Source organism: Kitasatospora hibisci, from assembly GCF_043950205.1.
GTDB classification, from domain to species: Bacteria; Actinomycetota; Actinomycetes; order Streptomycetales; family Streptomycetaceae; genus Kitasatospora; species Kitasatospora hibisci.
Map to the genome: position 1 here is coordinate 4,987,312 of NZ_CP171642.1, position 57,148 is coordinate 5,044,459.

Consider the following 57,148-nt stretch of genomic DNA (forward strand, 5'->3'; position numbering starts at 1 on the left):
TGCTGGTTAACCGCGCCCGTGGCCCACGAGGCCCGGTGGGGTGGTGGACGACGAGGTCCAGGAGGCAGTGATGGGTGTGTCAGGCCCGATCCGTGTGGTGGTCGCCAAGCCCGGGCTCGACGGTCACGACCGCGGCGCCAAGGTGATCGCGCGTGCCCTGCGCGACGCCGGTATGGAGGTCATCTACACGGGCCTGCACCAGACGCCCGAGCAGATCGTCGACACCGCGATCCAGGAGGACGCGGACGGCATCGGCCTCTCGGTCCTCTCCGGCGCGCACATGACGCTCTGCGCGCGCGTCCTGGAGCTCCTGAAGGAGCGCGAGGCGGAGGACATCAAGGTGTTCTGCGGCGGCATCATCCCGGACGAGGACATCGTCGAGCTCAAGGCGATGGGCGTCGCGGACATCTTCACGCCCGGGACGCCGACCCGGGACGTGGTGGCGTGGGTGGAGGCGAACCTGCGCGCGGCAGGCTGAGCCGACCGTCCCGCCCTTGCCCGCCGGGCCGGTACGGGGTGTCCGCCCCGTACCGGCCCGGGCGTTCCTCGGTGGCGGCCGGACCGTCAGGAAGCGAGCTCGGCGAGCATGGCCTCGCGGAAGCGCAGGGTGCCGGCCAGCCGGGCGAAGGTCTCGGCCCAGGCCGTCGCCGGCGTGCTGTCCGCCGCCAGCTCCTCGACGGCGGCGGCCGTCTCGGGGGCGAGCGCGCGTTCGGTCATCCCCAGCACCCCGCTGTGGCTCCACGGGTAGGCGCCGGAGGCGGCCGCCCGGGCGAGGGCCGCGACCACGGCGGTGGAGAGCGGCGGTGTCCACGGTGTCGCGCAGGCGCCGAGCAGCTGGAAGGCCTCGCCGAGGCCGTGCACCCGGATGAACGCGGCCGTCCAGGAGGCCCGCTCCTCGGCGGGCAGCACCGCGAGCAGCTTGGCCGGGGCGCCGGTCGGCCGGGGCGCGCGGGCGCGCCGCTGCTCCGGGGCCGGGGCGGGCGCTGGGCCGAGCAGCGCCCGGGCCCAGTCGGCGTCCTGCTGGCGGACGGAGGCCCGCGCCCATGCCTCGCGCAGGTCGTCGGACCAGCTGCCGTCGGTCTCGTCCAGGCTGTCGCCGACCCGCAGCGCGAGCAGTTGATCGGGTGTCAGCCCGGTGGCCTCGGACCAGCCGGACAGCGGTGAGGCGGCGATCACCTCACCGAACCACCAGGCCCGTTCGCCGCGTCCGGTGGGCGACCTGGGCGCTATGCCGTCGCGCTGCATGGCCGCGTCGCACTCGGCGGGCGGGGTGACCAGCAGGTGGGTGCCGCGGTCGGAGAGGCGGACGGCGGCACGGGCCCGCTCGGCCATCCGCCGGGCGAGGGCGGAGCCGGGCAGGGTCGAGAGCAACTCGGCGGCGGTGGCGCGGACGTTCTTGCTGCGGTCGCCGAGTGCGGCCTCCAGGAACGGCTCGTCGGCGGCCGAGAGACCCTCCTGCAGGGCGTCCAGGAAGAGCAGCCGGTCCTCGGCGCGCTCGGTCGGCCAGGTGCTCTGGAGCAGGGAGAGGCCGGCGGCCGGGTCCGTACGGCGCAGCACGGTCAGGTGGGTGACCCGCTCGGCGAACAGGCCCTCGTGCCAGAGGCGGTGGTCACCGTCGGCGGTGCGGGGCGCGGGGGAGTCCGGCGAGGGGGAGCCGGACGCGCAGGCCCCGCCGGTCGTCGGGGCCTCGCCGGTGGTGCGCAGGACGAACCGCCAGTCGGGGTTCCGGGCGGCCAGCCATCGGCCCAGCGGACCGGCCAGGACGACCGCGTCGGGGCGCAGTTCGCTGCGGGCGCGGGCGGCGTCCAGCAGGCTCGGGACGAGCGCGGCGGGCGGGCGGAACCCCCGGGCACGGGCCGTGCCCAGCCACTGGGGGAGCAGTTCGGCGACGTTGGCGAGGACGGCGCCGCCGCCGGGCCTGGTGCCGAGCAGCAGCGAGAGCCGGCGTGCGGCGGGCGCCGGCAGCTCGGGCCGCCCGTCCGCCGGAGCGGGCGGGTCGATCGGCACGGTGGCGGCGCAGGGGAGGGCGCCGGCGCGGCGGCGGACGGTCTCCAGGGCGGCCAGTTCGAGCAGGGCCGTGGCGGGGTCGCTGCGGTCGACCGCCCCGGTGGCGGGGACGGCCGGGTCGGCGGCGGGGAGCGGGCGGCGGTCGGTGCCGAGCAGGGCGGTGGTGTGGAGGGACTCCCAGGGGTCGGGCATACGGGCTCCTGAGGGGTGAGGTGGGGCGGCGGGCGGCGGGCGGCTGGGGCGACCGTCGTCGGGGCGGGGCCGCGCGCCCGGAGGTCAGGGGGCGGTGAGGCCGATCGGGCACCGGTCGGGACCCCAGGCGGTGACGGGGGAGAAGCCCCGGTGGCCGTACTCGCCGAAGACGGTGAGGGGGCGCCCGGTGGAGACGGCCGCGAGGCGCCAGAGGGCGGACTCGGGGACGCCGGCGCGGTGGACCGGCAGGGTGTGGTGGCCGTCGGTGACGTGCCAGCCCTCGGGGCTGAGCACGGGGACCACGTCGGTCAGGACGGTGGGCCAGGTGTCGAGCCAGGGGTCCTCGGCGACGGCGGTGCCGTAGCCGGCGACGGCCTCGGCGACGGTGAGGCCGGGCGGCTCGACGGCGGGGCCGGGCCCGGGCGCGCCGTAGCGGGTGCCGAGCGCGGCGCGCAGCGGGCGGGCGGCGGGGTGGAAGGCCAGCTCGGCCTCCAGCAGGTGGCCGGTGGGGAGGGCGAGGTCGGGGGCCTGGCCGGGGCGGCCGAAGGCGAGCAGGAGGGCGGGCCGGCCGGTCTTGGCGCCGCGGAGCCAGACCCGGCGGGTGGTGAGCCGGTCGTCCGAGGTGTCGCGGCTGCCGAGCACGTACCAGCGGTCTCGGACGGTCGGGCCGGCCAGGAGTTCGGAGGCGTCGGTGGTGTAGCCGACCCGGGCGCGGACGGTGGCCGCGAGCGGATCGGGCAGCTCGTCGACGCGGGTGGCGGCGGTGGCGAGCAGGTGGAGCATGGCGTACTCCTCCAGGAGGCGGTGCTGGGGTGCGGTGTCGAGCTCGCGGACCCGGGTGGCCAGTCCCGGGGCCTGGGCGTCGACCATGCGGGCGGCGACCTCCTCCCACGGGCCGGCGGTGGACTGGTCGGCCAGGCCGTGGCGGACCCGGTCGGCCAGGCGCAGCCGGAGCTCGGCCGCCCCGCCGGCGACCCGGGCCGCGCGCCGCTCGGCGCGGCGGCGCGCGGCGGCCGGGTCGGCCGGGGCCTCGGCCCGGGCGGCCCGCTGCTCGGCGCGGTCGCGGCGCTGGGCGAGCCACTCGGACGCCCAGTCGGCGGGCTCGGCGGCCGGGACCGCCTCGGGGCTGCCGCTCCAGAGCAGCAGCAGCCCGAGTGCGTGCTTGCACGGGAACTTCCGGCTCGGACAGGTGCAGCTGTAGGCGGGCGTGGCGAGTTCGACGACCGTGCGGTACGGCGTCCGGCCGCTGCCCTTGCACTCCCCCCACAGGGCGTCGCCGTCGGTGCCCGCGGCCGACCAGGGCGCGGGCGAGGAGAGCTTGCCCGCGGCCTTCTGCGACGCGGCGTCGGGCGCGAGGGACAGGACGTGTTCGGTGCTCCAGCGTTCCTCCATGCCGACGACGGTAGGCGGGGGGACTGACAGTCCGGGCCGTCGAACTGAGGTCCGGTCAGGATTGTCAGTGGCCCGGTGCAGGGTGGTTCCTGCAGGCCGGGACGCCGACCTGCCTCACTCACCCGCTCCCCCGATCACCCCGCCGCCTGCCACAGGTGTGTCCGGCGGCCGACCCGAAGGAGCCCCATGACCGACGTTCTGCGGCAGCACGCCGAGGACGCCTTCGCGGCCGAACTGGCCGCGCTGGCCGCCCAGGACGACCGTCCGCGCCCCGAGCGCTGGAAGCTGTCGCCGTGGGCCGTCGCCCAGTACCTGCTGGGCGGCGAGCTGGCCGACGGCACCGTGATCACGCCCAAGTACATCGGGCCGCGGCGGGTCGTCGAGGTGGCCGTGACCACGCTGGCGACCGACCGCGCGCTGCTGCTGCTCGGCGTGCCCGGGACGGCGAAGACCTGGGTGTCGGAACACCTGTCCGCGGCGATCAGCGGCGACTCCACCCTGCTGGTGCAGGGCACCGCCGGCACTCCGGAGGAGGCCGTCCGCTACGGGTGGAACTACGCCCAGCTGCTCACCAACGGGCCCAGCCGGGACGCCCTGGTGCCGTCGCCGCTGATGCGGGCGATGGCCGACGGCAAGATCGCCCGGGTCGAGGAGCTGACCCGCATCCCCGCCGACGTGCAGGACAGCCTGATCACGATCCTGTCCGAGAAGACGCTTCCGGTACCGGAGCTGGGCTCCGAGGCCCAGGCGGTCCGGGGCTTCAACCTGATCGCCACCGCCAACGACCGCGACCGCGGGGTGAACGAGCTCTCCAGCGCGCTGCGCCGCCGCTTCAACACCGTGGTGCTGCCGCTGCCCGCCTCGCTGGAGGAGGAGGTGGACATCGTCACCCGCCGGGTCGAGCAGCTGGGCAGCTCGCTGCAACTGCCCGAACTGCCCGGCGGCGCGGAGGAGATCAGGCGCGTGGTCACCGTCTTCCGGGAGCTGCGGGCGGGGGTCACCGCGGACGGCCGGACGAAGGTGAAGACGCCGAGCGGCACGCTGTCGACGGCCGAGGCGATCTCGGTGGTGACCAACGGGCTGGCGCTGGCCGCCCACTTCGGAGACGGCGTGCTGCGGGCCGGCGACGTCGCGGCCGGCGTGATCGGCGCGGTCGTCCGGGACCCGGTCGCCGACCAGGTGGTGTGGCGCGAGTACGTCGAGGGCGTGGTGCGGGAGCGGGACGGCTGGAAGGACTTCTACCGCGCCGCCCGGGAGAACGCCCGCTGACGTGGTGACGGTCCGAGGTTCGAGTTCGTGGAGGGAGGAGGGCGAGTGAGCGCTGAGGTGACGCTGTTGGGCGTACGGCACCACGGCCCCGGTTCGGCCCGTGCGGTGGCCGCCGCACTGGAGGCGCTGCAGCCGGACACGGTGCTGATCGAGGGCCCGCCGGAGGCCGATGCGATCGTCGGACTGGCGGCCCGGAAGGACATGGTGCCGCCGGTCGCGCTGCTCGCCCACGCCGTGGACGACCCGGCCCGGGCTGCGTTCTGGCCGTACGCCGAGTTCTCCCCGGAGTGGGTGGCGATCCGGTACGGCCTGGACGCCGAGGTCCCGGTGCGCTTCATCGACCTGCCGGCGGCGTACGGACTCGCCCCCGCCCCGGTGGTGGACGCCGGTGAGGGGGACGGCGCTGCGGAGGACGCGGGCGCGGCGGACGCGACGGCGGACGGTGCCGTCGAGGACCGGCCGGGCGACCCGATCGCCCTGCTCGCCGAGGCGGCCGGCCACGACGACCCGGAGCGCTGGTGGGAGGACGTCGTCGAGCACCGCGCCCCCGGCGCCGACCCGCTCGCCCCGTTCGCCGCCGTGGCCGAGGCGATGACGGCGCTGCGCGAGGCGGGGGCGGCCGGCAGCGCGGTCCGCCGGGACGACCTGCGGGAGGCGTACATGCGCCAGCAGATCCGCGCCGCCAAGCGGGCCGGGCACCGGCGGATCGCGGTGGTCTGCGGCGCGTTCCACGTGCCCGCGCTGGCCGTACTGCCGACCGTCGCCCACGACCGGGCACTGCTGGCCGGCCTGCCGAAGAAGGTGCGGACCGACATCACCTGGGTGCCCTGGACGCACCGCCGGCTGTCCCAGCTCAGCGGCTACGGAGCCGGCATCGTCTCGCCGGGCTGGTACCACCACCTGTTCGCCGAGCCGGGGGACCCGCTGCCCAAGTGGCTGACCAGGGCCGCCGAGCTGCTCCGGGCCGCGGACCACCCGGTCTCCTCCGCCCACGTCATCGAGGCGGTCCGGCTGGCCCGGACGCTGGCGGTGATGCGCGGCCGTCCGCTGGCCGGCCTGACCGAGGCGCTCGATGCCGTCCGGTCGGTGATGTGCGACGGCTCCGACGTCGCGCTGGAACTGGTCCGCGACCGCCTGGTGATCGGCGACGCGCTCGGTGAAGTCCCGGACGGCGCACCGGCGGTGCCGCTCCAGCGTGACCTCGCCCGGCTGCAGCGCTCGCTGCGGCTGAAGCCGGAGGCCGAGCCGCGCGAACTCGACCTGGACCTGCGCAAGGAGAACGACGCGGCGCGCTCCCGGCTGCTGCACCGGCTGCGACTGCTCGGCATCGACTGGGGCGTGCCCGCGCGGTCGGCGGTGAACTCCACCGGCACCTTCCGGGAGAGCTGGCGGCTCTGCTGGCAGCCCGAGTTCGCGGTCCGGATCGTCGAGGCCGCGCAGTGGGGCACCACGGTCGAGGACGCCGCTGCCGGCAAGGCCGTCGGCACCGCGCGGGCCGCGGTGGAGCTGGCCGAGCTGACCTCGCTGGTGGAGGCCTGCCTGCTGGCGGGCCTGTCCGGCGCGCTGCCCGCGGTGATGCGGGTGCTGGCCGACTGCGCCGCGCTGGACACCGACGTCGCCCGCCTCGCGGGCGCCCTGCCCGCGCTGGTCCGGGCCCTGCGTTACGGCGACGTCCGCGGCACCGACGACGGTGCGCTGGGCGAGGTCGCGACCGGTCTCGCCGACCGGATCTGCGTCGGCCTGCCGCCGGCCTGCACCGGCCTGGACGCCGACGGCGCGGCGGCGATGCGCGGCCACCTCGACGAGGTGCACGGCGCGATCGGCCTGCTGGACGCGGACGGCGCGGACGGCCTGGCCGACCGCTGGGCCGGCACGCTGGGCTCGCTCACCCGGCGGGAGCCGACCGGCGGCCCGGCCGACGGCGTCCCCGGCCTGCTGCGCGGCCGCGCCGTCCGGCTGCTGCTGGACGACGGCCGGCTGGACTCCGCCGAGGCCGGCCGCCGGATGGGCCTGGTCCTGTCGCCCGCCAGTGCCCCGGCGGACGCGGCCGGCTGGGTGGAGGGCTTCCTCACCGGCGGCGGCGCGCTGCTGTTGCACGACCCCCGGCTGCTGGGCCTGCTGGACGCCTGGCTGACGGCCGTCCCGGCGGAGGTCTTCACCGACGTGCTGCCGCTGCTGCGCCGGACCTTCGCCGGTTTGGAGGCGGGCGTGCGGAACACGGTCGGGAGCCGGGTCGCCGCCGGCCCGCTCGACGGCGAGCCGGCCGGGGCCGTCGAGCCCGGCCCGGTGCTCGACCGGGCCCGCGCCGACGCGGCCGTGCCCGTGGTCGCGCTGCTGCTCGGCCTGCCCGCCGCTTCGGCCCACCCCGGCGGTCCGGTCCGGATCCCCCGGCAGGCCTCCGGCCGCGACACCTGACGCCGTACCCGCGGATCCGAGCGGACCGGGCGCCCCGACGACCTGACAACCCGAAGACCCGAAGACCCGAAGACCCGAAGGAGCATCCGATGGCAGTGACCACCCCGCTCGCCGCCGAGGAGCGGCTGCGCCGCTGGCGGCTGGTGCTCGGCGGAGAGGCGGACGGCACCGGCTGCACCCTGCGCGGCCGGGACGCCGCGATGGACGGTGCGCTCGCCGCCCTGTACCGGGGTGCACCGGAGGAGGGCCGGGCCGGGCGGGCCGGCAGGCGCAGCGCCGGGCTGGGCGGATCGGCGCCGCAGGTGGCGCGCTGGCTGGGGGACATCCGCGAGTACTTCCCGACCACGGTCGTCCAGCTGATGCAGCAGGACGCCATCACCCGGCTCGGGCTGGACCGCCTGCTGCTGGAGCCGGAGATGCTGGAGGCCGTCGAGCCCGACGTCCACCTGGTCGGCACCCTGCTCTCGCTCAAGCACGCGCTGCCCGAGACCACCCGGGAGACCGCCCGCGCGGTGGTCGGCAAGGTGGTCGCCGAGCTGGAACGCCGGCTCGCGGACCGGACCAGGGCCACTCTGGGCGGCGCGCTCGACCGCAGCGCCAAGGTGAACCGTCCGCGCCACCGCGACATCGACTGGGACCGCACGATCCGGGCCAATCTGAAGAACTACCTGCCCGAGCACGGCACCGTCGTGCCCGAGCGACTGGTCGGCTACGCCCGGGCGCAGCACGCGGTGAAGAAGGACGTCATCCTCTGCATCGACCAGTCCGGCTCGATGGCCCCCTCGGTGGTGCACTCGGCGGTCTTCGGCGCGGTGCTGGCCTCGATGAGGTCCCTGGACACCCGGCTGGTCGTGTTCGACACCGCGGTGGTCGACCTGACCGAGCAGCTCACCGATCCGGTGGACGTCCTGTTCGCCACCCAGCTCGGCGGCGGCACCGACATCAACCGGGCGCTCGCCTACTGTCAGTCGAAGATCACCCGCCCGTCGGAGACCGTCGTGGTGCTGATCAGCGACCTCTACGAGGGCGGCATCCGGGACGGGATGCTCAAGCGGGTGGCGGCGATGAAGGCGTCCGGCGTCCAGTTCGTCGCCCTGCTCGCGCTCTCGGACGAAGGTGCGCCCGCATACGACCACGCGCACGCCGCCGCCCTGGCCTCGCTGGGGGCTCCGGCGTTCGCCTGCACCCCCGACGCCTTCCCGGACGTCATGGCCGCGGCGATCGAGAAGCGCCCGATTCCGGTGCCCGACCGGAGCGCGTAGCCGACCGGTGTGCGGGTTCACCCGGACGGGCGAACCCGCGCCGTCCGGGCGCCCGGGCCGGCGCCTGACGGCACCCGGTGCACGTCACCCGGCCGTAGGCTGGCTGTGACGGTTCTCACCCAATACGGGCATGCCCCGGGCGAAAGAGTCCCGTCGGACGGGGATAACCTGCCAGACGGACGTGACGCGCGTGTTGATTGACGTGTGCGCCCGTGGCTGTGTGGGCCGCAAGGCCGTACCTCTGCGTACCCGCACCGCCCCGACGACCCGCAGCGAAGATCCTGCCGTGGCACGCTCGTAGAGACACAATCCGCGACCACGAACAAGGACAAACACGTGGACCTGTTCGAGTACCAGGCGAGGGACCTCTTCGCCAAGCACGGCGTGCCCGTGCTTGACGGTGATGTCATCGAGACCGCCGCAGACGCTGCCGCCATCGCGGAGCGCTTCGGCGGCCGCGCCGTCGTCAAGGCTCAGGTGAAGGTGGGTGGCCGAGGCAAGGCCGGTGGCGTGAAGCTCGCCTCCGACCCGGCGGACGCCGTCGCCAAGGCCGAGGCGATCCTCGGCATGGACATCAAGGGCCACACCGTCCACAAGGTGATGCTGGCCCAGACCGCGGACATCAAGGAGGAGTACTACGTCTCCTTCCTGCTGGACCGCACCAACCGCACCTTCCTGGCCATGGCCAGCGTCGAGGGCGGCGTGGAGATCGAGGTCGTCGCGGAGGAGAACCCCGAGGCGCTCGCCAAGATCCCGGTCGACGCCAACGAGGGCTGCACCCCGGAGAAGGCCGCCGAGATCGTCGCCGCGGCGAAGTTCCCGGCCGAGGTCGCGGACCAGGTCGCCGAGGTCCTGCAGAAGCTGTGGGCCGTCTTCATCGCCGAGGACGCCCTCCTCGTCGAGGTCAACCCGCTGATCAAGTCCGGCGAAGGCAAGATCATCGCGCTCGACGGCAAGGTCTCGCTGGACGAGAACGCCGAGTTCCGCCAGCCGGAGCACGAGGCGCTTGAGGACAAGGCCGCCGCCAACCCGCTTGAGGCGGCGGCGAAGGCCAAGGGCCTGAACTACGTCAAGCTCGACGGCCAGGTCGGCATCATCGGCAACGGCGCGGGCCTCGTCATGAGCACCCTCGACGTGGTCGCCTACGCGGGTGAGAAGCACGGCGGCGTCAAGCCGGCCAACTTCCTCGACATCGGCGGCGGCGCCTCCGCCGAGGTGATGGCGAACGGCCTGGAGATCATCCTGGGCGACGCCGACGTCAAGTCGGTCTTCGTCAACGTCTTCGGTGGCATCACCGCGTGCGACGCGGTCGCCAACGGCATCGTGCAGGCCCTCGCGCTCCTGGAGAGCAAGGGCGAGGCCGTCACCAAGCCGCTGGTCGTCCGTCTCGACGGCAACAACGCCGAGCTGGGTCGTCAGATCCTGACCGACGCCAACCACCCGCTCGTCGAGCAGGTGGACACCATGGACGGTGCGGCCGACCGCGCCGCCGAGCTGGCCAACAAGTAAGGAAGGGGACTACACAACCATGGCTATCTTCCTTACCAAGGACAGCAAGGTCATCGTCCAGGGCATGACCGGCTCCGAGGGCATGAAGCACACCCGCCGCATGCTCGCCTCGGGCACCCAGATCGTCGGTGGCGTGAACCCGCGCAAGGCCGGCACCACGGTCGACGTCGACGGCACCGAGGTGCCCGTCTTCGGCACCGTCGCCGAGGCCATGGAGAAGACCGGTGCCGACGTCACCGTCATCTTCGTGCCGCCGAAGTTCACCAAGGACGCCGTCGTCGAGGCCATCGACGCCGAGATCGGCCTGGCCGTCGTCATCACCGAGGGCGTCCCGGTGCACGACACCGCCGCCTTCTGGGCCTACGCCGGTTCGAAGGGCAACAAGACCCGGATCATCGGCCCGAACTGCCCCGGCCTGATCAGCCCCGGACAGTCGAACGCCGGCATCATCCCGGCCGACATCACCTCCTCCGGCAAGATCGGTCTGGTCTCGAAGTCCGGCACCCTGACCTACCAGCTCATGTACGAGCTGCGGGACATCGGCTTCTCCTCGGCCGTGGGCATCGGCGGTGACCCGGTCATCGGCACCACCCACATCGACGCCCTCAAGGCGTTCCAGGAGGACCCGGAGACCGAGCTGATCGTCATGATCGGCGAGATCGGCGGCGACGCCGAGGAGCGTGCCGCGGCCTACATCGCCGAGCACGTCACCAAGCCGGTCGTCGGCTACGTCGCGGGCTTCACCGCCCCCGAGGGCAAGACCATGGGCCACGCCGGCGCCATCGTCTCCGGCTCCTCGGGCACCGCGCAGGCGAAGAAGGAGGCCCTTGAGGCCGCCGGTGTCAAGGTCGGCAAGACGCCGTCCGAGACCGCCCGCCTGGCGCGCGAGCTGATCGGCTGACGCCACCCGCTCGTCGAGCGCCCCGCCCGGAAACCGGGCGGGGCGCTCGCCGTTTTCGGGGGCGCCCGCCGTCATCGCCGCTCCGCGGGTGGCGGGGCCGGGCGTCAGACGTCGTCCGTCGGGCAGGGGCGCAGCGTCCAGCCCGTACAGGCCGGCGGACCCGCCGTGACCGGGCCGGGAGGCGGCGCCTCGGCGGTGTGCCCGGCGGACGGCAGCTCCCAGAGGCGGCGGGGCGGCGGCGGATCCACCACGACCGGCTCGACCCCCGGTGTGGGGCTGCACCAGAGGCTGTGCACCCCGGTCGACGGGGCGTCCGGCAGAGCCGGGACGGCGGCGGTGGTCTCGGCCGTGGCGCAGAGCGTCGGGGCGGGCGGCTCGCCGGGCCGGAACAGCTGCCCGGGCCCGCTGCCGCTCAGCGTCGCCACCACGGCCGCACCGACGGCGGCGGTGAGCAGGGCCGCGGCGGTGGTCCGGCCGGCGTCGGCCAGTCCGTGCCTGGCGCGCAGCAGCGGCATCGGCGGCCGGTGCGGCTCCGGGCAGCCACGGACGGCCGCGCGGTGCAGCAGCCCGCTGAGCCGGTCGGCGAAGCCGTCCGCCGCCGGATCCGGGCCGACCAGCTCCGGCACCCAGTGCGCCAGCGCCGTCCGGGCCGCCCAGACCCGGCCCTCGGCGGCCGTCACGGTGGACTCCACCTCGACGGCCACGGCGTCGGCGGGCAGGCCGAGGCCGTCGTGCAGGACCAGCGCCCGGCGCTGTGGGCGGGAGAGCCGCTTGAGAGCCTTGAGCAGAGCGCGGTCGTGGCCGGTGAGCCGGTCGTGGTCCGGCAGCACCGCCTGCGCCTCGTCGGCCGGGCGGACCTTGATCCGACGGTGCGGCAGCCGCCAGACGTGTGCCCGGCGCGGGCCGCCGCGGTGCCACGGCGAGAGCGCCGCCTCGAAGGCCCGGGTCCGCAGCCACCCCTCCGGGTCGGGCTCGCCCGAGACCTCGGCCCAGCGGCGCTGTGCCTCGGCGAAGACCCGCCCGACGCAGTGCAGGGCCCGGTGCTTGCAGGCGGTCAGCAGGAACGTCTGCTGCACCAGCCGGGTGTGGACGGTCTCGTACAGCTCCTCGAAGGCGGGGGCCGGTGTGTCCGGGCGGTCCGGGCGGTCGCCTTGCCGCCGGGGGTCCTGCGGCCCGCCGTCCGGGCCGGGGTGGGGGGTACTCCGGGGCGACGCAGCTCCGGTGCGGTCGGGGGCGCCCGGCCGGCCCGGTCGCCGCCGGGAGTCCGTCCGCCCGCCCGGTCCGGCCTCGGCCCGTCCGAACTCCGGGGTGGGGCCGCCGGCGGTGGTGTCCGGCGGCTCCGGGCGGGGGGCCGCGGCGGGCTGCGCGGGAGCGGCAGCGGGCCGCTCGCCGCGCCCGTCCCGGCCGGCCGCCGGCACGGGGGCGCCGGGCTCGGCGGGGGTGCCGCCGCCCCGCCGTTCGACCGTTCGGCCGGCCTGCCGGTCCGCCGGTCGTGCCTGGCCGGCCGGGTTCCGGCGGCGGTGCCGCCCGCCGCCGGGCCCGGGGGTGTCCGGCGCCGCACCGTCCGGCGTGCCGGGGCGGGCGCCGTCGACCGGGCCCTTGCGGCGGTGCCGCCCGCCGGGCGCGGCAGGAGCTGCCGTACCCCCTGGTGCAGGACGGTCCGACGCGCTTCTGTCCGGCACGCCGCCGAGGGCGCCACGCGCTTTCTCCCCGCCCGCCCCGCTCCGGTCCGACCGCCTCCGGCCCGGCTCGGCCGGGGGCTTCGCCGCCGCTCCGCGTCCGGGTGGGGCCGGGTCGGGGCGGCCTGCGGCACCCGCCTTCTCCCCCGTCGCGGGCGAGGCCTGAGCCGGGCTCAGCAGTGCGGCGAAGACGCCGATCTCCGCGCGGGTACGGGTGCCGAGCTTGCGCATCGCCCGGTGCTGGTACGTCCGCGCGGTGGCCGGGGTGACGCCCAGTACGGCCGCCGACTCGGCGAGCGGCCGACCGGCCGCCAGGTGGGCCAGTGCCTGGGCCTCACGCGGGGTCAGTTGCCGCAGCAGCCGGGACGCCTCCGCGGGGTCGAGGGAGACCCCGCCGGCCGCCTCGCCGCGCGAGCTCCCGGCCGTCTGCCCGGCGGGGACGGCCTGGGCCTCCGGCGCACCCGGCGTGCCCGGCACCCCCTTTGCGGGCTTCGCGACGGCGCGGCCGCGGCCGGGCCGGCCCCTCCCGGGGCGGCCCTGCGGTGCCGGCTGGTGGTCGGTGGTGGCGGGTGCGCCGGTGGGGCGCTCGGCGGTTGGCGGTGTGCTCATCAGACACTCCGGGCCGGGGTGGGGGCCGCAGCTAGCGGGCCGGGTCCGAAAATGCGCATAAGCCAATAATCTGGGACACGACGGCGGTTTGCCTCTTCACGAAGCATGGCGAGTCGCCTTGGCACCATGAGGCGCATGACGCAGCTGATGGGCCGTCCGATCGTGGAAGTGCCGGTTGAACTGGGGGCCAGGCCCGTCCTGGCCGACCTGCTCACCGGGGCGCGGACGGCGCTGCTCGGGCTGGCGGCGGTCGCCGTTCCGGTGCTCGCGCTCTGGGTGGTGACCCCGTACGCGGACGACGGTGCGGCCGGTGCGCTCCGCCTCGCCGGTGCGCTCTGGCTGCTCGGACACGGTGCCCCGGTCCTGCGCGGTGCCGCGCAGGCCCCGCTGACCGTCACTCCGCTGCTGCTCGGCCTGCTCGCGGTGGCCCAGCTCCGCCGGGCCGGTGCCCGGGTGGCGGCCCGGCGCGGTCCGCGGCCGCGCTGGGGCGGGCCGTGGGCGGTGTGGTGCGGCTACTGCGCGGTGGCCGGCGTGGTGGTGGCCCAGTGCGCGGGCCCCGGCCCGTTCCGGGCCCGGGTGCTGCCGGACGTCCTGGTGGTCGTGGTGCTGGCCGCCGCGGCGACGCGCTCGGGTGCTCGGGCCGCCCGCCGGCCCGGGCCCGGCGGCGGGCTGGCCGGCCCTAGGTGGCCGGGGCACTGGCAGCAGTGGCTGGACCGGGTGCCGGAGTGGGCGCGGCCCGACGGGGGAGCGCCGGTCGTCCGGGCGGCCGCGCTGGCGGCCGGAGCGGGGCTGGTGGCGGCGGGCGCTCTGGTGGTCGCGGTGGCGGCGGTGCTGGCGGCGGTGGACGGCGGCGGTCCGGCGACCGTCGCGCTGGCCCGCGGTCCGGCCGCGGTGGCCGGGCTGCTGCTGCTGAGCCTGGCGGTGCTGCCGAACGCGGTGGTCTGGGGCGCGGCGTACGCGCTCGGTCCGGGGTTCGCGGTGGGGGAGGGGACGCTCGTGGCGCCGGCCGGGGCGGTGCTCGGGCCGGTGCCGGACTTCCCGCTGTTGGCGCTGGTGGCGGAGCCGGGGGCGGGTGGCTGGAGGCTCGCGGCCTGCACGCTGGCGGCGCTGGCCGGGGTGGTTCCGGCTCTGATGCTGGGGCGGGCGGCGGCCGGCCCGCAGTGGTCGCACGGCGGGGATCCGGACGTGCGCCGCAGGGGCGGGCGGCGCCCGGACGGCGGGGGCTTCGAGGACTACGGCCTGGACGAGCCGGACCGGGCCGAGCGGTCGCCCGCCGCCACCGGGCCGTGGCACCCGGTGGCGACCGCCGTCGCGGTCCTGGCGGTGGCGCTGCTGACCGGTGCGGCCGCCATGGTGCTCGGGTGGCTCGCCGGCGGGGCGCTGGCCGGCGGCCGGATGTCCGAGCTCGGCCCGGTGCCGTGGCGGACGGGTCTGGCGGCGGCCGGCTGGCTGACCGCGGTGGCGGTGCCGGGAGCCCTGCTCGCCCGGGCCCGCGCGCTGGCCGGGGCGGCGGCCGGGGAGAGGGCTGAGGCGGCCCGGGAGGGGGCTGAGACGGAGCCCCGGCCGGCCGGCGCCGTCGACCGGTTCGTCGTCACGTTCACCGGCCGGGTCCGCCGGAGCGGGCTCCGGGTGCGGTCCCGTGTCTACGGGCTCGTCCTGCGGCTGGGCGGCGCGTCGACGGCCCCGGACGCCGTCGACGGGCCGGACGGGCCGGCCGCACGGCCGTCGGCCCCCGCCGTCCCCGAGCAGCCCGACACGGACTGAGGGCCGACACCGACGAGGTCCGACGCCGCCTGAGGGCCGCCGCCTGAGGGCCGGGCAGGACTACTCGCTCTGCCTGGTCACGTCCACGTACCACTTCGGCGCGAGCCGCTCGCAGTTGTCCGCACCGGTCGTGGTGAGCGAGTCCCGGACGCAGGTGACGTAGTCGTTGTAGTAGAGGCTGAGCCCGATCGCCGAGGTCACGAAGACCACGGTCATCGCACCGGTCAGCACCCCGGCGAGCGCCGCCGGGGTGAGCGGGTTCGGCGCGCCGGCCGGACCCGCGGCGGCGGGTGCGCCCCCGGCGGCGCTCGCGGCCGGCTTCGGGGCGCGCATCGCGCCGATGCCCCAGACGACGGCGAGCGCGCCGACGAACAGGGCGACGTAGTGCAGCGCGGCCAGCGCGCAGATCAGCGAGGCGATGCCGGCCAGCGCGGCGTTCCTGGCCTTGCGCTGCGCCGGGTCGTTCGGGTCGAGGCGGGGCGGCTGCGGGGCCGGGGGCCGGGGGTGCCAGCCGCCGCCCCGGTAGCCGGGGCTCCACGGGTGCGGCGGCGGGACGTGCGGGCGCTCCTCCGGCCCGCCCTGGCCGTCGGACGGCTCCGACCCGCCGTCGGGCCGGGGGTTGCGCGGCCGCCACGGCTGGTCCGGGGCATCCGCCGGCGGCGGCGCGAAGGGGTTGCGCTCGCCGGTGTCGTCACCGCTGCTCATGGTTTCAGCCATTCCTTACTCGGTCGGTGGGGCGGACGCCCGCGCCACCCTATGATCCCGCAGCCGTCCCGGGGCAGCCCTGCGGCCTGCCGCCGGGCCGGGACACCCGGTCGGGCGCCCGGCGCGGACGGGCCCGGCGGGCGGGAGGAGATCCCCGTCTCAACTACGCGCGTAGCGCCCGCAGGCCGTTTCAGAGGCCGTCCGACCAGCCGTTATCGTGGTGACGGTCAGCAGCTCACAGAGGTTCCCCGGGGCCCGCGTCGTGGCGGGTTCTCCTGGTGTTCCCCCTCGCTCGACCTGCCGTTCGTAGTGGCCCCACCGCCGGTGGACGTACCAGCGGGCGGCGCCCGACCTACGGAGAATCGCGCAGTGGCCGCCGCCCCCGCTCAGCTCTTCCCGCCCCGCACGCCCGGACCGGCCCGCCTGGTGGTGCTGGTCTCCGGCTCCGGCACCAATCTGCAGGCGCTGATCGAGGCTTCCGCCGACCCGGCCTTCGGCGCGCGGATCGTCGCCGTCGGAGCGGACCGCGACGGCATCGCCGGCCTGGACCGCGCCGAGCGCGCCGGCCTCCCGGTCTTCGTGCACCGGGTGAAGGACCACGCCGACCGTGCCGACTGGGACCGCGCCCTGACCGCCTCCGTCGCCGCGTACGAGCCGGACCTGGTGGTCACCGCCGGCTTCATGAAGATCCTCGGCCCCGCGTTCGTCGCCGCCTTCGCCGGACGGATCGTCAACACCCACCCCGCACTGCTGCCCTCCTTCCCCGGTGCCCACGGCGTCACCGACGCACTCGCGCACGGGGTGAAGGTCACCGGCTGCACCGTCCACCTGGTCGACGCCGGCGTGGACACCGGGCCGATCATCGCGCAGGGCGTCGTCGAGGTCGTCGACGCCGACCACGCCGATGGCGGCGAAGCGCTGCACGAGCGCATCAAGACTGTCGAGCGCAAGCTGCTCGTCGACGTCGTGGGCCGGCTGGCCCGCGAGGGTCACCGCATCGAGGACCGAAAGGTATGGATTCCGGCACATGAGTGAGCGGATCGAACGAATCATCGAGGATGGTGCCTGGCGCGTAGCGCCCGCCGAGCGCAGCGAGGTGGGAGCATGAGTGCCAGCTCCACCACCCCCCCTGTCTCCGAGGACATCCGTCCGATCCGTCGCGCGCTGATCAGCGTGTACGACAAGACCGGTCTGGAGGAGCTGGCCCAGGGCCTGCACGCCGCCGGGGTCGCGATCGTCTCCACCGGCTCCACCGCCGGCCGGATCGCCGCCGCCGGCGTGCCGGTGACCGAGGTCTCCGAGCTGACCGGCTTCCCGGAGTGCCTGGACGGACGCGTGAAGACGCTGCACCCCCGCGTGCACGCCGGCGTGCTCGCCGACCTGCGCCTGGAGTCGCACCGCGCGCAGCTGGCCGAGCTGGGCGTCGAGCCCTTCGACCTGGTCGTGGTGAACCTCTACCCGTTCAAGGCCACCGTCGCCTCCGGCGCCACCCCGGACGAGTGTGTCGAGCAGATCGACATCGGCGGCCCGAGCATGGTCCGCGCCGCCGCCAAGAACCACCCGTCGGTCGCCGTGGTGGTCGACCCGGCCCGCTACGGCGACGTGCTGAAGGCCGCCCGGGAGGGCGGCTTCGACCTCGCCACCCGCAAGCGTCTGGCCGGTGCCGCGTTCGCCCACACCGCCGCGTACGACGTCGCGGTCGCCTCCTGGTTCGAGGCCGGCTACGCGCCGAGCGACGAGCGGTTCCCGGAGTTCCTGGGCGGCACCTACGAGCGCCAGAACGTGCTGCGCTACGGCGAGAACCCGCACCAGGGCGCCGCGCTGTACGTCGACGGCACCGGCGGCCTGGCGGGCGCCGAGCAGCTGCACGGCAAGGAGATGTCGTACAACAACTACGTCGACACCGACGCCGCCCGTCGCGCCGCGTACGACCACGCCGAGCCGGCCGTCGCGATCATCAAGCACGCCAACCCGTGCGGCATCGCGACCGGCGCCGACGCCGCCGAGGCGCACCGCAAGGCGCACGAGTGCGACCCGGTCTCCGCGTACGGCGGCGTGATCGCGGTCAACCGCCCGGTCACCGTCGAGCTGGCCGAGCAGATCGCCCCGATCTTCACCGAGGTCGTCGTGGCCCCGGGCTACGAGGACGGCGCCGTCGAGGTGCTGGCCCGGAAGAAGAACCTGCGGGTGCTGCTCGCCCCCGAGGCGCCGGCCAACCGCCAGGAGCTGCGTCCGATCTCCGGCGGCGTGCTGCTGCAGGAGACCGACCGCGTGCACGCCGAGGGCGACGACCCGGCGACCTGGACGCTGGCCACCGGTGAGGCGCTGTCCGAGGTGGAGCTGGCCGAGCTGGCCTTCGCCTGGCGGGCCTGCCGGGCCGTCAAGTCCAACGCGATCCTGCTGGCCAAGGGCGGTGCCTCGGTGGGCGTCGGCATGGGCCAGGTCAACCGGGTCGACTCGGCGAAGCTCGCGGTCGAGCGGGCCGGCGAGCGGGCCAAGGGCTCGTACGCGGCCTCCGACGCGTTCTTCCCGTTCGCGGACGGCCTGCAGATCCTCATCGACGGCGGCGTCAAGGCCGTTGTCCAGCCCGGTGGTTCGATCCGCGACGAGGAGGTCGTCGCGGCCGCCGCCGCGGCCGGCGTGACGATGTACTTCACCGGCACCCGCCACTTCTTCCACTGACGGGACGACGGAGCGGCCCGGCCCCCTCCCCGGGGACCGGGCCGCTCCGTCGTGTGCGCGGGGACCGCTACTTCTTGATCACCAGCGTGCCGGCGGCACGGTCGTGCCAGCCCTGCAGCTTGCCGGAGTTGTCGAAGAACGGCGACAGGTAGACCAGCGCGGCACCGATGTAGCAGAGGAAGGCGCCGACGATCGGGATGATGAAGCGGATGAAACCGCCGCCGAGGCCGGGGACCTGGCCGGTGCTCTCCTTGACCACGCGCAGGCCCATGGCCATCTTGCCGAGGGTGGCGCCCGCGAACGAGACCATCAGCCACTCGTAGAGCAGGTTGAACAGCGAGAGCACGCCGACCATGACCATCATGGTGACGAAGAAGCCGGCGGCGGCCTCGTTGTTGCTGTTCAGGCAGTCGTAGTAGGCGGAGTTGGAGCCACCGTACGAGTACAGGCCGCTGCAGTCCTTCTGGTCCTTGGCGATGCCGAGCGCGCTGGCCAGGCCGAGCGCCATCACCAGCGCGACGATCGCGCCGATCGCGAGACCGTCGATCAGGCGGGCCAGGAACCGCTGGCCCATGGTGGCGAGCTTCACCGGGCCCAGGTGGTGGAGGTTGATGTAGCCGTTGTTCGCCTGGAGGGTGCCCGGCATCGGCGCGTACCCGTACGCCTGCTGCTGCGGGACGCCGTAGGCCGGGGCCTGCGGCGGCTGCTGCGGGTAGCCGTAGCCGGCCGCCGGCGGGGCCTGCTGCGGGTAGCCGTAGCCCTGCGGCGGCTGCTGGCCGTACGGGTTGTTCGGGTCGGGCGGGTAACTCATCGATGCCTCCGGGCAGGATGTGGGGACTGGTGGCGGGACAGCACGGGATCCGGAGCGGACCGCCGGTCGGGCCTGCGGTCGCTCGGGAGGGCGGCGGAGCGCGGTGACGAAGGGGGCGCGCAGGAAGCGGCGCCCGCCGTCCGGCTCAGAGCCGTGGGAAGCGTGGGAACGAGGGCCGTGGCGCGAACGGGAGCAACCAGGGCTGCGGGCACGGCGGCACGCCGCCGTGGCGGTCGGGCGGCACGGTCTGGTGTGGTCGGCTCACTCTGTTCTTCCCCCGGGTACGCCCCGCCCGTGTGTCCGTCGGCCCGTCACCGGGCCGGATGCGGCAGGGAATGCCCGCTTATCGTCAACCCGACAACCCGGCGCTGTCCAGCGGCGTTCGCGCACCGGACCGGACTGTGGCGCAACCGCAACGTCGGCCGCACCGGCCGGGCCCCCGGGCGCCGCGCTCCCGGCCTTCGCGGGGGTGCTGCCGGGGCTGGCGCGGAAGGTTGCGGCGATCCGGGAGAATGGGGTCATGACTGCCCAGATTCTCGATGGCAAGGCCACCGCGGCCGCGATCAAGTCCGAACTCGCCGCCCGCGTGGCGGCCCTCAAGGCGAAGGGTGTCACGCCCGGCCTCGGCACCGTCCTGGTCGGTGACGACCCGGGCAGCCGCTGGTACGTCAACGGCAAGCACCGGGACTGCGCGGAGGTCGGTATCGCCTCGATCCAGCGCGAACTGCCCGCCACCGCCACCCAGGAGGACGTCGAGAACGTCGTCCGCGAGCTGAATGCCGACCCGGCCTGCACCGGCTACATCGTGCAGCTCCCGCTGCCCAAGGGCCTCGACCAGAACCCGGTCCTGGAGCTGATGGACCCGGACAAGGACGCCGACGGCCTGCACCCGACCTCGCTCGGCCGCCTCGCGCTCGGCATCGAGGGCCCGCTGCCCTGCACCCCGCTGGGCATCGTCGAGCTGCTGCGCCGCCACGGCGTCGAGATCAACGGCGCGGAGGTGGTCGTGATCGGCCGCGGCGTCACGGTCGGCCGTTCGATCGGCCTGCTGCTCACCCGTCGCAGTGAGAACGCCACCGTCACGCTCTGCCACACCGGCACCCGGGACCTCGGTTACCACCTGCGCAAGGCCGACATCGTCGTGGCCGCCGCGGGCGTGCCGCACCTGGTCAAGCCGGAGGACGTCAAGCCGGGCGCGGCCGTGCTGGACGTCGGCGTCAGCCGCAGCGAGGGCAAGATCGTCGGCGACGTCCACCCGGGCGTGGCCGAGGTGGCCGGCTGGATCTCCCCGAACCCCGGCGGCGTGGGCCCGATGACCCGCGCGATGCTGCTCAACAACATCGTCGAGGCGGCCGAGCGCCGCGCCGGCGTCTGACACCAGAGGGATTGGGACGTCCAGCCATGAGTGAGGCACGGTCGCGGCGCAGGCCGGTCAAGACCACCGGCACGCTGCCCCCCGAGGGCTCGGCCGCGGCGCTGGGGCGCGAGCACTCGCTCCCGGTGCGCCAGTGGCCGATAACGCTGGTCCTGCTGGTGGTCGGTGCCGGGCTCGCCGTCACCTGGTTCGCGGACTTCCAGGACGGCTTCAAGTACGGCCTGCTGATCCTCGGCGGCGGCGTGCTGCTCGGCGCGGTGCTGCGGTTGGTCCTGCCCGAGGTCGGCATGCTCGCGGTGCGCAGCCGGTTCACCGACGTGATCGTGCTGAGCGTCATGGGCGTCTCGATCGTGCTGCTGACGCTGGTGGCCCAGCCCAACCCGTGGCTGGAGATCTCGCTGCTCGACAACATCGGCCAGCTGATCGGCCGCCCGCGGCGCTGACGGGCCGGCCCCGCAGCAGTGACCGAGAGCGGCCCCCGCCCGGAATCCCGGGTGGGGGCCGCTGCTTCTGTGACGTATCAGCCACGCCCGCACACGCGGCGTAGGCTTCCCTTTGCGATAACCTGACGCCGGTCTCTCGACGTCGAGAGACCGTCCTCGGCTCCAGTGCGCCGGTGTGCCTGGGGCACCTGGCGATCTGCTGGAGAAGGTAGAAATGACCCGCACCCCCGTCAACGTCACCATCACCGGAGCGGCCGGCCAGATCGGCTACGCGCTGCTCTTCCGCATCGCCTCGGGCCACCTGCTCGGCGCCGACGTGCCGGTGAACCTGCGCCTCCTGGAGATCCCGCAGGGCCTCAAGGCCGCCGAGGGCACCGCCATGGAGCTCGTGGACTGCGCCTTCCCGCTGCTGCGCGACATCAAGATCACCGACAACGCCAACGAGGCCTTCGACGGCGCCAACGTCGCGCTGCTGGTCGGCGCCCGCCCGCGTACCGCCGGCATGGAGCGCGGCGACCTGCTGCAGGCCAACGGCGGCATCTTCGGCCCGCAGGGCAAGGCCATCAACGGCCACGCCGCGGACGACATCAAGGTCCTGGTCGTCGGCAACCCGGCCAACACCAACGCCCTGATCGCCCAGCGCAACGCCCCGGACGTCCCGGCCGAGCGCTTCACCGCGATGACCCGCCTGGACCACAACCGCGCGCTCGGCCAGCTGGCCCTGAAGACCGGTGCCACCGTCGGCGACATCAAGCGCGTCACCATCTGGGGCAACCACTCCGCCACCCAGTACCCGGACGTCTTCCAGGCCGAGATCGCCGGCAAGCCGGCCTTCGAGGCCGTCGGCGCCGACCAGGCCTGGCTGGAGGGCGACTTCATCCCGACCGTCGCCAAGCGCGGCGCGGCCATCATCGACGCCCGCGGCGCCTCCTCGGCCGCCTCGGCCGCCAACGCCGCCATCGACCACGTGTTCACCTGGGTCAACGGCACCGCCGAGGGCGACTGGACCTCCGCGGGTGTCGTCTCCGACGGCTCCTACGGCGTGCCGGAGGGCCTGATCTCCTCCTTCCCGGTCACCGCCAAGGACGGCAAGTTCGAGATCGTCCAGGGCCTGGAGATCTCCGAGTTCTCCCGCGGCCGCATCGACGCCTCGGTCAACGAGCTGGTCGAGGAGCGCGACGCGGTCCAGGCCCTCGGCCTGATCTGAGCGCAGCTCCGCTGAGCGACCCGGCCCGCCGCCTCACCACGAGGCGGCGGGCCGGCGCGCCGGGGTGGTGCCCCTACACTGCCCCCCGTGAGCGAAACCATCGAAGACGCGGCGCTCGTCCTCGTCTTCATCATGCTGGGCGGCCTGTTCAACGTCGCGGAGATCTCGCTGATCTCCCTGCGGGAGGGCCAGATCCGGTCGCTGGAGGCGCGCGGCACCCGCCGGGCGGCCCGCGCCGCACACCTGGCCGCCGACCCGAACCGCTTCCTGGCCGCCGTCCAGGTCGGCGTGACCTGCATGGGCTTCCTCTCCGCCGCCTTCGGCGCGGACACCCTGGCCGGCAAGGTGGCCCCGCTGTTCGTCGAGGCGGGGCTCAGTGAGGGCGTCGCCGACGCGGTCGCCCTGGTCGGGCTGACCCTGGTGATCAGCTACGTCTCCCTGGTGCTTGGCGAGCTCACCCCGAAGCGGATCGGCCTCCAGCGCGCCGACTCCATCGCGGTGCTCTCCGCCCCGGTGGTGGACGTGATGTCGGTGGTGCTGCGTCCGGCGATCTGGCTGCTCGGCCACTCCACCAATCTGATGGTCCGCCTGCTCGGCGGCGATCCGGCGGCCGGCCGCGGCTCGATGAGCTCCGAGGAGCTGCGCGGCCTCGTCGCCGCCAACACCGAACTCGGCAGCGACCAGCGCGCCCTGATCGCGGACGTGTTCTCGGCCGGCGAGCGCCAGCTGCGCGAGGTGATGGTGCCGCGGACCGAGGTGACCTTCCTGGACGCCGAGCAGCCGCTCGCCGAGGTCCGCGAGCAGGCCGGCTCCGCCCCGCACTCGCGCTACCCGGTGGTCGAGGGCAGCTACGACGCGGTCACCGGATTCGTGCACGTCCGCGACCTCTACGGCGCCCGCGGCGAGCAGGCGGTGAGGGTCCGTGACCTGGCCCGCCCGGTCAAGCTGCTGCCCGGGACCAAGCGGGTGCTGGAGGCGATGGGCGAGATGCGCCGTGAGGGCCACCATCTGGCGATCGTGGTCGACGAGTACGGCGGCACCGCCGGCATCGTCACCCTGGAGGACCTGGTGGAGGAGGTGGTCGGCGAGATCCGGGACGAGTACGACTCGCAGGAGCCGACCACCACCCGCCGGCTCGCCGGCGGCGGCATGGAGCTGGACGGTCTGCTGAACCTCGGCGACTTCACCGAGGAGACCGGCGTCACCCTTCCGGAGGGCCCGTACGAGACGGTGGCGGGCTGTCTGGTGGCTGCGCTGGGCCGGCTGCCGGCCGACGGTGACCAGGTCAGGATCCCGATCGGCGACGAGGAGGTCCGGCTGACGGTGGCGAAGCTGGAGGGCCGGCGGATCGCCCGGGTGAGGGTGAGTGCGGTCACACTGTCGGAACCTCCGGGGGCGGACGTTTCCTGAGCGGTCGGTGGAACTGGAACAATGGCCCCCATGGTCAACGCAGCGGTCACTGGTCCGGTCAAGGACCGTCCCCGGGTGCTCTCCGGGATCCAGCCCACCTCCGGCTCGTTCCACCTGGGCAACTACCTGGGGGCGGTGCGCCAGTGGGTCGACCTGCAGGAGGCCAACGACGCCTTCTACATGGTGGTCGACCTGCACGCGATCACCGTGCCCCAGGACCCGAAGCTGCTGCGCGAGAACACCCGGGTCTCCGCCGCCCAGCTGCTCGGCGCCGGTCTGGACCCGGAGCACTGCACCCTGTTCGTCCAGTCGCACGTCCCCGAGCACGCGCAGCTCGGCTGGGTGATGAACTGCCTCACCGGCTTCGGCGAGGCCGCCCGGATGACCCAGTTCAAGGACAAGTCCGCCAAGCAGGGTGCGGACAGCACCACCGTCGGCCTGTTCACCTACCCGATCCTCCAGATCGCCGACATCCTGCTCTACCAGGCCGACGCCGTCCCGGTCGGCGAGGACCAGCGCCAGCACGTGGAGATCACCCGCGACGTCGCGGAGCGCTTCAACACCCGCTACAGCCCGACCTTCACGGTGCCGAAGCCGTACATCCTCAAGGAGACGGCGAAGATCCAGGACCTCCAGGACCCGGCCGTCAAGATGAGCAAGTCGGCCTCCTCGCCCAAGGGCCTGGTCAGCTTGCTGGACGAGCCGAAGGTCAGCGCCAAGAAGTTCAAGAGCGCCGTCACCGACACCGGCACCGTCGTCTCCTACGACGAGGAGGAGAAGCCGGGCGTCTCCAACCTGCTGCGGATCCACTCGGCGCTCAGCGGTCAGTCGGTGGAGGAACTGGTCGCCCACTTCGAGGGCAAGATGTACGGCGCCCTGAAGACCGAGCTGGCCGAGCTGTTCACCGAGTGGGTGACGCCGTTCCAGGAGCGCACCCGCACCTTCCTCGACGACCCGGCCGAGCTGGACCGGGTGCTGGCGGTCGGTGCCGAGAAGGCCCGCGCGGTGGCGTCGCAGACCCTGGAGACGGTGTACGACCGGATCGGCTTCCTCCCGGCCGCCAAGCGGTGACCGGCAACTCGCCGTCCGCCTCCGGGCACCCCGCCTCCGGGCCCTTCGCCGCCGGACCCCTCGGCGGGGAGGTGCTCACCATCGGCGTGTCCGTGAGCGTCCCGGAGCCTTACGGCTCGGAGGTCCAGGACGCCCGGGCGGGGCACGGCGATCCGCTGGCCCGGTCGATACCCACGCACGTCACCCTGCTGCCGCCGACCGAGGTGGCGGCCGCGGACCTGCCGAAGATCGAGGAGCACCTCGCGACGGTGGCGCGCGCGCACCGGCCGTTCCGGATGCTGCTGCAGGGCAGCGGCACCTTCCGGCCGGTCTCGCCGGTGGTCTTCGTCCGGGTGGAGGAGGGCGCGCAGGAGTGCCGGCTGCTGGAGGCGGACGTCCGCTCCGGCCCGCTGGCGCGGGAGCTGGCCTTCCCGTACCACCCGCACGTCACGGTGGCGCACGGTCTGCCGGACGACGTGCTGGACCGGGCGTTCGAGCAGGCCCGCGGCTTCCGGGCGGCCTTTCCGGTGCCCGGCTTCAGCCTCTCCCGCTTCGACGAGGACGAGGTCTGGCGGCCCTGGCGGGCCTACGACTTCTCCTGAGCGCCCGGAGGCCCCGGCGGCGGTGCCGTCCCGGGCCCCCGGGCCCCGGGCGGTCAGGCCCGCCCGAGCCGGAGCATCCGGTCGACCACCCGGCGGGCGGCGCCGCCGTCGTCCAGACCGCAGTGCTCGGCCCGGAACCGGCGGTGGCGCTCCTCGTAGCCGACGGGCACCGCGGTGCCGCGGTCGGCGAGCTCGCGCAGCTCGTGCAGGAGTTCGGCCGAGGTGGGGACGAGCGGCCCCGGCGCCTGCGCCTCGAAGTCGAAGTAGAAACCGCGCAGGGTGTCGCGGTAGTGCTCCAGGTCGTAGGTGAAGAAGAGCAGCGGGCGGCCGGTGATCGCGAAGTCGAACATGATCGACGAGTAGTCGGTGACCAGCACGTCCGCGATCAGCAGCAGCTCCTGGACGTCCGGGTAGTCGCCGCAGTCCCAGAGGAAGCCGTCCCCGGCGCCGGGCAGCGGCTCGCGGACGTGCACGTGCGGGCGGATCAGCAGCACGTGGTCGTGGCCGAGGGCACGGCGGGCCTCGTCGAGGTCGATCCTCAGGTCCAGCCGGAACCCGTCGCCGTCGCCGTGCTGCTGGTCCTCGCGCCAGGTCGGCGCGTACAGCACCACCCGCTTGCCGTCCGGGATGCCGAGCCGGCGGCGGACGGCGGCGATCTGGCCGGCGTCCGGTCGGGCCAGTACGTCGCCGCGGGGGTAGCCGGACTCCAGGATCTCGCCGTCGAAGCGGAAGGCCCGGCGCAGGATCGGGGTGGCGAACGCGCTGGGGGAGAGCAGCAGGCTCCACTGCGGGGTCTCCTGGTCGAGCGCCTCCAGGTAGCCGTGGTCGGCCAGCCAGGGGTTGTCGACGTCGTGGGCGATCCGCTTGAGCAGGGAGCCGTGCCAGGTCTGGACGACCACCTGGCCGGGGCGGCGGCGCAGGAACTCCGGGAAGTGCGTGTTGCCGACCAGGTATCGGCTGGTGGCCAGCGCCCGGTACCACTCGGGGCTCCAGATCCGCACCGGGCGCACCCCGGCGGGCAGTTCGGCCTGGGCGTCGTCGACCACCCACAGGTGCTCCAGCGAGGCGCCGCGGCGGGCGAGTTCGGCGTGCACCGCGCGCGGGGAGTCGGAGTAGCCGCGGCCGCCGAAGACGTCGTACAGCACCGCGTCGCGCAGCGGTTCGCGGCGGGCGGCGGGGTAGCCGGCGGTGCGCTGGCGGGTCTGGGCCCAGGCGCTGCGCTCGGTGGGGGTGAGGACGGGCGTGGAGTCCAGCAGCAGGGTGTCGTGCCAGCGCCGCTGGAGCAGGATCCGCTTGCCGCCCGCCCGGGTCTCGGCGGGCAGTGCGGGCAGGAGGGCGGGCGCGGCGATCAGCGGGCGCCGCGGACCGGGCCGGCCGGCCGGGTGGAGGGAAGCCTCCCAGATGCCCTTGCGCAGCGGGAGGGTGGCGCCGTCGGAGCCGGTGCGGGTGGCGGGCAGGTGGATCCGGAAGCGGCCGTCGGTGCCGAGCTCGACCGGGTGGCGGACCTCGCCGGCGGTGCCGCTGTGCCGCAGGACCAGCTCGAACGGCCCGGTGCCGGGGCAGTGGCCGGTGAGGTCGAATCCGCCGGGCCCGGCCTCGGCCCGCTCGACGTAGCCGGCCGGGGGCTGGACGCAGACCTGGAGCCGGCCGTCGGACAGGTGCTTGAGGTAGAGCGCCCGGTCGGGCTCGCCGGGCAGCGGGTGCTGGCCGGCCACCGGGCCGCCGCGCTCGTCCAGGGTGAGCTGCTCCGTGGAGCCGTCCGGTCGCAGCAGCTCGGCGTCCCAGTGCTCCAGCTCGCGGGTGCCGCGGCCGTCCGCGGTGAACGGCCGGTACGGCAGGTGGACGGCGAAGCCGTTGCCGGTGCGGGCGACCGGGCGCTCGACGACGGCGTCGCTCTCGCGGTGGCGCAGCCGCAGGACGGAGCCGGCCGGGCAGTGGTCGGCAGTGCCGCGCAGGTCGAGGCCGTCCGCCTCGGGGACGGCCTGGGTGAGCCGGACGCCGGGGCGTTCCAGCAGCAGGCGGAGCCGGCCGTCCTCGAACCGGGGCTGGAGCCGGACGTCCCGGTCGACCCAGCGGGCGGGCGGGTACTCGCCGGACCCGCACCAGTGCGGGGCGAGCAGGCCGTACTGGCGGCGCAGTCGGGTGGGGCGCGGACGGGTGAAGAGGGTGGCCTCGACCTGCCACTCGCCGAGCAGCCACTGCTCGCCGCGGCGGAGCCGGCGCGGTTCGATCAGGGCGGTGAAGCCCGACCAGTCGTGGTTGTGGTCGGGCCGGGCGCTGTCGTCGGTGACCTCGGGCAGGCGGCGTGGCCTGGTGCGGAGGTGGACCGGGGGCTCGTCCCCGCCGAGGCGCAGGGTCAGCCAGGTCCAGGCGGAGCCGGGGCGGGCGCTGTCGGCGTCCTCGGGGCGGGCGAAGCCGGTCAGCTCCAGCCCGCGGGCGCTCCAGCGGGCACGCAGCAGGCCGAAGACGGCGTCTTCGTCGGCGTGCGGCACGCCGTCCGCGGACCGGGGATCGGCGTGCGGCAGTACGAGCCGGGTGAGGACAGGCATGGGAGGTCCTTCGGAACGGGATCCGGTCCCTGGCGGTGGCCCGGAGACCTGCGCACGGGGGAGGGGAAGTACGAAGGCCAATGCGCATCCCACACCGGAATGACACCCGGGGTCAACTGTACGGTCCGGCAGATTTGCTCAGGAATTCGTTTGTGAAACATGAGTTCGAGTGCAATGCGGGTGTAAAGCGCGGGCAACTCCCAGGGAACTCCCAGAAAAGCCCGGAGGCGCCCGACGCGGTTCGCGTCGGGCGCCTCCGGGGCGGGTTGCGCTACTGCTGCCGGCGGAGCATGCCGTCCACCACGCGGGCCGCGGCCTGGCCGTCGTCCAGGTCGCAGTACGCCTCGCGGAACGCCGTGTACTTCTCGGCGTGCTCGGCGGCCACCGCGTCGATCCGGCCCAGCGCCGAGACCAGCTCGGCGGAGGTGGCCAGCAGCGGGCCGGGCGCCTCCGACTCGAAGTCCAGGCTGAAGCCGCGCAGGTTGTCGCGGTAGTGCTCCAGGTCGTACGTGAAGAACAGGATCGGCCTGCCGGTCGTGGCGAAGTCGAAGACCGACGCCGAGTAGTCGGTGACCAGCACGTCGGCGATCAGCAGCAGCTCCGCCATGTCGGGGTAGCTGCCGACGTCCCACACGTAGCCGTTGCCGGCGTCGGGGACCTGGCCGCACATCACGCTGTGCCGGCGGACCAGCAGCACCTGGTCGTCGCCCAGCGCGGCCTTGGCCGCCGCCAGGTCGATCCGCAGGTCCATCTGGTAGCCGCCGTTCGGGCGGCGCCGGTCCTCGCGGAAGGTCGGTGCGTAGAGCACGACCTTCTTGCCCTCGGGCAAACCGAGCCGCTCGCGGACCTGCTCGGCCGTCTTCTCCCGGTCGGGTGCGAACAAAAGGTCGTTGCGGGGCGAACCGCTCTCCAGGATTTCGCCCTTGTAATCGAACGCGCGCCGCAGCACCGGAGCCGACCAGGTGTTACCGGCGGCCAGCAGACTCCAGTTCGGAACCTCCTTGGCCACGCCCTTCAGGTAATTGGCGTCGGTGAACCAGACCTTCTCGAAGTCGTAGCCGACCTGCTTCAGCGGGGTGCCGTGCCAGGTCTGGACGACCACCTGGCCGGGGCGGCGGACGAAGAAGTCCGGCAGGTGCGCGCTGGTGACGATGTACTTGGCGGTGGCCAGGGTCTCGAACCACTCCGGGCTCCAGAGCCGCAGCGCGCTCGCGGTCTGCGGCAGGTCGGCCTGCATGTCGTCGCTGCCCCAGAAGTGCTCCAGCGGCAGGCCGCGGCGGACCAGCTCCTCGTGGATCGCCCGCGGCGAGTCGGCGTAGAGGCCGCCGAGCGCCGCGTTGTAGAGCACGGTGTCGCGCAGCGGGAGCCGGCGCGCGGCCGGGTAGTCCACGGTGCGCAGCTGGCGCTGGCGCCAGCCGCTGCGCTCCTCGGGCAGCAGCGCGTTGTGCGACTCCAGCGAGAGGCCGTCGTAGTGGCGGCGCTCCAGCACGATCCGCTTGCCGCGCGACTCGGTCTCCAGCGGCAGCGCGCCGAAGCAGCTGGGCGCGATCAGCGCGTGCAGCGTGGCCTCGGAGTCGACCGGCGCGCCGACCGGGCGGAAGAAGACGTCCCAGGTGCCCTGGGCGAGCGGCACCCGGCCGGCGAAGGACGCGGTCGGCACCGAGGGCAGCGTGGTGCGGAAGCGCCCGTCCGCGATCTCGACCGGGTAGACGTGCTCCTCCTCGCGCCAGTTGTGGCGGACCACCAGCTCCCAGCGGTGCGCGCCGGGCAGCGGGAAGGCACCGCTGAGCAGGAAGCCGTCGGCGCCGCGGGAGACGACCTCGTCCACCACCGGCTGCAGCAGCTGGTCGGTGAGCTGCAGGTAGCCGCCGGGGGAGGGCTTGGCGTAGAGCGCGCGGCGCTGCGGGCCGGCGGCCTCCGGGTTGAGCGCGACGTGCAGCTGCTCGGGCGCGTTGCGGTCGTCCCAGGCCACCGGGACGGAGGTGCCGTCGGCGAGCAGCAGCACGGCGTCCCAGCGGTCGCGGGCGCGGGTCGGCGCGACCGGGTCGAGCTCGGCCCAGGCCGCGCGGACGGCGGTCAGCTCGGCGGTCGGGACCGAGACGTTGAACGGCCGAAGGGTGCCGACCGGGGCGGCGAGCTCCAGCGGGTACTGCACGGTGCGGTCCGACTCGACGTGGGTGAGCTTGAGCTGGGCGCCGGCCAGGCTCGCGCCGGTGCGGATCGCGCCGGAGACCTCCACCCGGCCGCCGTGCGCCGCCAGGCCGGTCACCCGGGCCTGCACGGTCTCGACGCGCAGGTAGACGCTGCCGTCGCGGACCCAGGGGACGATCCGGACGTCCGGCTCGACCCAGTGCGCCGGCATGTAGAGCGCGGTGTCGCTCCAGCCGGCCCAGATCCGGCCCTTGTAGACGCCGCCCTTGCCGCCGCCGGCCATCAGGACGCGCCAGTTGCCGTCCTTCCACTGACCGCGCTGCTTGAGCTTCTTCGGGTCGATGGAGGCGGTGAAGCCGGCCCAGTCGCAGTTGTACAGGTCGTGGTGGCAGGTGGCGGTGGCCTCGGGGCTGTACGTGGTCCTGGTCGGGACGGCGACCACGCGGCGGCCCTTGGCCTCGCGCAGGATCAGCACCCGGACCATGTCGTGCTTGTTCTCGGCGCCCAGCTGCTCCGGGTACGCGTGCCCGGTCAGCTGGAACTTGCCGCCGACCCAGGCCGTCTCGTACAGCCGGCTGCGGATCACCAGCGAGTTGTCCAGCTTGAGGACGCTGGAGGGCACGCTCTTGCGGCCGCCGCGCAGGAACGGGTAGTCGGCGTACGGGCGCAGCAGGCCGCGGGCGGTGACGCCGCCGTTGCTCTCGCCCTCGAACTTGATCTGCTCGACGAACTCGTCGATCCGGCCCTGCAGGGTCAGGTGGTACTTCAGCCGCAGCGGCGCGCGCAGCTTGCGGACCTGCTCCGGGCCGATCGCCCGGAGGAGCCGGCTGACGTTCTTGATGTAGGCGTCCCGGTACTCCTTGTCGCCGTCGACGACGGACCAGAAGAACATCGGGATCTCCTCGACGAGGGTGTTCTCGTCGTAGGTGCGCAGGTACTGCGCGAAGCGCGGCTCGGTCTGCTTCTTCAGCCAGCCGCGGACCAGCTCCACCGAGGTGACGCGGTCGATCAGGCCCTTGGGGTTGGTGCGCATCTGCGTGATCGACATCTCGCCGACCTCGCGCTCGCGCCAGTGGTAGATCGGCTCGGAGAGCACGTCCACGCTCTTGGCGAGGTAGTGGTGCGGCACGCTGACCGGGGCGTCCTCGTACAGGATGCCCTCGGGGTACAGCAGGCCGGCCGCGTCGAAGAACGAGCGGCGGTACACCTTGTTCCACGCGGTGCGGTCGGTGACCAGCGACGGGATCTCGGTGATGTGGGTCTTGAGCGCGGTCTTGGCGAACGGCCGGCTGTGGCCGCCGGACTGGTAGTAGCCGACCGCGCGGAACCGCAGCACGTTGCCGGTGGCGAAGTCCGAGCCGGTCTCGTCCAGCGTGTTGATCATGAGCTCGTACGCGCTCGGCGGCATCGAGTCGTCGCTGTCGACGAAGCAGAGGAACTCGCCGTCCGGGTCGATGTGCCGGATGCCGGTGTTGCGGGCCGCGCCGAGGCCCTTGTTCACCTGCCGGACCAGCCGGAACCGGGAGTCCTTGGCCGCGTACGCCTCGGCGAGGGCCGCGCTGCCGTCCTTCGAACCGTCGTCGACCATGACGCACTCGAAGTCTGTGAAGGTCTGGGCGGCGATCGAGTCGAGGCATTCCACGAGGTAGCGCTCGACGTTGTAGATCGGTACGACGATGGAGAGGCGGGGAGCCATCGGCTACGCAGGCCTTTCTTGGGAAGGAGCGTGGCAGCCCGGTCGGGGTCTGGCCGCACTTTTGATCGGTGCGTACGTGCCCGTCGATCCTACCGTCCGGCCTCCGACCCCCTCCTGGCCCGCCCGGCGCCCGCAGCCGGGGCCCGCGGAGGACGCCCCGGGACGCGGTGGACCGGCCGGTCGGAGCGGCCACTACCCTGTGGCCCATGCCCCGCTTCAGCGTGATCGTCCCGGTCTACCGGGTTCAGGAGTACCTCCCCGAATGCCTGGACTCCGTCCTCGGCCAGGGCGGCCCGGACTTCGAACTGATCGCGGTGGACGACCGGTCGCCGGACGGCTGCGGCGCGCTGCTGGACGAGGCCGCCGCCCGCGACCCCCGGGTGCGGGTGCTGCACCTTCCGGAGAACGTCGGCCTCGGCCGGGCCCGCAACGCCGGCCTGGCGGTCGCCACCGGCGAGTACGTGATCTTCCTGGACAGCGACGACACGCTGACCCCCGGCCTGCTCAAGGCCGTCGACGACCGGCTCGCGGCCGGCGGCGATCCGGACGTCCTGGTCTACGACTACGCCCGGACCTACGCCGACGGCCGGATCACCCGGGCCGCCTCGGCGCACGTCTTCGGCGCGGACTCGCCGGACGTCTTCGACCTCGACCGCCGACCCGACCTGCTGGACCTGCTCCAGGTGGTCTGGAACAAGGCCTACCGCCGCGGCTTCATCGCCGAGCAGGGCCTGACCTTCCCGGCGGGCTACTACGAGGACACCCCCTGGACGTACCCGGCGCTGCTCGCCGCCGCGAGCATCACCCTGCTCGACCAGGTCGGCGTGCACTACCGGCAGCGCCAGGAGGGCGGCAACATCCTGGCCACGGCCAGCCGCAAGCACTTCGACGTCTTCGCCCAGTACGACCTGGTCTTCGCCTTCCTGGACCGCCGCCCCGACCTCGACCGCTGGCGTCCGGTGGTCTACGGGCGGATGCTGCACCACCTCAACACGGTGGTCTCCCGGCCGGGCCGGGTCCCGCCCGGCGATCGCCGCGAGTACTTCCGCCGCGCCGCCGAGCACTGCGCCCGGCTCCGCCCGGCCGGCTACGAGGCACCCGCCGGGGTGGACGGCGTGCGCACCGAACTGCTCAGCCACGGCCGCTACGGCGCCTACCAGGCCGTCCGCGCCCTGGCGAAGGCCCGCCGCCTGCTGAAGCGCTGAGCGCGCGGCGCCAGGGCAGATCCCCGTTGTGCACCCGGCGCCCGACGGCCCGGGTGCGCGCCGAGCCTGTCGGCCGTTCGGGCGACCGGCCGGTATAACCGTTCGGGTGGACTTCCTGACCCGCCTCCCCGTGATCGGCCCGCTCGTGGCGCGGGTGCTGCGCAGCCGCCCGTACCGGGTGTACGAGCACTTCACCGCCGCCCGTGGCAACCGGCTGGCCGGAGCGGTCACCTTCTTCGGCTTCCTCGCGCTCTTCCCGCTGCTCACGGTGGCGCTGGCGATCGCGGTCGCGACCTTCTCCGACACCCGGGTCGCCGACCTGGAGAAGCGCATCTCCGAACAGCTGCCGGGCATCTCCGACGCGCTCAACCTGCCTTCGCTGGTGGCCAACGCGGGCACCGTCGGTCTGGTCAGCGGCATCCTGCTGCTGCTCTCCGGCCTCGGCTGGGTGGACACCATGCGCACCTCGATCCGGGACGTCTGGCAGCTGCCCGAGGACGGCGGCAACCTGGCGCTGCGCAAGGCCTGGGACTGCGTGGTGCTCTTCGGACTGGGCCTGGTCTCGCTGCTCTCGCTGGCCGCCTCGGCCGCCGGGACGACCCTGGCGGGGCGGATCGCCGAATGGATCGGCCTGGGCACCGGAGGCCCCGGCGGCTACCTGCTGACCGGCGTCGGCCTGCTGATCGCGGTCGCCTCGGACGCGCTGCTCTTCGCCTACCTGCTGGCGCCCTTCCCCCGGATCGGCGGCCAGCACCGGCGGGACGTGCTGCAGGGTGCGCTGATCGGCGCGGTCGGCTTCGAGCTGCTGAAGATCCTGCTCGCCTCCTACCTCGGCTCGGTCGCCGGGAAGAGCCTCTACGGCGCCTTCGGCGTGCCGGTGGCGCTGCTGCTCTGGATCAACTTCGTCTGCCGGCTGCTGATGTACTGCGTTGCGTGGACGGCGACCGCGGACCCGGCCGCCGCGCGCAACCGGGCCCGGGAGCTGGCGCGGCAGATGGTGGCGGAGGCGGACAAGGGGGAGTACGCGGAGCGGGTGGAGCAGACGGACACGCCGCGGGCCCGGTCCCGGGAGTGAGACCGGGCCCGCGGGGGCCTCGGACCGGTGACGGCCCTCGCCGTTCGGCTCGGCGCCGTCCGGGCCTACTCGGCCGGCCGGCCGGAGCGGCGCCGCCAGAGCAGCAGCGCCCCGGTGCCGGCCGCCGCCAGGGCGAGTGCGGCCAGCAGCCGGCCGACCGTGCCGGGCCCACCGCCGTCGTCGCCGGAGGCCGTCCGGGCGGCCGCGGGTCCCGGCGCCTGTTCGGCCTGTTCGGCCTGTTCGGTCTGCGCGGGCGGCGAGGGGTGCGGCGGCGGCGCGGGGGCCCCGGCGGTGCCGCCCGCCTGCCCGCCGGGCGCCGGCTCCGCCGCCGGAACCTCGTCCACCAGCCGCCCGACCGGCGTGACCTTGTCGGCCGCGGCGAACCCCCAGTCCAGCAGCGCCGCGGTCTCGTCGTAGACCTTCTGGTACGTGGTCGGGTGCATCACCGTCACCAGCAGGGTGCGGCCGTCCCGTTCGGCGGCGCCGACGAAGGTGGAGCCGGCCTCGGTGGTGAAACCGTTCTTCACACCGATCAGCCCCGGGTACTTGCCGAGCAGCCGGTCCGTGTTGGCGATGCCGAAGCTGCCGCGCTGGCCGGTGTTCCTGTCCACCGCGCCGGGGAACAGCGCGTCCCGGGTGGCGCAGTACATCCGGAAGTCGGGGTTGCGCAGTCCGGCCCGGGCGAACAGCGTGAGGTCGTAGGCCGAGGAGAGCTGGCCCTCCATGTCGTAGCCGTCCGGCGAGACGACCCTGGTGTCCTTCGCCTGCAACGCCTCCGCGCGGGCCTGCATCTCGGCGACGGTCTGCTGGATGCCGCCGTTCATGTGCGCCAGGACGTGCACGGCGTCGTTGCCGGAGCTGAGGAAGACCCCGCGCCAGAGGTCCTCGACCTTGTAGTCGAGGTCCTCCTTGATGCCGACCAGGCTGCTGCCGGGGCCGATGCCCTGGATCTCCGCGTCCGCGACCCGGTGTACGGCGTTGCGGTCGAACTTGGGCAGCACGGTGTCGGCGAAGAGGATCTTCAGCGTGCTGGCGGGTGCCAGGCGCAGATGCGGTTCGCTCGCCGCCAGCACGTCCCCTGACGTGGCGTCTGCGACTATCCAGGAGCGCCCGGTGAGGTCCCGCGGCAGCGCCGGCGCGCCTGCCAGCGGGTCCACCTGGACGCCGGAGAGCCCCATCCGCTCGCCGCCGACCGCGGTCTGCGGGGGCGGCGGGGAGTCCGGGGCCGCGACGGCCGCCGGGGTGGCGAGGAGGGCCGGGAGCACCGCGAGGCATGCGGCGAGCAGCTGTGCGAGCTTAGGGCGTGTGAGCACCAGCAGACCGTACCCAGTCGGGGCCCCGGTGGTCCGCCACTCCGGGCCCGTCCTCCGCAGGAGGGGGCTGCGGTACGCCGAACGGCCCCCCGCGCATACTGGGGGGACACGCCTTCTTCACGTCACCGCCCGTTGAGGACCTCATGAAGCTCAGCCGTCGCACGTCCTGGTTCCTGACCGCCTTCGGCGTCTGGTCCATGATCATTTGGACCACCTTCGTCAAGAACCTCTGGAAGGACTCGGGCGGCCAGGCCTTCACCGGCGGCGACCACTCGCAGCCCACCGCCTTCTTCTGGGTGCACCTCCTGCTCGCGGTGACGTCCTTCGTCCTCGGCGTCGGGATCGGCGCCATCGGCGTCCGCGGGCTCCGCGCCACCCGGCGCGAGCCGGTCGCCGACTGACCGGTCAAACCCGGTTGCCGGTCGGCGGGGGCGCTGGCAGGATCCACACCGTTTGAGTAGAGGTCGAACCATTCTTCGACTCCAAAGGGGTGGGTACTTTCATGAAGCCTGCGCACCTGCGCCGGTGGGGCGCCGCGGCGACAGCGGCGGTGGCCGCCGGTCTGCTGGCGGCTCCGGCCGCCGCGGCCGACACCGGACTGCGGGTCACCGCGACGACCGCGTCCCCGCAGCCGCGGACCGTCTCCACGGGCGCCGTCACGGACGCCTGCGACTCGACCACCACGCCCGGCTGGATCGGGCGCACGGTCGACGGCCCGTTCCTCGACGCGACCGTCGCCGCCGACACCGCCACCGGCCTCTCGGCCCGCTTCGCCGTCTGGGACGCGACCACCGGTGCGGACACGGCCGTCTTCAGCGGCATCGCCCAGGCCGTGTCCGGGCAGGCCCGCATCAAGGCCGCGGGCCTGGCGGACGGCCACAGCTACACCTGGCAGGCCCGTGCCCTCCAGGGCCACAAGATCTCCCCGGCGTCGGCCGACTGCCACTTCCGGGTGGACAACACCAGCGCCACCGTGGCCGTCACCTCCACGGACTTCCCGGCCCTGGGCTCCGGCCAGAAGCCGAACAAGTACGCGGGCGAGACCGCCACCTTCACCCTCACCGGCACCGATCCGGTGCCGGCAGGCGGCGAAGCCTCGGGGATCGCGTGCTACCGGTACGCGCTGAACGACCACAGCGCCGTCTACGGCGGTTGCGCCGGCCCGACCGTGCAGCCCGGTCCGGACGGCAGCGCCGCGCTGGCCCTCAAGGTGCCGGAGTGGGGCAGCAACACCCTCTACGTCGAGGCCGTGGACAACGCGGGCAACATCAGCCAGGCCTTCGCATACAACTTCTACGCCCCGTCGGACCCGCGCCCCAAGGCCGGCGTCCCCGGTGACGTCGACGGCGACGCGGTCCCGGACATCCTGCTCCCGGACGCCGCGGGCAACCTGCAGGTCATCAGCGGCCGGGCGAACAGCACGGCCCCGACCTCGCTGATCCCGGCGGCGCTCTCGCGCGGTGGCTGGAACGGCACCCGAGTGATCCACAAGGGCTGGGGGCCGCATGCCCCGGCCGACGACCTACTGATGCGTAACCCGGCAGCCCCAGGTTCCCTCTACGCGTACACGAACAGCGGCGCCGGTGACTTCGGCTCCGATTTCCCGTCGCTGGTCGGCCACCCCGACGAGACCGGGTGCGTGGACGCCGCGCTCGCGGAGGTTCCCTGCCCCGAGGGGTTCCGAGCGGACTGGCAGGACGCCGAGCAACTCGTCGCGCTCGGCAACGACACGCCGAACCGCTGGCCGGTGCTGCTCTCGGTCGAGCACGGAGACCTCTGGGCCTACTACCCCGGTCTCAACTCGTACCGCACGGTCCAGCGGCTCACCACCAGCGGCGCCTGGACCGGCTACGACCTGGTCGCCGGCATCGGCACCTCCGGCACGTTCCACCTCTGGGCGCGGGAGCGGGCCAACGGTGTGCTGCACGCCTACCCGGTCCCGAAGCAGCCCGGTACCCCGTTCGACTTCTCCGCCCTCGCCGACCCGTCCTCCGGGGTGGTCGCGACCGGGTTCACCGTGGACGCCTACCCGACCCTCGGCAGCTCCGGTGACCTCGACGGTGACGGCGAGCCGGACCTCTGGGCCGTCACGGCCGACCGGCACCTTCTGACGTACCGGGGCTTCACCACCCCGAAGGACCTCGGCGTCCTGCGCTGAGCCGGGACGCACGAGGGCCCCGTCCGATCGGCGGATCGGACGGGGCCCTCGTCGTGTCAGGCCGGGATCAGAAGCGGCGGGTGACCAGCGCCCGCTTCACTTCCTGGATCGCCTTGGTGACCTCGATGCCACGCGGGCAGGCCTCCGAGCAGTTGAAGGTGGTCCGGCAGCGCCAGACACCCTCGCGGTCGTTCAGGACCTCCAGCCGCTGCTCCGCACCCTCGTCGCGCGAGTCGAAGATGAAGCGGTGCGCGTTGACGATCGCGGCCGGGCCGAAGTACTGGCCGTCGTTCCAGAAGACCGGGCAGGACGACGTGCACGCGGCGCACAGGATGCACTTGGTGGTGTCGTCGAAGCGCTCGCGGTCCTCGGCGGACTGCAGGCGCTCGCGGGTCGGATCGTTCCCCTTGGTGATGAGGAACGGCATGACGTCCTTGTACGCCTGGAAGAACGGGTCCATGTCCACGACCAGGTCCTTGAGGACCGTCAGGCCCTTGATGGCCTCGATCGTGATCGGCTTCTCCGGGTTGACGTCCTTGATCAGGGTCTTGCACGCCAGCCGGTTGCGGCCGTTGATCCGCATGGCGTCGGAGCCGCAGATGCCGTGCGCGCAGGAACGGCGGTAGGTGAGGGTGCCGTCCTGCTCCCACTTGATCTTGTTGAGCGCGTCCAGGACGCGCTCCTTCGGGTCCATCTCCAGCTGGTAGTCGACCCACACCGGGTCCGGGTGCTCCTCCGGGTTGAACCGGCGGATCCGGACGGTGACGGTGATCAGCTGGACGGCACCCGCCTCGGCCGCGTCCAGAGCGGCCGAGTGCTTCTCCACGGTCGGAGTGCTCATCAGTACTTACGCTCCATCGGCTGGTAGCGGGTCGTGACGACCGGCTTGTAGTCGAGGCGGATGGAGGTGGTGCCGTCCTCGGCAACCTCCTGGTACGCCATGGTGTGCTGCATGAACTTCACGTCGTCACGCGTCGGGAAGTCCTCGCGGTAGTGGCCGCCGCGGGACTCCTCGCGGGCGAGTGCGGAGACCGCCAGCACCTCGGCCAGGTCGAGCAGGTTGCCCAGCTCGACGGCCTCCAGCAGGTCCGTGTTGTAACGGAAGCCCTTGTCCTGGATCGCCACGTTCTTGTAGCGCTCCTTCAGCGCGGCGATGTCCTCGACCGCCTGCTTCAGGGTGGCGCCGGTGCGGTACACCATCGCGTTGGTGTCCATGGTCTCCTGCAGCTCCTTGCGGATCTGCGCCACGGACTCGGTGCCGGTGGACTCGCGCAGGCCGTCGACCAGGGCCTGGACCTTCTCGGCCGGGTTCTCGGGCAGCTCGACGAAGTCGTTCGCGTTGGCGAAGTCGGCGGCGGCGATGCCCGCGCGGCGGCCGAACACGTTGATGTCCAGCAGCGAGTTGGTGCCCAGGCGGTTGGCGCCGTGCACGGACACGCAGGCGACCTCGCCGGCCGCGTACAGGCCCGGGACGATGTCGGTGTTGTTGCGCAGGACCTCACCCTCGACGTTGGTCGGGATGCCGCCCATGGCGTAGTGCGCGGTGGGCTGGATCGGGATCGGGTCCGTGTAGGGCTCGATGCCGAGGTAGGTGCGCGCGAACTCGGTGATGTCCGGCAGCTTGGCGTCCAGCTGCTCCGGCGGCAGGTGGGTGAGGTCCAGGTAGACGTGGTCGCCGTCCGGACCGCAGCCGCGACCCTCGCGGATCTCGGTGTAGATCGCGCGGGAGCAGACGTCACGGGACGCGAGGTCCTTCATGACGGGGGCGTAGCGCTCCATGAAGCGCTCGCCGTCCTTGTTGCGCAGGATGCCGCCCTCGCCGCGGGCGCCCTCGGTGAGCAGGATGCCCATGCGCCAGATGCCCGTCGGGTGGAACTGGAAGAACTCCATGTCCTCCAGCGGCAGGCCGCGGCGGTAGACCAGGGCCTGGCCGTCACCGGTGAGGGTGTGGGCGTTGGAGGAGACCTTGAAGAACTTGCCGGTGCCGCCGGAGGCGAACACGACCGACTTGGCCTGGAAGACGTGGATCTCGCCGGTGGCCAGCTCGTAGGCGACGACGCCGGCGGTCTTGCCCCCGTTGATCAGCAGGTCGAGGACGTAGAACTCGTTGAAGAACTCGACGCCGTGCTTGACGCAGTTCTGGAACAGCGTCTGCAGGATCATGTGGCCGGTGCGGTCGGCCGCGTAGCAGGAGCGGCGGACCGGGGCCTCGCCGTGGTTGCGGGAGTGGCCGCCGAAGCGGCGCTGGTCGATCCGGCCCTGCTCGGTGCGGGAGAAGGGCAGGCCCATCTTCTCCAGGTCGAGGACGGCGTCGATGGCCTCCTTGCACATGATCTCGGCGGCGTCCTGGTCGACCAGGTAGTCACCACCCTTGACCGTGTCGAAGGTGTGCCACTCCCAGTTGTCCTCCTCGACGTTGGCGAGGGCGGCGCACATGCCGCCCTGGGCCGCGCCGGTGTGGGACCGGGTCGGGTACAGCTTGGTGAGCACCGCGGTGCGGGTGCGCTGGGTCGACTCGATGGCCGCACGCATGCCGGCGCCACCGGCCCCGACGATGACGGTGTCGTACTGGTGAATCTGCATGGGGTTCTAACTCGCCTCTGGCCTCTGCCGATTAGATGTTCGGGTCGAAGGTGAAGATGACCAGGGTGCCGAGCAGCACGGTGAAGACCGTGGCGGCGCCCATGAGGCCCTTCAGCCAGAGCCGGGTGGAGTCCTTCTCGGCGTAGTCGTTGATGACCGTCCGCATGCCGTTGGCGCCGTGCAGCATGGCGAGCCAGAGCATCAGGAGGTCCCAGACCTGCCAGAACGGCGAGGCCCAGCGGCCGGCCACGAAGGCGAAGCCGATCCGGGAGACGCCGCCGTCGAGCACCAGCATGATCAGCAGGTGGCCGAGGATCAGCACCACGAGGACGATGCCGGACAGGCGCATGAAGAGCCAGGCCAGCATCTCGAAGTTGGTGCGGGTGCGCCGCGGGGTCTTCTTGGTCCGCTGCCGGGCCGGCTCGATCACGAACGCGTCGGCAGGGTTGCCGGTGCCGAGGCCCTTGCCGGTGTGCGCCTGGGCGGAGGGGACGACCAGGGCGTCGGAGATTTCCGTGGACATGTCTCAGATCACTTCCCGAACCAGGAGGTCAGCGTGTGCTGAAGGATCGGGTAGAAGGCGCCGGCCATCAGGACGACCCACACCCCCACCACGCTCCAGAGCATCTGCTTCTGGTACTTCGGGCCCTTCGACCAGAAGTCGACGGCGACGACGCGCAGGCCGTTGAGGGCGTGGAACAGGATGGCGGCCACCAGGCCGTACTCCATCAGGTTCACCAGCGGCGTCTTGTACGTCTGAATGACGGTGTCGTAATCCTCGGGCGACACCCGCACCAGCGCGGTGTCCAGGACATGGGCGAACAGGAAGAAGAAGATGAGGACGCCGGTGACTCGATGAGCCACCCAGCTCCACATGCCTTCCCGGCCGCGGTACAGCGTTCCAGCCGGCACGGAAAAACCCTCCGGAAGCGATTGGGGGCTCGGCCGGCTTCGGTGTCGGTCAGCCCGGCCGGGTACGGTCCACCGGCCGCGAGCATCCTATCGACGCCTTCTCGGTAACCGCCTCCGGGGGCCCGAGGTGTGATCAATCAGGCACGACTGGCCTAGTCTGCCGGGAACCCCGCCCGGATTCGGCACTCAGGGTGACTGTCCGGCTGCGCTACGGTGGCCGCCCGCCGTCCGCGCCGACACCCTGCCGAGGCCGCCGTGCCGCTCCGCCCGTCCCGCCCCCTCGCCCCCGCCGCCGTACTCGCGCTGTCGCTCGCGGCGGGCTGCACCACGGTCGGCGGCTCGGCCGACCGGGCCGGGCCGACGCGCGAGCTGTCCGCCGGGGAGCTGCGGGCGGCCGCGGTGGCCGACGCCGACCTCGGCCCCGGCTACACGGTGACGGTGATGACACCCGGCCACGGGGAGGTCGGCTCCGGCGGGGCGCGGGAGCTGTCCGACGTGCCGGCCTGCCAGCCGTTGCTGGACGCGGTGACCCCGGCCGCCGGCGCCTCCCCCGGCCCGGAGGGTCCGTACGCGGAGACCGGTCTGAGCGTGGCGAGGGCGGCCGACCCGGAGGGCGGTGTGTACGGCGGGCTGCTGGCCTTCCGGCCCGGCCGGGCGGCGCGGCTGCAGGCCGAGCTGGAGAAGCTGTTCGGCCCGTGCGCCTCCTTCTCCTCCACGGCGCCGCCCCCGCCGGCGGACCGGTCGCGGAAGGGGATCCGGACCAGGCACCGGCTGATCCGGGGCGACACGCCCACGCCCGGGGGAGTGGACGCGGCGACCGGGTTCACCCTGACGAGTGAATCGGGACCGGTCGTGCTCTCGCAGCGCGCGGTGGTGGCCCGGGTCGGCCAGGTGTTGGCGGTCTTCACGACCGTCGGCGTCGGCGCGCAGCCGGCCGCCGCGCCGGACGAGCGGATCGTCCGGCAGCAGGCGGCCAAGCTCCGCGCCGCGCAGGCGGTGCGGTGAGGCGTGGTGTCGTGGGGCGTGGTGTCGTGGGGCGCGGTGCGGGCCCCGGGTCAGCGGGCCGCGGCCCCGGAGTGGGTGGCGACCAGGTGCTCCAACCGGGTGAGGGCGATCCGGCGCAGCTCGTCGGCCGCGATCAGCCGCTCCTCGTCCGGGTCGTTGGTGAGCCGGGTGCGGATCGAGTCGAGGACGGTGTCGAGCATCTCCTCGGGGGCCACGCCCTCCAGACAGACCACGAAGACGTGCCCGAACCGGGCCTCGTACGCGGCGTGGGCCGCGCGCAGGGCGGTGTGGGCGGCCTGGCTGCCCGGAGCGCGCATGCCGAGGAGCGGCTGCGGCATCCAGCTCTCGTCCGCCAGCGCTTCGGCCAGGTCGGCCGGGCGCAGGTCGTAGGAGGCCTCACTGGCGGCGGCCAGCAGGGACTCTATGTCGGGGTAGGGCCGGTGCGCGGTGAGCCGCAGGGCCCAGCGGTGGCTGCCGCAGCAGGCCAGCAGGGCCTCCTCGGCGGCGCCGGCGTCGGCCTCGTTGAAGCGGTGCAATCCGAGGAGGGTCGGCTCGGAGCGCGGATCGAGCCGCTGCGGCGGGATGTCGCTGGCCAGCGGGTCCTCCTCGTGAGGGCGGGAAGGTGCCGGTGGGAAGGGGGGAACAGATGAAGTATGGGGCTGCGGAGCGGCGTCCAGCGCCCGCTGGGCAGCGGCTCAACGGTAGTTGAGCGGTCATCAGTTGGGGAGGGCGCACGCGGAATTCATCCGATCGAGCTATCAAGTTGTGACGTTGACACCCCACCGTCAGCGCCCTCCCCGCCTTCATCTGCTAATACTCCGGTTCCCTGGGCACGCCCGGCCCCTCAGGAGCACCGGGTCCCGGCGGCCGGCACGGTGCCGTCGACGAGGTACGACTCCAGCGCGGCGTCGATGCAGCTGTTGCCCTTGCCGAAGGCGCCGTGGCCCTCGCCCACCCGGGTCAGCAGGGTGGCGTCGGCGAAGCCCTTGGCCAGCGCCTCCGCCGAGGCGTACGGCGTGGCCGGGTCCCCGGTGGTGCCGACCACCAGGATCGGCGCGGCGCCCTCGGCGCGGACGGCGTGCGGCTTCTCGGTGGTCTTGAACGGCCAGTAGGCGCACGAGGGCTCGTCGTAGTCCTCGACCGTGACGCCCTTGGAGAGCAGCGGGGCCTCGGCCTTGAGCCGGGCCACCGCCTGCCGGGCGCGCTCGGGGGTCGGGGCCGGGCGGGAGGTGTCGGCGCAGCTGATCGCGCCGTTGGCCTCCTCCATCGGGTTGTAGTGGCCGTCCTCGTCGCGGCCGTTGTACTCGTCGGCGAAGGCCAGCAGGTAGTCGGGCTTCTTGCCCAGCATCGCCCAGCCGAGGGCGATCCGCAGGGCCTTCCAGTAGGTCTTCTCATCGCCGTAGAGCATCGAGAGGGTCCCGGTCCAGCCCAGGTCGCGGTTGAGCTTGCGGCCGTCCTCGGCGGTGAGCGGGTGCTCGTACAGGCCCTCCAGGAAGTCGGCGGCCTTCTGTGCGGCCGTGTCCGGGTCCTTGCCGAGCGGGCACTCCTCGGCGTGGTTCTCGACGCAGTCCGCGGCGAAGCGCCGGAAGGCCTTCTCGAAGGCGACCTGCTGGTCGATTCCGTGGTCCAGGCGGTCCTGGGCGGGGTCGACGGCGCCGTCCAGGATCAGCCGCCCGGTGTTCTTCGGGAACTCCTCGGCGTAGAGCGCGCCGAGGTAGGTGCCGTAGGAGATGCCGAGGTAGTTGAGCTTCTTGTCGCCGGCGGCGGCGCGCAGCACGTCCAGGTCGCGGGCGGTGTTGCGGGTTCCGACGAAGGGCAGCAGCTTGCCGGACTTGGCCTGGCAGGCCGCGGCGTGCTCGGTGGCGGCCTTGACGTGCTGCGCCTTGCGCGCGGCCGGCTCCATCGGGGTGTCCCGCTGGTTGGACTCCTCGTGCTGCTTGTCGTCGTAGCAGACGACGGGCGAGCTCTCGCCGGTGCCGCGCGGGTCGAAGCCGATCACGTCGAAGCGGTCGTGCAGGACGCCGTCGTACTCCTTGGCGCCGTACTTGACCATCTCGATCCCGGAGCCGCCGGGGCCGCCGGGGTTGACCATCAGCGAGCCGAGCTTCTGGTCCGGCTTGGCGGCCGGCAGCTTGATCAGTGCGATGTCCAGGGCGTCCGCGGCAGGGTGGGTGTAGTCGAGCGGGACGTGCAGCTTGCCGCAGAGCATCCCGGATATGTCGATCTTGGCCTTGGCGGCCTTGGGGTCGTCCGGGCAGGCGGCCCAGGAGACCTGCTGGCCGTAGAACGGCTTGAGCGCGGGGTCGTCCGCGCCGGTGGGCGTCGGCGTCGGCGTCGCGGACGGGGTGGCCGACGGGGTGTCGGTGGCGGTGGCGGTGGCGGTGTCGGTGGCGGGCCCGGCGGCCCGGTCCTGGGCGGGCGCGGGGCCGTCGTTGCAGGCCGAGGCGAGGAGCAGGGTGCCGGTCGCCAGTGCGGCCAGCAGCAGCCGCGGGCGGGCGGCCCGAAGAGATTTCATCGTACGTGTGTACCACTGCAGGGTGACATGTTCGATCTTGACCCTCGGTCCGCCCGCCCCGGGCCGTCAGGCGCGGTGGACCTTGTGGTTGGCGGCCTGGGCACGCGGGCGGACCACCAGCAGGTCGATGTTGACGTGCGCGGGCCGGGTGACCGCCCAGGCGACGGTGTCCGCGATGTCCTCCGAGGTCAGCGGCTCGGACACGCCCGCGTACACGGCGGCCGCCTTCTCCTCGTCGCCGCGGAACCGGGTGACGGCGAAGCCCTCGGACCTCACCATGCCCGGGGCGATCTCGATCACCCGGATCGGCTCCCCGCACAGCTCCAGCCGAAGCGTCGCGGCGATGGTGTGCGCCGCGTGCTTGGCCGCGACGTAGCCGCCGCCGCCCTCGTACGCGGCCAGCGCCGCGGTGGAGGACATCAGCAGCACGGTGCCGTCGCCGCTCGCCCGCAGCGCCGGCAGCAGGGCCTGCGTCATGTGCAGCACGCCGAGGACGTTCACCTGGTACATCGCCAGCCAGTCGGCCGGGTCGCCGCTCTCCACCGTCTCCGCGCCGATCGCCCCGCCGGCGTTGTTGACCAGGACGTCCACCCGGCCGATCCCGGCCGCGAACGCGTCCACCGCGGCCCGGTCGGTCACGTCCAGGGTGTGGGCACGCCCGCCGATCTCCTTGGCCAGTGCCTCGATCCGGTCGGTCCGCCGGGCGGTCAGCACCACCTCGAAGCCCTCCTCGGCGAGCCGGCGGGCGGTCGCCGCGCCGATTCCGCTGCTCGCACCGGTGACCACGGCCACCTTCTGCTCGGTCATTGCCACTCCCTGGGTCATTCGTGGAAGCACTTCGGTCGCTGACCCGATCATCTCAATGGTGTCGCCCGCGCCCGCGCCCGCCCGCACCACTACATTGCGGGTACCAGTGCACCGTTCCGCCGACCCCGCGGAGGACACCATGGCAGCCGAGCCGCGCCGCACCGAGTCGGGCTTCCCCGTCGAGCCGCTGTACGGCCCCGAAGCCCTGGCCGGCTGGGACCCCGGGGAGCGCCTGGGCAGGCCGGGGGAGTACCCCTACACCCGCGGCGTCTACCCGACGATGTACACCGGCCGGCCGTGGACCATGCGCCAGTACGCCGGCTTCGGGACCGCCGCCGAGTCCAACGCCCGCTACCGGCAGCTGATCGCCGGCGGCGGCACCGGCCTCTCGGTCGCCTTCGACCTGCCCACCCAGATGGGCTACGACTCGGACGCCCCGCTCGCGGCCGGCGAGGTCGGCAAGGTCGGGGTGGCGGTCGACAGCGTCGAGGACATGGGCGTGCTGTTCGACGGCATCCCGCTGGGCGAGGTCTCCACCTCGATGACCATCAACGCCCCGGCCGCCCCGCTGCTGCTCCTGTACCAGCTGGTCGGCGAGGCCCAGGGCGTGCCGGCCGCCCGGCTGACCGGCACCGTCCAGAACGACGTGCTGAAGGAGTACATCGCCCGCGGCACCTACATCTTCCCGCCGAAACCCTCGCTGCGGCTGGTCGCGGACGTGTTCCGGTACTGCCGGGCCGAGATCCCGCGCTGGAACACCATCTCGATCTCCGGCTACCACATGGCCGAGGCCGGGGCGGACCCCGCGCAGGAGATCGCCTTCACCCTCGCCAACGGCATCGAGTACGTGCGCACCGCCGTGGCGGCCGGCATGGCGGTGGACGACTTCGCGCCCCGGCTCTCCTTCTTCTTCGTCGCCCGCACCACGCTGCTGGAGGAGGTGGCCAAGTTCCGGGCAGCCCGCCGGATCTGGGCCCGGGTCATGCGCGAGCGGTTCGGCGCCCGGGACCCGAGGTCGCAGATGCTCCGCTTCCACACCCAGACCGCCGGGGTGCAGCTCACCGCGCAGCAGCCCGAGGTCAACCTGGTCCGGGTCTCGGTGCAGGCGCTGGCGGCGGTCCTCGGCGGCACCCAGTCGCTGCACACCAACAGCTTCGACGAGGCGATCGCGCTCCCCACCGAGAAGGCCGCCCGGCTCGCGCTGCGCACCCAGCAGGTGCTCGCCTACGAGACCGACGTCACCGCCACCGTCGACCCGTTCGCCGGCTCGTACGTCGTCGAGTCGCTGACCGACGAGGTGGAGGCCGCCGCGCTCGCGCTGATGGAGAGGGTGGAGGACCTCGGCGGCGCCGTGGCGGCGATCGAGGCCGGCCACCAGAAGGCCGAGATCGAGCGCACCGCCTACCGCGTCCAGCAGGAGACCGACTCCGGTGAGCGGACCGTGGTCGGCGTCAACCGCTTCCGGCTGGACGCCGAGGAGCCGTACCAGCCGCTGCGGGTGGACCCGGCGATCGAGGTGCAGCAGGCCGGGCGGCTGGCCCGGCTGCGGGCCGCCCGCGACGCGTCCGCGGTGGACCGCGCGCTGGGCGCCCTGCGCCGTGCCGCCGATGGGCGGGACAACGTGCTGTACCCGATGAAGGAGGCGCTGGCCGTCAGGGCCACCCTCGGCGAGGTGTGCGACGCGCTGCGCCAGGTGTGGGGGACGTACACCCCCGTCGAGCGGTTCTGAGGGCGCGTCAATCCGCCGAGCGGGTGGGGCCGTGACCGCCGGGGCGGGCGGTCGTTGCACAGTGCAGGCAACACGGGGAAGGCGGCTGAAACGAGATGTCATACCCACCTGCTCGGCCGGTATGCGCCCATCCGGGGACTTCTTTTCGGGAAGTCGGGCCAAATCCCCCCAACAGGCCTACCCTTGTTGAGATGAACCGTCCTGAGTCCGCCCAGCCGGCCGTCACGCTCACCGCTGCCCGCCCCGCCGCCGACCTGCGCGGCCGGATCGCGGCGCTGGAGCCCGAGCTGATCGCCTTCCGTCGCGATCTGCACCGGCACCCGGAGCTGGGGCGCCAGGAGTTCCGCACCACCGGCCTGCTGCGCGACCGGCTGACGGCCGCCGGCCTCGCCCCCCGGGTGCTGCCCGGCGGCACCGGCATGACCGTGGACATCGTGCCCGCGGGCACCCCGCGCGGTGCCGAGTTCCTCGCCTTCCGCGCCGACATCGACGCGCTGCCGATCGACGACGCCAAGACCGACGTGCCGTACCGCTCGACGGTCCCGGGCCGGGCCCACGCCTGCGGCCACGACGTGCACACCGCGGTGGTGCTGGGCACCGCCCTGGTGCTCGCCGAGGCCGCCCGCACCGGCGAGCTGCGCCGCCCGGTCCGGCTGGTCTTCCAGCCGGCCGAGGAGGTCATGCCGGGCGGGGCGCTGGACGTGATCAACGCCGGCGGGATGGACGGCGTCGGCCGGATCTTCGCGGTGCACTGCGATCCCAAGGTCGAGGTCGGGCGGATCGGGTTGCGGATCGGCGCGATCACCTCCGCCTGCGACCGGCTGATGCTGCACCTGGACGGGCCCGGCGGCCACACCGCCCGCCCGCACCTGACCACCGACCTGGTGACCGCGATCGCGCGGATGGCCGCCGACCTGCCGGCCGCGCTGGCCCGCCGGATGGACCCGCGCTGGGGCGTGAGCCTGGTCTGGGGCCGGATCGCCTCCGGATCAGCCCCCAACGTGATCCCGCAGCACGCCGAGCTGGAGGGGACCGTCCGCTGCCTGGAGCTGGCCGGCTGGCAGGAGGCTCCGGACCAGCTGCACGAGCTGATCGCCAAGCTGGCCGAGACCTACCGGGCGAAGTGGACGCTCGACTACCACCGCGGGGTACCGCCGGTGGTCAACGAGGCGGTCTCCGTCGGGCTGCTGGACGCGGCCATGACGGAGCGGTTCGGGCGGGACGGCCGCCAGGTGGTGGAGGACACCGAGCAGAGCCTCGGCGGCGAGGACTTCTCCTGGTACCTGGAGCACGCGCCGGGGGCCCTCGCCCGGCTGGGCGTCCGCACCCCCGGCGACACCTCGGTCCGCGACCTGCACCAGGGCCGGTTCGACGTGGACGAGCGGGCGATCGGGATCGGCGTGGAGCTGTTCTCGTCCCTGGCGCTGGCCCCGGCGGAGTCGTAGGCCCCGGCGGAGTCGTGGGCCCCGGGCGGAAGAGGCCCCAACGCGGGCAGGGAGAGGCGGGGCGGGCCGGAGGGACGCGCAGCGGCGGGGCGGATTGTCACGATACGGGCTTTATGCCGGGTTGCGTAAACTGGGCCGGGCCAGTACCAAGCACCGTTCGCGTACCGGGAAGGAGCGCCGGGTGAGCCGTGAGACCACGGTTTGATAACAACCCGAATGCTCCGGCGGCCCGTAACCCAACCGTGTTCTACGCGCGTTACGGTGGCGTCCGACCACGCTAAACGGGTGCGTGTGAGAAGGAGATATTCCCTTGCGCCGTTCAACTAAGCTCGCCGCGGTTGTGCTCTCGGGTTCCCTGGGCATGGCCTCGCTCGCCGCTTGCGGCGCAAAGAGCAACGACACCACCGCTTCCTCCGGATCCTCCGAAGGTGGCATCAAGGTCGGCATGGCCTACGACATCGGCGGCCGTGGCGACCAGTCGTTCAACGACTCCGCCGCCCGTGGCCTCGACAAGGCCAAGGCCGACCTCGGCGTCACCGTCACCGAGGCCGACGCCAAGACCGGCGAGGCCGAGGCCGACAAGGAGACCCGCCTCAAGAACCTGGTCACCGCCGGCTACAGCCCGATCATCGCGGTCGGCTTCGTGTACCAGTCCGCGGTCGAGAAGGTCGCCAAGGAGAACCCGAACACCAAGTTCGCGATCATCGACTCGGCCTCCGACACCCAGCCCGCGAACGTCACCTCGCTGACCTTCTCGGAGCAGGAGGGCTCGTACCTGGCCGGCGTGGCCGCCGCGCTCAAGTCCAAGGCCAAGCACATCGGCTTCATCGGTGGCGTGCAGTCCGAGCTGATCAAGAAGTTCGAGGCCGGTTACGTGGCCGGCGCCAAGTCGGTCGACCCGAACATCAGGATCGAGACCACCTACCTGACCACGCCCCCGGACTTCTCCGGCTTCAACTCGCCCGACAAGGGCAAGGAGGCCGCGCAGGGTCAGCTGGACAAGGGTGCGGACGTCATCTACTCCGCGGCCGGCTCCTCCGGCAACGGCGCGATCGAGGCCGTCTCCAACAAGCCGGGCGCCCTGGCCATCGGCGTCGACTCCGACCAGGCCGCCCAGCCGGCCCTGGCGAAGTACAAGAACGTCATCATGACCTCCATGGTCAAGAACGTCGACAAGGCCGTCTACGCCTACATCGAGTCGGCGAAGAAGGGCTCCGTCTTCACCGGCGTGAAGAACTTCGACCTGAAGGCCGACGGCGTCTCGCTCGCCACCACCGGCGGCAAGATCGACGACATCCAGGGCAAGCTCAACGACGCCGCCACGGCGATCAAGAGCGGCGCCACCACCGTCCCGACCGCCCCGTAAGGCGCGCCCGGACGTCGCTGCCGCTGCCACCTGCCCGGCAGCGCGATGATTGACGCAGCATCAGGGAGGGGCCCGGAAGGGTGCGCTCAGTGCGTACCCCCGGGCCCCGTCCCGTCCCCCCACCGTTTTCTCTTTTGGCCCTCCAGCGCAACGTCGCGCCTCCAGACCACCAGGAGATCGCCATCACCGCATCCGACCCCGCCCTGAACCAGGGCGGTACCCCCAGCGCGGGGACGGCGACACCGGCCGTCGAACTGCGCGGCATCACCAAGCGCTTCCCCGGCGTCGTGGCCAACCACGACATCAACCTGACCGTCCGCACCGGTACGGTGCACGCGCTCATGGGCGAGAACGGCGCCGGCAAGTCGACGCTGATGAAGATCCTCTACGGCATGCAGAAGCCGGACGAGGGCACCATCGCGATCAACGGCGAGCAGTGCGAGTTCAACACCCCGGGCGACGCCATCGCGCGCGGCATCGGCATGGTGCACCAGCACTTCATGCTGGCCGACAACCTGACCGTCTGGGAGAACGTCGTCCTCGGCGGCGAGCACATGCACGGCATCGGGGCCAAGGCCAAGGCGAAGATCAAGGAGATCTCCGACCAGTACGGCCTGGGCGTCCGCCCGGACGCCCTGGTCGAGGACCTGGGCGTGGCCGACCGCCAGCGCGTCGAGATCCTCAAGGTGCTCTACCGCGGTGCCCGGATCCTGATCCTCGACGAGCCGACCGCCGTGCTCGTCCCGCAGGAGGTCGACGCCCTCTTCGACAACCTGCGCGACCTCAAGGCCGAGGGCGTCACCGTCATCTTCATCTCGCACAAGCTGCACGAGGTGCTGTCGGTGGCCGACGCGATCAGCGTCATCCGGCGCGGCACCACCGTCGGCGACGCCGACCCGAAGAGCGTCACCGCGCGCCAGCTCGCCGAGCTGATGGTCGGCGCCGAGCTCCCCTCCCCGGAGAGCCGCGAGTCCACCGTCACCGCCACCGAGATGCTCGACGTCCAGGGCCTGCGGATCGCCAAGACCGACGCCGAGGGCATCGAGCGCGTGGTGCTGGACGACATCTCGCTGCGCATCCACAAGGGCGAGGTCCTGGGGATCGCCGGTGTCGAGGGCAACGGCCAGGCCGAGCTGGTCGAGGCGATCATGGGCATGCTCCCGCTGGACGCCGGCACCGTCACGCTGGACGGCAAGGACCTCTCCGGCACGATGACCCGCGCCCGCCGCGAGGCCGGCATCGGCTACATCCCCGAGGACCGCCACCGGCACGGCCTGCTGCTGGAGGCCCCGCTCTGGGAGAACCGGATCCTCGGCCACGTCACCGAGACCCCGAACTCCAAGGGCGTGCTGCTCGACCCGGCCGGCGCCCGCCGCGACACCCAGCGGATCGTCGAGGAGTACGACGTCCGCACCCCCGGCATCGAGGTCACCGCGGCCTCCCTCTCCGGCGGCAACCAGCAGAAGCTGATCATCGGCCGCGAGATGAGCCACGCCCCCAAGCTGCTGGTCGCGGCGCACCCGACCCGTGGTGTGGACGTCGGCGCGCAGGCGCAGATCTGGGAGCACATCCGGACCGCCCAGCGGGACGGCCTCGCGGTGCTGCTGATCTCCGCCGACCTCGACGAGCTGATCGGCCTCTCCGACACCATCCGGGTGATCTACCGCGGCCGTCTGGTCGCCGATGCCGACCCGGCCACGGTCACCGCGGAGGATCTGGGTACCGCGATGACCGGTGCCGCCCGCGGCCACATCGAGTCCGAGCCGGAGGCCGTCGAGGAGTTCCACGCGACGCTGACCGAGGGCACCGAAGCGTCCGACACCCCCACCGACACCGCCGACGACCCGCAGGCGGGGGAGTAGCCACATGACCAGTACCACCCCCGCCGCCAAGAGCTCCCTGGCGCAGCGGTTCAACGTCGAGAAGATCGTGCTCGCCCTCGCGGCGCCGGTGCTCGCCGTCATCCTCTCCGTCGCGATCTGCTCGGTCCTGCTGGCGACCTCGGGCAAGAACCCGTTCGACGCCTGGGACGTGATGGTCACCTTCGGCACCAAGGCCGACGGCCAGGTGCTGATCCTCAACCGGGCCACCACGTACTACCTGGCCGCCGCGGCCGCCGCGTTCGGCTTCCGGATGAACCTCTTCAACATCGGTGTCGAGGGCCAGTACAAGGTCGCGGCGCTGTTCGCGGCCTACGTCGGCAGCCAGATCGACCTGCCGTCGTTCATCCAGATCCCGCTGCTGCTGATCACCGCCATGCTGGTCGGCGGCCTCTACGCCAGCATCGCCGGCCTGCTGAAGGTCTACCGCGGCGTCAGCGAGGTCATCTCGACCATCATGCTGAACGCCATCGCGATCGCCATCGTCGGTCTGCTGCTCGTCCCCGGCATCTTCGCGCCGGAGAAGGGCGGCACCACCAACGCGATCCAGACCGCCCCGGTCTCGGAGTCCAGCCACTTCTTCGCGCTCGACACCAACGGCGGGCCGCTCTACGGCTTCCTGTTCATCGCGATCCTGGTCGGCGTGGCGTTCCAGTTCACCCTGACCCGCACCCGCTTCGGCTTCGACCTGCGCGCCACCGGCCGCTCGGAGTCCGCGGCCACCGCGTCCGGCGTGAACGTCAAGCGCATGGTGATCGTCTCGATGCTGGTCTCCGGTGCGCTGGCCGGCCTGATCGGCCTGCCCGAGCTGCTGCAGAACTCGTACTACTTCGGCCAGAGCTTCCAGCCGGGTCTCGGCTTCCTCGGCATCTCGGTCGCCCTGCTCGGCCGCAACAGCCCGATCGGCATGGCCTTCTCGGCGCTGCTCTTCGCCTTCCTGGACACCACCGGCGCGCTGCTGCCCAACCAGGGCGGCTTCCCGCAGGAGATCGTGCCGGTCATGCAGGGCACCATCGTCATCTGTGTCGTCGTCGCGTACGAGGTCGTGCGCCGCTACGGCCTCAAGCGCCAGCAGCAGCGGGTGGGCGCCGAGCTCGCCGCCCAGGCCGCCGCGGCCAACCAGAAGAAGGAGGTGTCGGCATGAGCACCGCCACCGCTGCCCGTGCGAAGGCGCCGGGCGCTCCGGCCAAGAAGCACAAGATGTCCTGGCCGGTGGTGCTGCTGCTGATCGCCGGCGCCCTCGTCCTGTTCTCCGCCGTCGGCATGATCACCGACAACCACTCGCTGACCTCCTCCGGTCAGGTCACCGCCGCGCTCAGCGCCGCCGTGCCGATCGGCATGGCCGGTCTGGGCGGTCTCTGGTCCGAGCGGGCCGGCGTGGTCAACATCGGTCTCGAAGGCATGATGGTCGCCGGCACCTTCTGCGGTGCCTGGGCCGGCTTCCTGGTCAACCCGTGGGTCGGCCTGCTGGCCGGCATGCTGGGCGGCGCGCTCGGCGGTCTGCTGCACGCCGTCATCACCGTCACCTTCGGCGTCGACCACATCGTCTCCGGTGTCGGCATCAACCTGCTGATCCCCGGCATCTGCGCGTACGTCAACCGGATCTACTACAAGGACTACATCGCCGACGGCGCCGGGGCGAACCAGTCCCCGCCGGCCGATCCGCTGCCGTACATCACCATCCCGGGCCTCTCCTCGGGGCTGAAGGACATCGAGGCCCACCACTGGTTCCTGGTCTCCGACGTCGCCGGCGTGCTCGGCGGCCTGGTCACCAACATCTCGGTCCTGGTGCCGCTGGCCGGCGCACTGATCGTGGCGAGCTACTTCGTCCTCTGGCGCACCGTCTTCGGCCTGCGCCTGCGCTCCTGCGGTGAGAACCCGACCGCGGCCGAGTCGCTGGGCGTCAACGTCTACAAGTACAAGTACTACGCGGTCATCGCCTCGGGCGCCTTCGCCGGCCTCGGCGGTGCGTACCTCTCGCTGGTCGCGGCGCACTTCTACAAGGACGGCCAGACCCTCGGCCGAGGCTTCATCGGCCTCGCGGCGATGATCTTCGGCAACTGGATGCCCGGCGGCCTCGCCATGGGCGCCGGCCTGTTCGGCTTCACCGACAGCCTCCAGCTGCGCGACCCGGAGTCGGTGCACGTGCTGATCCTGGTGGTCGCCATCGCGATGGCGCTGCTCGCGCTCTGGAACGTCTACCGCCGGAAGCTGACCTCCGCGGCGATCACCCTCGTGGTCTCCGGCGGCCTGTTCGCCTGGTACTTCACCACCGACCAGGTGCAGCGTCCGCTGATCGTGGCCACGCCGTACGTGATCACCCTGGTGGTGCTCTCGCTGGCCTCGCAGCGCCTGCGGCCGCCGAAGGCCGACGGCCAGATCTACCGCAAGGGCCAGGGCAAGTGACGTCCGGAACGGCCTCGCAGGTCGACTGGGAGCGGCTGCGCGCCGCGGCGCTGGAGGCGATGGGCCACGCCTACGCCCCGTACAGCAAGTTCCCGGTCGGTGCGGCGGCGCTGGTGGACGACGGCCGCGTGGTCACCGGCTGCAACGTGGAGAACGCCTCGTACGGGCTCGGCCTCTGTGCCGAGTGCGGGCTGGTCTCCGCGCTGCACGCCGGCGGCGGCGGCAGGCTGACCGCGTTCACCTGCGTGGACGGGGAAGGCCGGCTGCTCATGCCGTGCGGCCGCTGCCGCCAGCTGCTGTACGAGCACGGCGGGCCGGAACTGCTGGTCGAGCTGCCCTCCGGGGTGAAGCCGATGAGCGAGGTGCTCCCCGACGCGTTCGGGCCGGAGCGGCTCTAGTCTGTCTCTCTGTTACGCGCGTAGAGTGTCGCGAGTGGGCCGAAACCCGGCCAGCTCGCGACACTCTTCGCTTTTTGAACCCCTCTTGGAGCAAGCCATGGACGCCATCTCCGTCATCAGGACCAAGCGCGACCGCGGAGAGCTGAGCGACGCTCAGATCGACTGGGTCATCGACGCCTACACCCGCGGCGAGGTCGCCGACGAGCAGATGTCCGCGCTGGCCATGGCGATCCTGCTGAACGGCATGCAGCCGCGCGAGATCAGCCGCTGGACCGACGCGATGATCCGCTCCGGCGTCCGGATGGACTTCTCCTCGCTGCCGTTGCCCACCAGCGACAAGCACTCCACCGGCGGTGTCGGCGACAAGATCACCCTGCCGCTCGCCCCGCTGGTCGCCGCGTGCGGCGCCGCCGTCCCGCAGCTCTCCGGCCGCGGCCTCGGCCACACCGGCGGCACCCTCGACAAGCTGGAGTCCATCCCCGGCTGGCGCGCCCTGCTCTCTAACGAGGAGATGATGGACGTCCTGCGCTCCAGCGGCGCCGTCATCTGCGCCGCCGGCGACGGCCTGGCCCCGGCCGACAAGAAGCTCTACGCGCTGCGCGACGTCACCGGCACCGTCGAGGCCATCCCGCTGATCGCCTCCTCGATCATGTCCAAGAAGATCGCGGAGGGCACCGGCGCGCTGGTCCTCGACGTGAAGGTCGGCTCCGGCGCCTTCATGAAGAACCTGGACGACGCCCGCGAGCTGGCCCGCACGATGGTCGGCCTCGGCACCACGGCCGGCGTCAACACCGTCGCCCTGCTCACCGACATGTCGACCCCGCTCGGCCTCACCGCGGGCAACGCGCTGGAGGTCCGCGAGTCGGTCGAGGTGCTGGCCGGCGGCGGCCCGGCGGACGTCGTCGAGCTGACCCTCGCGCTGGCCCGCGAGATGCTCGCCGCGGCCGGCGTGCACGGCAAGGACCCGGCCGACGCGCTGCGCGACGGCTCCGCGATGGACCACTGGCGCCGGATGATCGCCGCCCAGGGCGGCGACGTGGACGCCGCGCTGCCGGTCGCCCGCGAACAGCACGTCATCCCGGCCCCGGCCTCGGGCGTGCTCACCAGGCTGGACGCCTACGCGGTGGGCGTCTGCGCCTGGCGCCTCGGCGCCGGCCGCGCCCGCAAGGAGGACCCGGTGCAGGCCGGCGCCGGCGTCGAGATGCACGCCAAGCCGGGCGACACCGTGGTGGCCGGCCAGCCGCTGCTGACCCTGCACACCGACACCCCGGAGCGCTTCGAGTACGCGATCGAGGCCCTGGCCGGCGCCGTCGAGGTCTCCCCGGCCGGCACCGCGTTCACGCCGAACCCGATCGTGCTGGACCGCATCGCCTGAGCGGCGTGAGGCCTGCTCACGTACGCCTGCTCAGGCGTACGTGAGCAGACCACCGGTGTCGATGCTCCAGGGGCCGACGGCGATCCCGTCGCCGAACACGAACTTCTCGCGGGAGTCGTAGCCGGGTTTCGAGTGCACGATTCCGGTGCCGGTGCGGGGGTCGACGAGCAGGTAGAACGGGATGCCCATGGCCGCGTAGTCGCGGACCTTGTCCCGGTAGTCGTTCTCGGGGTTGGACTTGGAGACGATCTCCACGGCGAGCAGTACCTCGTGCGGGAGCACCGCCCGCTGCTCGCCCTCCAAGGTTGCCTCGGGGAAGACCATCAGATCCGGGCTCCGCAGCCGGCCGAGCCCGGCGTCCTCCAGGTCCGCACCGTGGTAGGCGATGTAGCCGGGGTGAGTGGTCGGCAGCTGCGCGTTCAGCTGGCGGGCGATGCGTAGCACGGCGAGTTCGTGCCGCTTCACCGGCGACATCATCATGATGATCTCGCCGTCGGCGATCTCGACCTTCCCTATCCCCGGAACCTGCGGCAGCTGATCCGCGATCGCGCGCAGCCGGGCGTACACAGCAGGATCGACGCTCATGATCTGGAGTGTATCGACGTACGCCGACGGCCGGGCGGCTCTCACCCCGCCGCGGTGAGGGCGAGCTTCAGGAAGTCCTCGGGGCCTCGCGGGTCGGGTCGCGGCCGACCGGGAGGATGCTGCGGCGGATACCTGACGTGGAGCGTCGGGTATCCGCCGGGCGGTCACGACTTCGGCAGGTCGGTGTTGTTGCGGTGGCGTGGCCGGTCAGTGCACCGCGGGAACGGCCCGCCGCGCGGCGTGGGCCTGGCGGGTGGCGTAGAGGGTGACCGCGGCGGCCACGGTCATCGCGGCGAGGCCGACGGCGGCCGCGCCGGACCAGCCGGTGGAGTGGTAGGCGTCGGCGCCGACCGTGCCGCCGAGGCTGTTCCCCAGGTAGTAGGCGATCAGGTACAGCGCGGAGGCCTGGGCACGACCCTCGGTGGCGGTGCGGCCGACGGCCGAGGAGGCGGTGGCGTGGCCGGCGAAGAAGCCGGCGGTGATCAGCACCAGGCCGAGCAGGGCGCCGACCAGCGAGTCGGTGAGCGAGAGCAGCAGCCCGGCGGCGGTCACACCGATCGCCACGTAGAGTGCGCCCCTCCGGCCGAGACGGCCGGAGAGGCGTCCGGCGGCGGCCGAGGTGCCGGTGCCGACCAGGTAGACGACGAAGATCGAGGCGGCCACCGACTCCGGAAGCTGGAACGGCGCGGCGATCAGCCGGTAGCCGACGGT

Annotated in this window: 45 protein-coding genes (1 of these 45 cut by a window edge); 28 read left to right on the top strand and 17 right to left on the bottom strand. The window is 73.2% G+C overall.

Annotated elements, in window-relative coordinates; genetic code table 11:
• Window positions 1–70 precede the first annotated feature (70 nt).
• Complete coding sequence (locus ACF9IK_RS21870; protein WP_148644434.1) at window positions 71–478, top strand: cobalamin B12-binding domain-containing protein; 408 nt, start codon at window positions 71–73, stop codon at window positions 476–478.
• 86 nt (window positions 479–564) lie between these two features.
• On the opposite strand, the gene ACF9IK_RS21875 is transcribed toward ACF9IK_RS21870, so the two are convergent.
• Both ACF9IK_RS21875 and ACF9IK_RS21880 read right to left on the bottom strand, forming a co-directional pair.
• Entirely contained in the window at window positions 565–2,199 is a 1,635-nt protein-coding gene (locus tag ACF9IK_RS21875; protein ID WP_395295829.1) for a DUF5691 domain-containing protein, read from the bottom strand.
• A gap of 84 nt (window positions 2,200–2,283) precedes the next feature.
• A complete protein-coding gene (locus ACF9IK_RS21880; protein WP_395295830.1) occupies window positions 2,284–3,591 on the bottom strand; it encodes an SWIM zinc finger family protein in 1,308 nt (435 codons plus the stop codon).
• 186 nt (window positions 3,592–3,777) lie between these two features.
• Between ACF9IK_RS21880 and ACF9IK_RS21885 the strand changes: the two genes are divergently transcribed.
• The 5 genes from ACF9IK_RS21885 to sucD all read left to right on the top strand — a co-directional run bounded on the left by ACF9IK_RS21885 (window position 3,778) and on the right by sucD (window position 10,947).
• Window positions 3,778–4,860: an ATP-binding protein gene (locus tag ACF9IK_RS21885; RefSeq protein ID WP_395295831.1), complete on the top strand. Its 1,083-nt coding sequence runs from the start codon at window positions 3,778–3,780 to the stop codon at window positions 4,858–4,860.
• A 45-nt stretch (window positions 4,861–4,905) separates the two neighbouring features.
• Window positions 4,906–7,275, top strand: coding sequence for a DUF5682 family protein (locus tag ACF9IK_RS21890; protein WP_395295832.1), 2,370 nt, complete (start codon window positions 4,906–4,908; stop codon window positions 7,273–7,275).
• A gap of 89 nt (window positions 7,276–7,364) precedes the next feature.
• Window positions 7,365–8,537: a VWA domain-containing protein gene (locus tag ACF9IK_RS21895; protein WP_395295833.1), complete on the top strand. Its 1,173-nt coding sequence runs from the start codon at window positions 7,365–7,367 to the stop codon at window positions 8,535–8,537.
• A 336-nt stretch (window positions 8,538–8,873) separates the two neighbouring features.
• Entirely contained in the window at window positions 8,874–10,046 is a 1,173-nt protein-coding gene (gene sucC, locus ACF9IK_RS21900; RefSeq protein ID WP_313764141.1) for an ADP-forming succinate--CoA ligase subunit beta, read from the top strand.
• Window positions 10,047–10,065: 19 nt separating this feature from the next.
• The gene (gene sucD / locus ACF9IK_RS21905; RefSeq protein ID WP_238862938.1) at window positions 10,066–10,947 is read left to right on the top strand and encodes a succinate--CoA ligase subunit alpha; all 882 of its coding nucleotides are present in this window, start codon (window positions 10,066–10,068) and stop codon (window positions 10,945–10,947) included.
• A 104-nt stretch (window positions 10,948–11,051) separates the two neighbouring features.
• Here the strand turns inward: sucD and ACF9IK_RS21910 are convergent, their stop codons facing one another.
• The gene (locus ACF9IK_RS21910) at window positions 11,052–13,235 is read right to left on the bottom strand and encodes a LuxR C-terminal-related transcriptional regulator (RefSeq protein ID WP_395295834.1); all 2,184 of its coding nucleotides are present in this window, start codon (window positions 13,233–13,235) and stop codon (window positions 11,052–11,054) included.
• Window positions 13,236–13,370: 135 nt separating this feature from the next.
• Between ACF9IK_RS21910 and ACF9IK_RS21915 the strand changes: the two genes are divergently transcribed.
• Window positions 13,371–14,999, top strand: a complete 1,629-nt coding sequence (locus ACF9IK_RS21915) for a cell division protein PerM (protein ID WP_395295835.1) — start codon at window positions 13,371–13,373, stop codon at window positions 14,997–14,999.
• A gap of 60 nt (window positions 15,000–15,059) precedes the next feature.
• Here ACF9IK_RS21915 and ACF9IK_RS21920 read toward each other — a convergent pair whose 3' ends face one another.
• Entirely contained in the window at window positions 15,060–15,704 is a 645-nt protein-coding gene (locus ACF9IK_RS21920) for a DUF308 domain-containing protein (RefSeq protein ID WP_395295836.1), read from the bottom strand.
• Window positions 15,705–16,073: 369 nt separating this feature from the next.
• Here ACF9IK_RS21920 and purN point away from each other — a divergent pair, with 369 nt between their 5' ends.
• The gene (purN, locus tag ACF9IK_RS21925; RefSeq protein ID WP_395295837.1) at window positions 16,074–16,739 is read left to right on the top strand and encodes a phosphoribosylglycinamide formyltransferase; all 666 of its coding nucleotides are present in this window, start codon (window positions 16,074–16,076) and stop codon (window positions 16,737–16,739) included.
• A 69-nt stretch (window positions 16,740–16,808) separates the two neighbouring features.
• On the top strand, window positions 16,809–18,386 hold the full coding sequence (gene purH / locus ACF9IK_RS21930) for a bifunctional phosphoribosylaminoimidazolecarboxamide formyltransferase/IMP cyclohydrolase (RefSeq protein WP_395295838.1): 1,578 nt from the start codon (window positions 16,809–16,811) through the stop codon (window positions 18,384–18,386).
• Between the two features lie 67 nt (window positions 18,387–18,453).
• Here purH and ACF9IK_RS21935 read toward each other — a convergent pair whose 3' ends face one another.
• Entirely contained in the window at window positions 18,454–19,197 is a 744-nt protein-coding gene (locus ACF9IK_RS21935; RefSeq protein ID WP_395295839.1) for an RDD family protein, read from the bottom strand.
• A gap of 520 nt (window positions 19,198–19,717) precedes the next feature.
• Between ACF9IK_RS21935 and ACF9IK_RS21940 the strand changes: the two genes are divergently transcribed.
• From ACF9IK_RS21940 to ACF9IK_RS21965, 6 genes are all read left to right on the top strand, one after another.
• Window positions 19,718–20,572, top strand: coding sequence for a bifunctional methylenetetrahydrofolate dehydrogenase/methenyltetrahydrofolate cyclohydrolase (locus ACF9IK_RS21940; protein WP_313764133.1), 855 nt, complete (start codon window positions 19,718–19,720; stop codon window positions 20,570–20,572).
• Window positions 20,573–20,598: 26 nt separating this feature from the next.
• On the top strand, window positions 20,599–21,015 hold the full coding sequence (locus tag ACF9IK_RS21945; protein ID WP_313764132.1) for a DUF3017 domain-containing protein: 417 nt from the start codon (window positions 20,599–20,601) through the stop codon (window positions 21,013–21,015).
• A gap of 214 nt (window positions 21,016–21,229) precedes the next feature.
• Window positions 21,230–22,222 (top strand): malate dehydrogenase, encoded by a 993-nt coding sequence (locus ACF9IK_RS21950; protein ID WP_395295840.1) that lies wholly within the window; start codon window positions 21,230–21,232, stop codon window positions 22,220–22,222.
• 87 nt (window positions 22,223–22,309) lie between these two features.
• A complete protein-coding gene (locus tag ACF9IK_RS21955) occupies window positions 22,310–23,632 on the top strand; it encodes a hemolysin family protein (protein WP_395295841.1) in 1,323 nt (440 codons plus the stop codon).
• Window positions 23,633–23,707: 75 nt separating this feature from the next.
• Window positions 23,708–24,703 carry a tryptophan--tRNA ligase gene (gene trpS, locus ACF9IK_RS21960; RefSeq protein WP_395298645.1) on the top strand — a complete coding sequence of 332 codons (996 nt, stop codon included), beginning with the start codon at window positions 23,708–23,710 and terminating at the stop codon, window positions 24,701–24,703.
• A complete protein-coding gene (locus ACF9IK_RS21965) occupies window positions 24,700–25,284 on the top strand; it encodes a 2'-5' RNA ligase family protein (protein WP_395295842.1) in 585 nt (194 codons plus the stop codon). The genes trpS and ACF9IK_RS21965 overlap by 4 nt, the downstream gene beginning before the upstream one ends.
• 53 nt (window positions 25,285–25,337) lie before the next feature.
• Here ACF9IK_RS21965 and ACF9IK_RS21970 read toward each other — a convergent pair whose 3' ends face one another.
• Both ACF9IK_RS21970 and ACF9IK_RS21975 read right to left on the bottom strand, forming a co-directional pair.
• Window positions 25,338–27,833, bottom strand: a complete 2,496-nt coding sequence (locus tag ACF9IK_RS21970; protein ID WP_395295843.1) for a CDP-glycerol glycerophosphotransferase family protein — start codon at window positions 27,831–27,833, stop codon at window positions 25,338–25,340.
• A gap of 271 nt (window positions 27,834–28,104) precedes the next feature.
• The gene (locus tag ACF9IK_RS21975; protein WP_395295844.1) at window positions 28,105–31,680 is read right to left on the bottom strand and encodes a bifunctional glycosyltransferase/CDP-glycerol:glycerophosphate glycerophosphotransferase; all 3,576 of its coding nucleotides are present in this window, start codon (window positions 31,678–31,680) and stop codon (window positions 28,105–28,107) included.
• Window positions 31,681–31,886: 206 nt separating this feature from the next.
• Here ACF9IK_RS21975 and ACF9IK_RS21980 point away from each other — a divergent pair, with 206 nt between their 5' ends.
• Window positions 31,887–32,885 (top strand): glycosyltransferase family 2 protein, encoded by a 999-nt coding sequence (locus tag ACF9IK_RS21980; protein WP_395295845.1) that lies wholly within the window; start codon window positions 31,887–31,889, stop codon window positions 32,883–32,885.
• A gap of 106 nt (window positions 32,886–32,991) precedes the next feature.
• Window positions 32,992–33,960, top strand: a complete 969-nt coding sequence (locus tag ACF9IK_RS21985; RefSeq protein WP_395295846.1) for a YihY/virulence factor BrkB family protein — start codon at window positions 32,992–32,994, stop codon at window positions 33,958–33,960.
• Window positions 33,961–34,025: 65 nt separating this feature from the next.
• Here ACF9IK_RS21985 and ACF9IK_RS21990 read toward each other — a convergent pair whose 3' ends face one another.
• The gene (locus tag ACF9IK_RS21990) at window positions 34,026–35,279 is read right to left on the bottom strand and encodes a D-alanyl-D-alanine carboxypeptidase family protein (protein WP_428846386.1); all 1,254 of its coding nucleotides are present in this window, start codon (window positions 35,277–35,279) and stop codon (window positions 34,026–34,028) included.
• 137 nt (window positions 35,280–35,416) lie between these two features.
• Here ACF9IK_RS21990 and ACF9IK_RS21995 point away from each other — a divergent pair, with 137 nt between their 5' ends.
• A complete protein-coding gene (locus tag ACF9IK_RS21995) occupies window positions 35,417–35,674 on the top strand; it encodes an SCO4848 family membrane protein (protein WP_395295848.1) in 258 nt (85 codons plus the stop codon).
• A 101-nt stretch (window positions 35,675–35,775) separates the two neighbouring features.
• Window positions 35,776–37,431 (top strand): hypothetical protein, encoded by a 1,656-nt coding sequence (locus tag ACF9IK_RS22000; RefSeq protein WP_395295849.1) that lies wholly within the window; start codon window positions 35,776–35,778, stop codon window positions 37,429–37,431.
• Window positions 37,432–37,498: 67 nt separating this feature from the next.
• Here the strand turns inward: ACF9IK_RS22000 and ACF9IK_RS22005 are convergent, their stop codons facing one another.
• The 4 genes from ACF9IK_RS22005 to sdhC are packed head-to-tail and all read right to left on the bottom strand — an operon-like array spanning window position 37,499 to window position 40,926.
• The gene (locus ACF9IK_RS22005) at window positions 37,499–38,272 is read right to left on the bottom strand and encodes a succinate dehydrogenase iron-sulfur subunit (RefSeq protein WP_395295850.1); all 774 of its coding nucleotides are present in this window, start codon (window positions 38,270–38,272) and stop codon (window positions 37,499–37,501) included.
• Window positions 38,272–40,014 carry a succinate dehydrogenase flavoprotein subunit gene (gene sdhA, locus ACF9IK_RS22010; protein ID WP_395295851.1) on the bottom strand — a complete coding sequence of 581 codons (1,743 nt, stop codon included), beginning with the start codon at window positions 40,012–40,014 and terminating at the stop codon, window positions 38,272–38,274. The genes ACF9IK_RS22005 and sdhA overlap by 1 nt, the downstream gene beginning before the upstream one ends.
• A gap of 31 nt (window positions 40,015–40,045) precedes the next feature.
• Window positions 40,046–40,537, bottom strand: a complete 492-nt coding sequence (sdhD, locus tag ACF9IK_RS22015; protein WP_395295852.1) for a succinate dehydrogenase, hydrophobic membrane anchor protein — start codon at window positions 40,535–40,537, stop codon at window positions 40,046–40,048.
• Between the two features lie 8 nt (window positions 40,538–40,545).
• On the bottom strand, window positions 40,546–40,926 hold the full coding sequence (sdhC, locus tag ACF9IK_RS22020) for a succinate dehydrogenase, cytochrome b556 subunit (protein WP_238862918.1): 381 nt from the start codon (window positions 40,924–40,926) through the stop codon (window positions 40,546–40,548).
• 255 nt (window positions 40,927–41,181) lie between these two features.
• Between sdhC and ACF9IK_RS22025 the strand changes: the two genes are divergently transcribed.
• On the top strand, window positions 41,182–41,931 hold the full coding sequence (locus ACF9IK_RS22025) for a hypothetical protein (protein WP_395295853.1): 750 nt from the start codon (window positions 41,182–41,184) through the stop codon (window positions 41,929–41,931).
• 50 nt (window positions 41,932–41,981) lie between these two features.
• On the opposite strand, the gene ACF9IK_RS22030 is transcribed toward ACF9IK_RS22025, so the two are convergent.
• The 3 genes from ACF9IK_RS22030 to ACF9IK_RS22040 all read right to left on the bottom strand — a co-directional run bounded on the left by ACF9IK_RS22030 (window position 41,982) and on the right by ACF9IK_RS22040 (window position 45,253).
• Window positions 41,982–42,467, bottom strand: a complete 486-nt coding sequence (locus ACF9IK_RS22030; protein ID WP_395295854.1) for a 2-oxo-4-hydroxy-4-carboxy-5-ureidoimidazoline decarboxylase — start codon at window positions 42,465–42,467, stop codon at window positions 41,982–41,984.
• A 308-nt stretch (window positions 42,468–42,775) separates the two neighbouring features.
• A complete protein-coding gene (locus ACF9IK_RS22035; protein WP_395295855.1) occupies window positions 42,776–44,446 on the bottom strand; it encodes an alpha/beta hydrolase in 1,671 nt (556 codons plus the stop codon).
• Window positions 44,447–44,512: 66 nt separating this feature from the next.
• Window positions 44,513–45,253: an SDR family oxidoreductase gene (locus ACF9IK_RS22040; protein ID WP_395295856.1), complete on the bottom strand. Its 741-nt coding sequence runs from the start codon at window positions 45,251–45,253 to the stop codon at window positions 44,513–44,515.
• A 139-nt stretch (window positions 45,254–45,392) separates the two neighbouring features.
• On the opposite strand from ACF9IK_RS22040, the gene ACF9IK_RS22045 reads away from it, so the two are divergent.
• The 8 genes from ACF9IK_RS22045 (at window position 45,393) to ACF9IK_RS22080 (ending at window position 55,852) form a co-directional block, all read left to right on the top strand.
• Entirely contained in the window at window positions 45,393–46,982 is a 1,590-nt protein-coding gene (locus tag ACF9IK_RS22045) for an acyl-CoA mutase large subunit family protein (protein ID WP_395295857.1), read from the top strand.
• Window positions 46,983–47,173: 191 nt separating this feature from the next.
• Window positions 47,174–48,427 carry an amidohydrolase gene (locus ACF9IK_RS22050; protein WP_395295858.1) on the top strand — a complete coding sequence of 418 codons (1,254 nt, stop codon included), beginning with the start codon at window positions 47,174–47,176 and terminating at the stop codon, window positions 48,425–48,427.
• Window positions 48,428–48,737: 310 nt separating this feature from the next.
• Window positions 48,738–49,793 (top strand): BMP family lipoprotein, encoded by a 1,056-nt coding sequence (locus ACF9IK_RS22055; protein ID WP_395295859.1) that lies wholly within the window; start codon window positions 48,738–48,740, stop codon window positions 49,791–49,793.
• Between the two features lie 203 nt (window positions 49,794–49,996).
• Entirely contained in the window at window positions 49,997–51,655 is a 1,659-nt protein-coding gene (locus ACF9IK_RS22060; protein ID WP_395298646.1) for an ABC transporter ATP-binding protein, read from the top strand.
• A 4-nt stretch (window positions 51,656–51,659) separates the two neighbouring features.
• A complete protein-coding gene (locus tag ACF9IK_RS22065; protein WP_395295860.1) occupies window positions 51,660–52,817 on the top strand; it encodes an ABC transporter permease in 1,158 nt (385 codons plus the stop codon).
• On the top strand, window positions 52,814–54,079 hold the full coding sequence (locus ACF9IK_RS22070; protein ID WP_395295861.1) for an ABC transporter permease: 1,266 nt from the start codon (window positions 52,814–52,816) through the stop codon (window positions 54,077–54,079). Before ACF9IK_RS22065 ends, ACF9IK_RS22070 begins: the two co-directional genes overlap by 4 nt.
• Window positions 54,076–54,477 (top strand): cytidine deaminase, encoded by a 402-nt coding sequence (locus ACF9IK_RS22075; protein WP_395295862.1) that lies wholly within the window; start codon window positions 54,076–54,078, stop codon window positions 54,475–54,477. Before ACF9IK_RS22070 ends, ACF9IK_RS22075 begins: the two co-directional genes overlap by 4 nt.
• Window positions 54,478–54,574: 97 nt before the next feature.
• Window positions 54,575–55,852, top strand: coding sequence for a thymidine phosphorylase (locus ACF9IK_RS22080; protein WP_395295863.1), 1,278 nt, complete (start codon window positions 54,575–54,577; stop codon window positions 55,850–55,852).
• A 30-nt stretch (window positions 55,853–55,882) separates the two neighbouring features.
• Here the strand turns inward: ACF9IK_RS22080 and ACF9IK_RS22085 are convergent, their stop codons facing one another.
• A complete protein-coding gene (locus ACF9IK_RS22085; RefSeq protein WP_395295864.1) occupies window positions 55,883–56,437 on the bottom strand; it encodes a Uma2 family endonuclease in 555 nt (184 codons plus the stop codon).
• 207 nt (window positions 56,438–56,644) lie between these two features.
• Window positions 56,645–57,148, bottom strand: the end of a protein-coding gene (locus tag ACF9IK_RS22090; protein WP_395295865.1) for an MFS transporter. 855 nt of this gene lie beyond the right edge of the window; the window shows 504 of its 1,359 coding nt (coding positions 856–1,359); its start codon lies beyond the right edge, outside the window — the gene reads right to left on this strand; its stop codon occupies window positions 56,645–56,647.

What these genes read in the sequence shown, in the direction of transcription:
- ACF9IK_RS21970 (WP_395295843.1), bottom strand. Translation starts at nt 27,833, where the DNA reads ATGCCTGTCCTCACCCGGCTCGTACTGCCGCACGCCGATCCCCGGTCC.
- ACF9IK_RS22000 (WP_395295849.1), top strand. Translation starts at nt 35,776, where the DNA reads ATGAAGCCTGCGCACCTGCGCCGGTGGGGCGCCGCGGCGACAGCGGCG.
- ACF9IK_RS21880 (WP_395295830.1), bottom strand. Translation starts at nt 3,591, where the DNA reads ATGGAGGAACGCTGGAGCACCGAACACGTCCTGTCCCTCGCGCCCGAC.
- ACF9IK_RS21945 (WP_313764132.1), top strand. Translation starts at nt 20,599, where the DNA reads ATGAGTGAGGCACGGTCGCGGCGCAGGCCGGTCAAGACCACCGGCACG.
- ACF9IK_RS21980 (WP_395295845.1), top strand. Translation starts at nt 31,887, where the DNA reads ATGCCCCGCTTCAGCGTGATCGTCCCGGTCTACCGGGTTCAGGAGTAC.
- ACF9IK_RS21920 (WP_395295836.1), bottom strand. Translation starts at nt 15,704, where the DNA reads ATGAGCAGCGGTGACGACACCGGCGAGCGCAACCCCTTCGCGCCGCCG.
- ACF9IK_RS21910 (WP_395295834.1), bottom strand. Translation starts at nt 13,235, where the DNA reads ATGAGCACACCGCCAACCGCCGAGCGCCCCACCGGCGCACCCGCCACC.
- ACF9IK_RS22035 (WP_395295855.1), bottom strand. Translation starts at nt 44,446, where the DNA reads ATGAAATCTCTTCGGGCCGCCCGCCCGCGGCTGCTGCTGGCCGCACTG.
- ACF9IK_RS21950 (WP_395295840.1), top strand. Translation starts at nt 21,230, where the DNA reads ATGACCCGCACCCCCGTCAACGTCACCATCACCGGAGCGGCCGGCCAG.
- ACF9IK_RS22005 (WP_395295850.1), bottom strand. Translation starts at nt 38,272, where the DNA reads ATGAGCACTCCGACCGTGGAGAAGCACTCGGCCGCTCTGGACGCGGCC.
- sdhD (WP_395295852.1), bottom strand. Translation starts at nt 40,537, where the DNA reads ATGTCCACGGAAATCTCCGACGCCCTGGTCGTCCCCTCCGCCCAGGCG.
- ACF9IK_RS22080 (WP_395295863.1), top strand. Translation starts at nt 54,575, where the DNA reads ATGGACGCCATCTCCGTCATCAGGACCAAGCGCGACCGCGGAGAGCTG.
- ACF9IK_RS21870 (WP_148644434.1), top strand. Translation starts at nt 71, where the DNA reads ATGGGTGTGTCAGGCCCGATCCGTGTGGTGGTCGCCAAGCCCGGGCTC.
- ACF9IK_RS21875 (WP_395295829.1), bottom strand. Translation starts at nt 2,199, where the DNA reads ATGCCCGACCCCTGGGAGTCCCTCCACACCACCGCCCTGCTCGGCACC.
- ACF9IK_RS22065 (WP_395295860.1), top strand. Translation starts at nt 51,660, where the DNA reads ATGACCAGTACCACCCCCGCCGCCAAGAGCTCCCTGGCGCAGCGGTTC.
- ACF9IK_RS21895 (WP_395295833.1), top strand. Translation starts at nt 7,365, where the DNA reads ATGGCAGTGACCACCCCGCTCGCCGCCGAGGAGCGGCTGCGCCGCTGG.
- ACF9IK_RS22085 (WP_395295864.1), bottom strand. Translation starts at nt 56,437, where the DNA reads ATGAGCGTCGATCCTGCTGTGTACGCCCGGCTGCGCGCGATCGCGGAT.
- purH (WP_395295838.1), top strand. Translation starts at nt 16,809, where the DNA reads ATGAGTGCCAGCTCCACCACCCCCCCTGTCTCCGAGGACATCCGTCCG.
- ACF9IK_RS21915 (WP_395295835.1), top strand. Translation starts at nt 13,371, where the DNA reads ATGACGCAGCTGATGGGCCGTCCGATCGTGGAAGTGCCGGTTGAACTG.
- ACF9IK_RS21940 (WP_313764133.1), top strand. Translation starts at nt 19,718, where the DNA reads ATGACTGCCCAGATTCTCGATGGCAAGGCCACCGCGGCCGCGATCAAG.
- ACF9IK_RS21995 (WP_395295848.1), top strand. Translation starts at nt 35,417, where the DNA reads ATGAAGCTCAGCCGTCGCACGTCCTGGTTCCTGACCGCCTTCGGCGTC.
- ACF9IK_RS22050 (WP_395295858.1), top strand. Translation starts at nt 47,174, where the DNA reads ATGAACCGTCCTGAGTCCGCCCAGCCGGCCGTCACGCTCACCGCTGCC.
- ACF9IK_RS22070 (WP_395295861.1), top strand. Translation starts at nt 52,814, where the DNA reads ATGAGCACCGCCACCGCTGCCCGTGCGAAGGCGCCGGGCGCTCCGGCC.
- ACF9IK_RS21935 (WP_395295839.1), bottom strand. Translation starts at nt 19,197, where the DNA reads ATGAGTTACCCGCCCGACCCGAACAACCCGTACGGCCAGCAGCCGCCG.
- ACF9IK_RS21975 (WP_395295844.1), bottom strand. Translation starts at nt 31,680, where the DNA reads ATGGCTCCCCGCCTCTCCATCGTCGTACCGATCTACAACGTCGAGCGC.
- ACF9IK_RS22040 (WP_395295856.1), bottom strand. Translation starts at nt 45,253, where the DNA reads ATGACCGAGCAGAAGGTGGCCGTGGTCACCGGTGCGAGCAGCGGAATC.
- sdhA (WP_395295851.1), bottom strand. Translation starts at nt 40,014, where the DNA reads ATGCAGATTCACCAGTACGACACCGTCATCGTCGGGGCCGGTGGCGCC.
- ACF9IK_RS22045 (WP_395295857.1), top strand. Translation starts at nt 45,393, where the DNA reads ATGGCAGCCGAGCCGCGCCGCACCGAGTCGGGCTTCCCCGTCGAGCCG.
- sucD (WP_238862938.1), top strand. Translation starts at nt 10,066, where the DNA reads ATGGCTATCTTCCTTACCAAGGACAGCAAGGTCATCGTCCAGGGCATG.
- ACF9IK_RS21885 (WP_395295831.1), top strand. Translation starts at nt 3,778, where the DNA reads ATGACCGACGTTCTGCGGCAGCACGCCGAGGACGCCTTCGCGGCCGAA.